Genomic DNA, 57,671 nt, shown 5'->3' with positions numbered 1-57,671 from the left:
GGCGATGCTGCCAGAAGCATCGGCAGGGAGCGCAGCGATCGAGGTGCGCGCAAGCGGAAGGGTGGTCGCCGCCGGCGGAACCATCGAGGTGCGGCCGCCGTAGCCGCTCCCGCTCGGCAGCGGCTTGCGAGCACGGCTGCCGCCTGCGAGAAGAGCTTTCATTCGTGTTAGAATTCACTGAAACTCCGCGCGCTGCAGCAGGCAGCGCGATTGCCGTACAGTAGGGGGAGCCTTGGGCGCGAGGGAGAGAGCGTGAGCGAGACGATCTTCATCGGCGTGGCTTGGCCATATGCGAATGGCCCCGTGCATGTTGGTCAGCTTGCCGGCTGCTATCTCCCCGCGGACATCTTCGCGCGGTTTCACCGGCTGAAAGGGAACGCGGTCCTCATGGTGTCGGGCAGCGACCAGCACGGCACGCCGATCACGGTCAAGGCAGAGATGGAGGGGGTCTCCCCGGCGGAAATCGTTGCCCGCTACCACGCCATGTTTCTGGAGACGTGGGACCGGCTGGGTATCCGCTTCGATCTCTTCACGACCACAGGCACCGACAACCACCGCGAGGTGGTGCACCGCATCTTCAACAAGCTGCTCGCCCAAGATGACCTCTACCGGCGCACCGAGAACGGCATCTACGACCCGGTGGCGCGCCGCTTCCTCCCCGACCGCTACGTCGAGGGCACCTGCCCCTACTGCAGCTATCCGCGCGCGCGCGGCGATCAGTGCGAGAACTGCGGCCGCCAACTCGAGCCGACCCAGCTGATCGACATGCGGAGCGTCCTCTCCCAAGGCAAGCCGGAGATCCGCCCGACCGAGCACTTCTTCTTCCGCCTCTCGAAATATCGGGAGCCGCTGCTCGAGTGGGTGCGGCGCCAAGAGCATTGGCGTCCGAACGTGCGCAATTTCACCATCCGCTATCTCGAAGAGGGGCTGATCGACCGGGCGATCACGCGCGATATCGAATGGGGGGTCCCGGTGCCGGTTCCGGGGTTTGAGCAGAAGCGGATCTACGTCTGGTTCGAAGCGGTGATCGGCTATCTGTCGGCCAGCATCGAATGGGCAGTGCGCCAAGGCGACCCCGACCTCTGGCGGCGCTGGTGGAGCCCCGGCGCGAAGAGCTACTACTTCATCGGCAAAGACAACATCCCTTTCCACACCATGATCTGGCCGGCCATGCTGATGGCGTACGGCGACCTCGTCCTGCCCTACGACGTGCCGGCGAACGAGTTCATGAACCTCGAGCGGCGCAAGATCTCCACCAGCCAGAACTGGGCAGTCTGGGTGCTCGACGTCCTCGACCGCTACGACCCTGACCAGCTCCGCTACTACGTCGCGGCTGTGCTTCCCGAAACGAACGACGGCGACTTCTCCTGGCGCGACTTCTGGCGGCGGAACAACGACGAACTGGTCGCCACCTACGGCAATCTTGTCAACCGGGTGCTTACCTTCACCGTCCGCAACTTCGAAGGGCGCGTGCCCGAGCCGGGCCCTCTCGGCGAGGCGGACCTCGCCCTGCTCACCCGCATCGAGAGCGCCTTCGCCGCCGTCGACGAGGCGATCGCTGCCGTTCGGCTGCGCGACGGGCTGCGCGAGGCGATGGCGCTTGCGCAAGAGACAAACCGCTACCTCGACGAGCAGGCACCTTGGAACGCCATCAAGAGCGACCGGCAGCACGCGGCGCGAGCGCTCTACACGGCCCTCCAAGCGATCAATGCCCTGAAGGTGCTCCTCGCGCCCTACCTTCCCTTCAGTTCGGCGCGGCTCCACGAGATGCTGGGCTTCAGCGAGCCGCTGGAGGCAAACGGCTTCCGTCCGGGGCATGTCCCGGCCGGGCAGCAGCTTGGCACGCCAATACCGCTCTTCAAAAAGCTGGATGAATCGATCGTCGAGGAAGAGCAAGCAAAGCTTGGGGCGGCGGATGTTCGTTGACGCTCACGCCCACCTCGACGATGCCCAGTACGATGATGTCGCGGCCGTGATCCGCCGCGCCGAACAGGGCGGCGTGAGAGCGATTGTCAGCTGCGGCGTCGATATCGCAAGCAGCCGAGCGGCCGTAGCGCTCGCCGAGCAGTTCCCCATCGTCTGGGCAGCTGTCGGCATCCATCCGAACGAGACAGCCCGCGCCCGCGCAGACGACCTCGATGAACTGCGGCGGCTCGCGGCGCACCCGAAAGTCGTCGCCATCGGCGAGATCGGGCTCGACTACTACCGAGACTGGGCGCCGCGCGAGGTGCAGCAGCGGTGGTTTGAGCAGCAGCTCGACCTTGCTGCCGAGCTTGGGCTCCCCGTCTGCATTCATGCGCGGGACGCCTATCCCGCAGTGCTGGCAACCCTGCGCGCCTGGCGGGAGCGCGGCGCCGCGAGCCAGCGGGGGATGCTGCACTGCTTCTCCGGCACGCTTGCCGAGGCCGCGGAAGGGGTCGCGCTCGGCATGGCGATCTCGATTGCCGGCCCCGTGACCTATCCCAAGGCGACTGCGCTCGCTGAGGTCGTGCGGGCGGTCCCGCTCGACCGGCTGCTCACGGAAACTGATGCGCCCTATCTCGCACCGCAAGCCATTCGCGGCAAACGCAACGAACCTGCCTGGGTTGCCGAGGTGGCGGCCCGGATCGCCGAGTTGAAAGACGCGCCGCTCGAGGAGGTGGCTGCATGTACCGCGACGACCGCCCGTCGGCTGTTCAACATCCCCGAATGACCGACCGCCGCGCGCTCGCCGACCTGTTCGGCCCGATTGCGGCTGAGCTGCCGGCTGTCGATCGAACGCTCCAAAGTGTGAAAAATGTGCCGTTTCCGCTGCTTGCCGACCTGATCGGCCACGTGCTGAACAAGTCGGGCAAGAAGCTTCGACCGGCGCTCACCCTGCTCGCGGGTCGGCCGTTTGCCTACGAAGCGAACCTCCACCGCCTCATCCCTATGGCGAGCGCGATGGAACTGCTGCATACTGCCACGCTCGTCCACGATGACATGGTGGATGACGCGACGACCCGCCGCGGCCAGTCGACGCTCAACAGCTTTGTCAGCCGCGGCGCGGCCGTGCTGGTGGGCGACTACCTCTTCGCGAAGTCCGCCGATCTCGTTGCTGAGACCGAAAATGTTCGCGTGATGACCCTGTTCGCGCGAACGCTGATGACTATCTGCGATGGGGAGCTCCATCAGCTGTTTTCGAGCTTCAACTGGAAGCAGAGCCGCGACGAGTATTACCACCGGATCAACGGCAAAACCGCCTCGGTCTTCTCCACCTCGACCGAGTCCGGCGCGACGCTTGCCGAAGCGTCGCCCAGGGAGATCGCTGCGCTGCGCGATTATGGGTATAACCTCGGCATGGCGTTTCAGATCGTCGACGACGTCTTGGACTATATCGGCGATGAAGCGGAGCTGGGCAAGCCGGCGGCGAGCGACCTCCGGAACGGCACGGTTACCCTGCCGGCGCTGCTGCTGATGGAGCGCCTGCCCGACCGCAACCCGATCAAGGAGCTGTTCGAAAGCGACCGAAGCGAACAGGCGATCGCGGCGACGGTGGCGCTTATCCGCGAGACTGGGGTGATCGAAGAGAGCCTCGCCGTCGCCCAAGAGTTCAGCCGGAAAGCGATTGCCGCCCTCGACCCGATCCCGGACGGCGACGCCAAAGCGGCACTCATCGCGCTCGTCGACGCCCTCGTCGCGCGGTCTTTCTAAGCGCCGCCTTCTCCGTCGAGCGCAGCGACACGGTGCAGCGCCTCGCCGCTCAGCCGACGGATCTGCCACTCGTCGAGCGGCACTGCCCCGAGCCTGTCGTAGAACGCGATCGCCGGCGCATTCCAGCGGAGCACAGCCCACTCGAGGCGAGCGCAGCCGCGCGCCACCGCAATCGCTGCAACCCGACTCAAGAGCGCTCTCCCGATGCCTCGCCGACGGTGGCGCGGCTCAACGTAGAGGTCTTCGAGGTAGATGCCCGGCTGGGTCAAGAAGGTGGAGTAGGTCGAGAAGAAGAGCGCAAAGCCGACGACCTGCCCGCCCTCTTCCGCGACGAGCGCCTCGACCCAGGGGCGATCGCCGAAGAGATGCTCGCGCAGCCGGCATTCATCCGGCGCCGCTGGCAGCCCTTCGTACTCTGCCAACCCTTGGATGAGCCGAACGATCGCGGGAACATCCGCTGGCTCTGCCGGACGGATGCGATACGTCATCGCTTGCCAGTCTACCCTCCTCCGCGCCGAGACGGTACAATTGGACGTGCGCGGGAGTAGCTCAGTGGTAGAGCGCCTGCCTTCCAAGCAGGATGTCGCGAGTTCGAACCTCGTCTCCCGCTCCAGTTCTTTACCGAGATCGCTCTCTTCTCCGGGACACTCGCCCCTCTCTTCGATTTCAGAGCGACCGGCGCGCGGCGTTCATCTCTGCTCCTGCCGCTCCAGAGAGGGGAGCAAGGCGCCCCGCCCTGTCTGGGGCGGAGAGCGCCCCCGGGAGCGATGCCGCCGGTGTTATGCGCGGTGCGGTCGGCGCCGGGGGCGAGGTCGGGCCCTTTGCGCGCAGGGCCGCCGTCGCCCGCGGCAGTGCCCGAGAGGCCGACCCGCGCAGCAGCTACGCCGGCGAGCGCTTCGATCGCCGGCCCAGTTTCTTATGGAGCCATTCCGCGCGATTGAGCGACCGAAGGAAGAGTGCATCGAAGAAGATTGGGAAGCAAATCAGCGCCGGCAGGAAACTGACAAAGGTAATTCGTCCCTCCGGGCTGCGCGCCCACCCTCCTAATAAATGGGCGCTTGTCTGTTCCTCGATTTCTAGGCGATTCAGGCGGATTGGGTCGAGCCGGTCGTATTTCTGTGGGAACTTCAGGATGAACCATGCGCCGTAGCCTACTCTTGGGTGTGGGTCTCTGCCGTCGATCTGCAGCGGTACAAACGTCGATTGCCGGTCATCCAGCGGTATGGGCGCTACGACTACGCCGTCAGAGCGAGAATACGGCAGAAGACTGGGGATCAAGTACTCACGCTCAATTAGATCGAACCCCAGCGTAAGATCGACCGGCTTGTCGCCCCCGCCAGGAAGATAGGCCGTTTTGATCGCTGACATCATGCCGTCGGGAATTTCGCGGATTCCCGAGGTCGGATGCGCCGAAACAGCCAATTCGCCACCAAGAACCTTCAAGAGAACTAGGGCGATCTCCGAAGACTCTGCTGCCTGCAGCGCGACTGCGTTGGTAAACAGCTCTTGGAGCCAATGGACGTTCTCGGTGTGGGCGTAGACTGAGGCGTGGAGCGCAATCGTGCCGGTCTCGGCATGCCAATCCAAGGCACTCAGGGTCGCCGTCCCGTTTGCCAAGTCGAGCATCTCCCTCAACTGGGGAGTCTCTTTCACGTTCCGAAGAAGGGGCATCCGACAGTGAAGCCGCGTGATCTCCCGGTCGATGCGATACTGCGGCGGCTCCGCCCACACTGTCTGGGAGAGCAGAGACCCCCACCACGTAAAGCCCCGCTCGCCCCACTGACACCACTCCGCGTCGATCCGCATTCGTCGATAGACGTAATTGAGGATTTCGCGCCCAGGGTCACGGTTCACCGCTTCCTCCTTCTCCTGACTGCTTCTTGACGCGGCGGCTGCTTCGCGGCACGAGGCAGAGCGAAGCTCGAAGGTGGAGTAGAACTATTTCGATTTTCTATTGAACTATAGGTTCGGGCTGACGCTCAAGTCGTTTCAGCTCGAGCAGGCGCCTGCTAAGCGTTAAGGCCGAACGCGCCTTCCCGTAACGCAGCCATACGCTCGCCCGCTGCTCTTGCCGCCCCAAGCTGGACCACCCTCCACGGCGGGGGGGACTGGGCCCGCCGCTCATCCGCTCCTGAGCGAGCGACAGCGCGGAAGAGCAGGGAGCGCGTGAAGGCGCTCGCGCACTGGCGGGCGAGAGATACCGGCAGCACGACGCAGTTTGGTATCATGCCGGCGAGATGAGCTCCCGGGAAGAGGTCCATCAGATACGCGAGCTGGGCAGCCTTGCCTGTCCAGAGTGCCGCTCTGCGCTTGTCCAAGAAGGTGCCACGATCCGCTGCGGCGGCTGCCTCGCGGTCTACCCGATTGTGCGCGGCATTCCGTATCTGCTGAGCGGCGATGGGGTAGAGCGGACCACCCTCCTCTACGACGCAGTCGCTCGCCATTACGACGACACGCTGCCGAAGCATGTCATGGATCACTACCGACGCAAGCGGCTCGGGTTCGTCAAAGCGCGCCAGCCGCAGGGCGACCTCCTCGACGTCGGCTGCGGCACGGGACATCTGGCGGCCGCTTTTGCCGCCGAAGGCTACCGTGTTTACGGCTGTGACGCCTCGATCGGGATGCTGGACATCTTCCGCAACCGGTGCGACGCAGTCGTTGTCGGCGGGCGGTCTGATGAGCTCCCCTTTCCTGACAATCGCTTCGACGTCGTGATCTGCGTCGCCCTGCTCCATCACGTCGTTGAGCCGGCCCGGGTCGCCACTACAATCCGCGAGATGGTGCGCGTCACGAAGCCCGGCGGCCTCACCGTTCTCTGGGATCACAACCCGCTCAACCCCTATTGGCCGATCTTGATGAAGCGCGTCCCGCAAGACGACGGCTCAGAGCGGTTGATCCCGCTCCGCGAGCTGCTCGCGCCGCTGCCGCGCAGCGCCCAGGTCGAAGTCCACCGCCTCGGGTTCATGCCCGATTTTCTCCCCGCGCCGCTCGTGCCCCTAGGAGCGCGGGTAGAAGCGCTCCTCGAGCGCACGCCGCTCCTCCGCGCCCTGGCAGCCCACAATGTCGTTGCTGTCCGCAAGAGGTAATCATGTGGCGTGGCCAGCGAGTCACGGTCGTCTTTCCGGCATATAACGAAGCGGCGGGCATTCAGCTTGCCGTGCGCGATTTTCTCGCTTCCGGCTATGTCGATGAGGTGCTGGTGGTGGACAACAATTCGCGCGACGGGACCGCCGAACTGGCACGGGAAGCGGGAGCGCGGGTCGTCCATGAGGAGCGGCAAGGCTACGGCTTCGCGCTCCAGCGCGGGCTCGCCGAAGCGGCGGCCGACCTGATCATCCTCGCCGAACCGGACGGCACTTTCGCCGGCGCAGATGTTATCAAGCTGCTCGCCTACGCTGACGATTTCGATCTCGTCCTCGGCACCCGGACCACGCGGGAGCTGATCTGGCAAGAAGCGAATATGGGCTGGTTTCTGCGCGTCGGCAACGTGGCGGTAGCCAAACTGATCCAGTGGCTGTTCGATGGCCCGAGCCTTTCCGATTGCGGCTGCACGCTCCGCCTCATCCGCGCGCCGGCGCTCGAGCGCATTCGTCCCCGCCTCACTGTCGGCGGGTCGCATTTTCTGCCCGAGATGGTAATCCTCGCACTGCTCCAGCACCTGCGCGTGATCGAGATCCCAGTCAATTACCGCGGCCGCCTCGGTGAGTCGAAGATCACCGGCTCGTTCCGCAAGGCGGTCGCCGTCGGACTGAACATGATCGCGCTGACGCTAGGCTACCGGGTGCGGAGCTGGCTCGACCCGCGGCTCGGCCAGCGCGGCCGCCGCCGCGTCGCCCCCGCCGCGCGAAGCTGATGGCCCTCACGCTTCCCTTCCCGCGCTCCTCCCGCTCCCTCGGGGAAACGGCGCGCCTTGCTGCCGGCGTCCTCGGGCGCGGCATGTGGCGAGCGGTACGCGTTGTCATTTGGCCGATTATCTGGCAGGTCCCGCTCTTCGCGATCATTTTCTGGGCTGCCTTGAACCCCGCCGTGCGCCTCATGCCGCTGCCGAGTGTCCCCGAGCAAGATATGGGGCATTTCCGCCTCTGGGTCGCTTGGCTCGGGGCGAACGGCGTCGAGGCCGCCTACGCGGGGCTGTTCCCCGCGCAGTACATCATCTACCCGCCGCTCAGCCCGTACTTTTACTACCTCGTCGCTCAGCTGATCGCGGCGATGCCGGCACCGCCGCCGCTGCTCCAGCCCCTCTGGCCAACGGATGGCCACTGGTTTGAAGCCGTCGTGCGCGCGCCGGTCGTGCTCTTTCACGGCCTGCTGACGGCGGTGATCTACTGGTCGACCGTGCGCTGGAAAGGCCACCTCGCCGCGATCGCCGCCTCGCTCTTCTACGCCGCCAACCCTGCCGTGCTCTTTGACCTTGTCTACTGGGCCCAGCCCGACTCCTACCACAGCTTCTTCGCCGTCGTCGGACTGCTCCTTTTGCTCGGCCGCTGGCCCGAGTTAGGGTGGGCCGCGTTCGCCCTCGCTGCGCTCGCGAAGCCGCAAGCGTGGATCTACCTGCCGGTGCTGCTGCTGTTCACCTGGCGGCGGCATGGCTTCGGCAAGGTGCTCAGCGGCGGCGTCTTTTTTCTCGTGACGGCTGTCGCCCTCCTCTGGCCGTATATCGCCGCGGGCCGGGGCTGGGAGATGGCATCGGTCTTCGTCAACTTTTCCCGCGTCATGCCGGTCGTCACCGCGAACGCCCACAATCTCTGGTGGCTGATCCTCGGGCAGCCGGGACTGTTCAAGGCCGACAGCGCGATCTTCCTCGGGCCTTTCAGCTACCAGACAGTCGGCTTCGTCCTGCTGCTCATCGGCTACACCGCGGCGCTGATGAAGACGCTCGGCGATGGCGACCGCGAAACGCTCTTCTCCGCCGCGGGCTTCATGAGCCTCTGGTTCTTCCTCTTCTCCACCCAGATCCATGAGAACCACGCCTTTCTCGTCTTTCCGATGCTGGCGATGTGCTGGCCGGCGAGCGCACGGCTGTTTGCGGTCTTTCTCATTCTGACGCTGACGATGTTCGGCAACCTCGCGATGCACGACCCGATCCTCGAACCGCAGATGCCGAGCCTGATCGCGCAGTACACCCCGGAGTGGCTGCCGCGGCCCCTCGCGGAGTGGGCGACAATGGAGCGGCTGATGCTGCTCGGCACGTGGCTGAACTTTCTCGCCCTCGCGATCTGGTTCTCCACCTTCATCTGGCGCTGGCGAAGCCGGCCTGTGCCGGCGTGGGAGCGCCAGCGCCGTGCCGGCTGGGGCGCCGCCGTCGGCGGGACGGCCGCGCTGGCGGCAGCAGCGCTCGCGCTCGTTCTCGTCCTTTCTCCCCCATCGCCAGCCGCGCCGGCGCGCGCGCCGGACTCCCTGCTCGATGGCCGTATTTCTCTCAAGCCGGTTGAAGAGCCGTACCTGCGCATCACCCTCGGTGGCGGAGGAACGACTGACCCGAACGCGCTCCGGCTCCAGACCATCTTTACCGCTCTCGGCGGCGCGCTCGCGGTCGCCTGCGTTTCTCTCGGCTATGCGAGCTACCAAGGGCTCGCCCGCAACCGACGATGACATTTAGGCGGGGAGGGGACGCGCCGCCGTGTAGCCGGATCTCCCCGCCCCGAGCGAGACGCTGCGCCGCCGCATCGCCGCCATTCCGAACTGCAGGTCTCTCCGAACTCAGAGCAAGATGAGCGGACGCTTTATACTCTGTCTAGTCTCGGCGCGAAGGAGGAGTCCATGGTCGACCGAGGATGGCGCGGAACGATGCCCGCCGCAACAGAACTCGAGGACGAAAGCTATCTCGACTTCGTCGAAAGCCTGCGCGGCCACACCCTGCGCGAGCATCGCGCGGCTGCAATTGCGGCGGGAACCTCGGCGGTTGCCGCGTGGGAGCAGGCGACTGGGCGGCGTGCCGACCGCGCGACCTATCGCGCCGCTCTCGAAGCGACGCTGCCGGTCAAATTGCGCAACCGACTGATGCGCTCCCATCAGGAGATGATGTGGAACGGCATCATCGCGACCTACCGGAAGCGAGAAGCAGAACTGGTCGCCGCGCTCGACCGCGCTGAGAAGCAGGGACCGGGGACGATCGAGATCGACCCCTCCTTCCGCTACCCGGAGTACTACGACCGCGTCGCTTTTCATATCCAGCCGGGCAGCTACCACCGCGACCCACTCGCCGGCTACATCTACCACTACGGGTTCAAGATCTTCACCCTCGGCGCGAGCGATAACGACGAGCTGCATCGCCGGATGGTGGCCCTGCTCCCCACCCCGCGCGACGGCGTCGTCCGGCGCATCCTTGACCTCGGCTGCACGATCGGCCAGACAACGACCGCGCTGAAGGAGCGGTTCCCTGACGCGGAAGTGATCGGCATCGACGCCGCCGCCCCGATGGTGCGCTACGCCCATAAGCGGGCGGTCGAGATGGGGATCGAAATCCATGTCAAGCAGCGGCTGGCAGAGGACACGAAGTTCCCCGACAACTGGTTCGACCTTGTCTTTGCCTACATCCTCTTCCATGAGATCCCGCGCGACATCGCCGACCGCGTGATTGCGGAGGCCTATCGCGTGCTCCGGCCCGGCGGCGTCTTTATCGTCGTGGACTTCCCCAACCGCGACCCGAACGGGAAGCCGGACTGGGCAGACTACGCCCGGGACTTCGACGCAGACTACAACGGCGAGCCGTATTCGGTCGATTTCGTCTACCGCGATTTCGGGGCCCAGCTTCGACGGGTGTTCCCCGAGGTGATCGAGGACTGGCAGCCGAGCCCCGGCCAACCGATGCGCGTCTGCTTCAAATAACCCTTCCACTCCCTCTCTCGACAGCGCGCTCGGCCCTCCCGTTGACGGCAGCGTCCTCGGGCGGCCGCAGCATGCGGCGCGCTGGCCCATCGCTGGAGCTGACGAGGGGTCCCATCGCACAGCCGGCTGGGTGCTTTCCGGCTCGCCCGCCAGTGCCGCGGACGGCAGGACGGCATCAGAGGGAGCGCGGAACTGCGGCTAGGAGCGAGCAGAGCGCGGGACAAACAGCGCGAGACTGGCGGTAAAGCCGTGGAGAAACGGCTTGCCGCCGATGGGGCCGATCTCGCCGTTGCAGAAGAAGCCGGCGAGCGGAACCGGCGCAAGGTGGTCCGCAACGGCCTGCGCATCGTGGTCAGGAACACCGAACAGGTCGCGGCCGCGGCCGTTGCAGGAGCAGAGCAGAGCCGCGACGGGCAGTTCGCCGCTCAGCCGGTCGCGCGCCGCGTCGAGCAGCTGCCGGAGGTCTTCATCCGCCGCCGCTGCATCGCGCAGCTGAAACTGGATCGTTTGGCCGATGCGCGGCTGCGCTCCGATGGCGATCGTCCCCGCCCGCGTATCGATCCCCAACAGATTGCGGATGAGGAAATCCCCCCGCTCGAATTCGGTCCGATATTCATCGATCGCAAGTCCGACGAGCAGATTGCGCCGCGCGCGGAGCTGGTCCTCTGGGCTGAGCGCCTGCACCGTCTCGATCAAGACATCGAGCGCGGGGCGGCCGCCGATTTCGGCGATGACATTTCCCTCAGCGTTCGTGATCGTCCACGGCCGGCCGATCGGCTGGCAGCCCTGAGCGACTACCGTCTGGACGGTCACCGCGCCGCCCAGTCCGACGAGGACAGCGCCTTCGCGGTAGACCCGGTCGTTGAGGAAGACCTGCGTTGCCGGCGTGCGCGGGTTGCCGCTCGCGAGCCCGCCGACGATCGGCGTGTCGGGGTACGCCGCCGCCAGCCGCTCGAGCAGGTGCTCGACATCAAGCCGGAACGGGTCGGCGAAGACCAGCCACGCATTGATGGCAGGCCGGGGCGCGCCGACAGCCCGAATCCAATCAATCGGCAGCTCAAGCTCAGCGAGGTCCGGCTGCGTGACATGGGCCGGCCACACGGTCCCGCCGGGCAGCCCCAGCAGGAGGAGAGAGATCGCGGGGGCGTCTTCCACCTCGCGGCGGCGCCCGATGATCGCTTGACCGCTGCAGCCGGCGAGGACAGCGGCGCCGGTGGCTGCCCGCACCCGGGCGAGGATCGAAGCAGCGTGCGCCTCCCACGCTGCAGAGATGAAGAGCAGCGCCAGGTCAACCGGGCGCTCGCCGAGTTCCGCCTTGGCGCGCCGGATCGCCTCGTCGGTAGCGGCCGCCCAGTCGCTGCCCTCGCCGATCGCCGACCCTGCCGCCAGCGTTGTCCCGCGCTCCAGCGTCATGCGTGCTCCTCCCCGCCGTTCTCTCCCGGAATCGTAGCCGAGCTGCCCTTCTCCTCTCCGCCGTGCGGGAGAGGGACGGCAGCCCGGCGGCCGGAGCGAGGGCGCAGGACGCCGGCCCTAATCGGCCGAGACGCCGCGCGAAGTGAACGGCAGGTAGTAGAACGGCTGCTCGGCCGCGATCAGGAAGCCGGCGTCGACCGTCCACGCGCCGCTCGTCCGCCCGACGATGGGCTGGCCGATGACGCCGTAGAGGCTCGCCGGCTGGCCGCCGGCCGTTCCGGTCGAGACGCCGCCCCCGCCGCTGACGACCGCCCAGAGCCAGGCGGCGCTGCCCTGGACGAAGTAGGCGGCTGCGCCGGCGGGGTCGGCAAGCGCGCCGAGGCGGAAGACGGCGGCGGCAAGAAGCAGCGCCGCAATGCCAAGCCGAATCTTCATCGCCGCCTCCTAGATGTACTTCAGGTCGACCGAGATGCCGACGATCTCGACATAGTGGGCATCGTTCGTGAAAGCGAGGTAGAAGAGCAGCACCGCGCCCGCGTCGGCAGGAAGCACGTTGTTGCCGGTCGGCGTCAGGGTGTAGCTCGTATATGAGGTCGATGCCCGATCGGTGATATCCGAGGCCAACGAGAGAAACCCGCCGCTGGCGGAGCCGCGATAAAGAAATGTTTGCTGAATGTAGCCCTGAGCTGCGTTTGACACTCGGTAGTGAATGCGAACCCGCTCAATGGTTGCGTTGGTGCCGTAAAGGCGAGAAGGCAGGTTGAGGGGATAGTATACAAGTCGTGTGCCTCCAGCTGGGGCACCTGAGAAGATCTGCGCGCCGCCGTTAATCTGGATATTCCAACGCGTTGTGTCGATGCTCTGGTCCTTCACGAAGCTCGCGCCGTTGATGAAGATCGTCGTCGTCGCCTCGCTGGCGATCTTGCCGCTGCCGCCGGCGTAGAAGGCGTTGCCGCCCGTCGGGCCGAAGCCGGCAACCGCTGCCGTGCCCGGAGCGGTGCTCAGCGTCTCGCCGACGACGCCGCTGCTCGTCTCCGAGCCGCCCCAGACGCCGATGCCTTGGTTGCCGCGGCCGGCGATCGCCGCGCCGGCGGTGATGAAGGGGTCTGGGGGATTGGTGCTGGTGTTGCGGACGTTCAGCACTGCCCTCGGCGGACAGAGCGATCCCAACAGACAAAAGATGTTGGTCGTGATGCTGTCGGAGATGACCGCCCCGGGCCGGAGGCTGAGCGCGTAGGGAACCGGCGTGATCCGCTGGCGGGGGGACAGCTCGGGGTCGCCGCCGACTTGGACGCCGATATAGAGGTCCTTGCCGTCCACGTGGCCGGCAAAGCCGCTCAGGCTGACGACGAAAAGACCGTTCGTCACCGTCGGGTTCGCGGTCGCGGTCGCCAGCGGCGTTGCGGCCGTGGCGCTGTCGTAGAGCCGGAACGTCATCGAGTAGTTGCCGTTCGGCACCGGCTGGCCGAGCGCGTTGGTCAGCCGGCCTTGGTAGGTGAAATCGGAGGTTGCCGTCGCCAGCAGCGTGATCCCAGACGGGGAAGCGAGCGCGCTCCACGGCTGGAGGAACGCGATCCCGGCAAGAGCAGAAGCGAGCGCGAGAACGATCCAACTCAGCAGGGGCGGCAGGCGCTTCATATTCTTTTTCCTCCCTTCTTGGGCCGCGCAACCGATGCCCGGCCTCTTCCTCAACGAATGGAGCGCGAGGAGGAACGCGCGCATCGCAACCACGTCGCCGCCGTCGTGACCATGCTGAGCGATCGGCATGCCTCGCAGCTTCCTCCTGCTCAGCCCGCAGGACGTCTCTCTGCTCAGCGACATCGTTCGTGGGAGGGAAACGACGAGAGCGTTCGGAGAGTTCCGACAACGAAACGAAGGCTGCGAGCTGCCCCCTCGCGCGGGAGCAGCCTTTCGTCCGCCGCTTTCTTCTAGATGGGAGTTCAGCGCTTCATCGCCAGGGTGACGCCGTCCGCCAGCGGGAGCATCGCGATCTCAACCCGGGGGTCGTCGCGCAGCTTGGCGTTAAGGCGGCGCACTGCCTCGACGCCGTCGCCGGCAGCAGTTGGGTCCGCCACGCGGCCCCCCATGAACATGTTATCGAGGACAATCAGCCCGCCCGGCCGGAGCAGCGTGAGGGCAGCTTCGTAGTAGGCATCGTAGCCGGTCTTGTCGGCGTCGATGAAGACAAAATCGAACGTTCCTGCTTCGCCGCCAGCGATCAGGGCAGAGAGCGTCTCCTGGGCAGGAGCAAGCCGGAGATCGATCTTGTCGGCAACGCCCGCCTCCTGCCAGTAGCGCCGGGCAATCGCGGTCCACTCCTCGCTGATGTCACAGCAGATCAGCCGTCCATCCGCTGGAAGCGCCTGCGCCACCGCGAGCGCGCTGTAGCCGGTGAACGTCCCGATCTCGAGGCACCGCTTCGCGCCGATCAGGCGGACGAGGAGGGCCATGAACTGTCCCTGCTCGGGAGGGATCTGCATGATCGCCATCGGCAGTCGGGCAGTCTCGGCGCGCAGGCGCTGCGCGACCGCTGGCTCCCGAAGAGCAACTGACCGAAGGTAGTCATAGAGCGCGTCGGTCATAACGAGGTTCTTCTGCTGCATAAGCTCCTCCACGTCCAGCCAGTGTAGCAAGAACCGCCTGACGGCGAGCGGCGGGGGCCAGCGCCTTCGCGGCAGTTGTGGAACGAGCGCGAGAACAGTATGCTTAGCGAACCGCGGGGGGCCGATGCATCGATGGCAAGATGAGGAGAGCGGCGGAAATGAGCGCCGGAGTGCCCGGGCGCGTCTCGTACTCGGGCAGGGGCTCGTTATCGCGATGATTGCGGGAGCGCTTGTCGCGCGCTCGCTGCTGCCGAATGCCGAGCCTCGGGCACAGACGATTGCCGTCACCGCAGGGCAGCCGACGGCGCTTCCAGCGACTTCAATCAGCGCGCGGCCGACCATCCAGGCACCCGAGGAGGTGGTGGCAGTCGGCCGGCGCTTTCTGACGGCGCTCGCCCGCGGCGACCTCAGCGAAGCGGCGCGGGATGTTGCGGCGGTGAGCGCGCCAACTCCCTTCACGCGCAAGCTTGAGGGCGCGGCAGCCGCCTTCCAGTCGACGCGGGCGCGGTCGTTCCGCGTCCTCTTCTGGCAGGCTGGCGAGCCGGCACGGCTGACGTTCTCCTTCGACTACGAACGCTCGGATATCGGCGAGGCGCGAAGCCGCGTCGATCTGCGCCTCATCCAGCAGGACGGGCGATGGGTCATCGTCGATTTCGACCTCAGCGCTTGGCTCAGTGACGTCGGCATCAGCCGCACCTCCGGCTAGGCCTCTGCTCGCCATCTCGAGCGCCCACACCATGACGGCGAGGGATCGTGCGAACGACGGTCATCCCGACATCGCTTGACGGGGTCGTCATTATCGAAGTCGACTATTTTCGCGACGACCGAGGGTTCTTTATCGAGACGTACCGTCGTTCGCTCTTTGCCGAGCTCGGGCTGCCCACCGACTTCGTCCAAGACAATCATTCCCGCTCCCGGCGCGGTGTCCTCCGAGGCATCCACTACCAGGATATGCGGGCGCCGATGGGGAAACTGGTTCGCTGCACGCGCGGCGCCATCTGGGATGTCATTGTCGACCTGCGCTTCGGCGCGCCCACCTTCGGTCGATGGACGGCCGTCCAGCTCGACGATGAAACGCTCCGCCAAGTGTATATCCCTGTCGGCTTCGGCCATGGGTTCGCCGTGCTCTCCGAGGTCGCCGACGTTGAGTATCGGTGCACCGGCTACTACGCCCCCGAAGCCGAGGGGACGATCGCGTGGAACGACCCTGAGCTGGCAATTCCGTGGCCGATCGCGCAGCCGATCCTCTCGGCGCGCGATCAACGGGGGATCACGCTCGCCGAATACCGCCGGCAGCCCGCGTTTTCCTACCACGACTGACCGCCGGCGGCCGGCCGAGAGCGCGCAGAGAGCGTGTCGGATGAGCGGAGCGCTCCGCTTCTAGGAAGGGCGCCCGGGGACCGCCGGCTCTTGGCGATGCGCGCGCGCCAAGTGGTACGGAATGCTTGTAACGATGATGCCCGGCTCGAAGAAGAGGGCTGCTTTCAGCCGGAGCGCAGTCTGGTTGTGCAGCAAATGCTCCCACCAGCGCGCGTGGACAAACTCGGGCAGGACGACGATGATCTGGTCGTTCGGATACGACTCCCGCAGCGCATCGATATAGGCGAGAAACGGCCGCGCCAGCGAACGGAACGGCGATTCGATGATCACGAGCTCGGCATCGCCGTAGCGGCCTTGATTCCACTCCTGGCGCAGCTGCTCGGCAGCCACCGGGTCATCGGTGATATGAACGGCGGTCACGGTTCCGTCGCCTGCGGTGGCGCGAGCGAAGGCAATCGCCTGCTCCGCAGGGACATTCAGCTTCGCGATGGGGATCACATAGCGCGGCCGGATCAGGGCGGGGTCAAGCGGGGTCTCCGGGCGCTGCGCCGCGTCGAGATTGGCGTAGTGGCGGTGGATCGACCACATCAGCCAGATGAGCAGCGGGATGAAGACCAGCACCATCCACGCGCCGAGAAGAAACTTCGAGAACGCAACCTCGACCGCAACGAAGCCCGTTGTCGCCGCGCCGATCGCGTTGATCGCCGCGCGCCAGCGCCATGAGGGCTCTTCCTCGCGCAGCCGCATCCAGCGGCGCACCATCCCCGCCTGGCTGCAGGTGAAGGCGACGAAGACGCCGACGGTATAGAGGGGGATCAGGCTCGTGACGCTGCCGCGGAAGGCAACGATCAGCAAACTCGCGGCGAGGGCGAGCAGCACAATCCCGCTCGTATAGGCCAAGCGATCTCCCCGAAACTGGAACATCCGCGGCAGATAGCGGTCGCGCGCGAGAACGCTCGCGAGGCGGGGAAAACCGTTGAAGCTCGTGTTCGCCGCGAGGAGGAGCAGGATCGCGGTCGAAAACTGGATGAGATAGAAGTAGAGGCTCTCGCCGACAAGGGTTCGCGCAATCTGGCTGACAACGGTGGTCGTCTCGGTCGGATCCGGGATAATCCCCAGCCGGCTGGCGAGGAAGCTCAAGCCGATGAAGATCGTCGAGAACAGCACCCCCATCGCCACCAGCACAAACTGCGCATTGCGCACCTCCGGCGGCTTGAAGACCGGCACGCCGTTCGACACTGCTTCCGTTCCGGTCAGCGCCACCGCGCCGGACGCGAACGCGCGCAAGATGAGAAGGAAGCCGAGCGCCTCCGCACCGTGGAACTCCATCGCTGCCCACTCGGCCGGCGGTTCATAGGTCGGCAGCGTTCCCGTCGCGGCGCGGAAGAGGCCGACGGCGATCAGGCCGAGGATGCTGACGACGTAGGCATAGGTGGGGATGGCAAACGCGCGCCCCGCTTCGCGAACGCCACGCAAGTTCATCAGCATGACAAAGGCGACCACGCCGACCATGATCGGCACTCGATAGGGGAACAGCTCCGGGAAAGCAGAGGTGATCGCCGTTACCCCCGCCGCGGTGGAGACCGCGACCGTCAGGGTGTAGTCGGTCAGCAGGGCGGCGGCAGCGGTAAGACCGGCGAGGGGGCCCAGATTGTCCTTCGCCACGATATAGGAGCCGCCCCCGTCAGGATAGGCGCGGATGACCTGCCGGTAGCTGAAAATGACGATCGCCATCACCACGACAATGGCGAGGGTAATCGGCATTGTCAGCATGATGGCGCCCACCCCTGCCAAAACGAGGACGCGCATGATCTCTTCCGTCGCGTAGGCAGAGGAGGAAATGTTGTCGGACGCCAAAATGGCGAGGCCGACGGGCCGGTTTACGCGCTCCGCGCTCTCCTCGGCGGTCGCGAGCGGTCGCCCGAAGAGAAAGCGTTTGACGCCCCGATACGCTTTGCCGACGCCGCTCTCCGGTTCCCCCACCCCCGCGCGCGGGACGAGGTGCCCAGAGCGGACACGGCGAAAGTCAGGGTGACGAGTGATGCGCAGGTATTGATTGCCGGGCGACCCGCCGCGAACGCGCTCAACGTGGTGCAGATCGGCCCCGGCTCCAACGCGCACCCGGCCGGTCGTCGGCCCGGCGGGGCGGCGGCCGTTCTCGCTCTCACCGCGAGGTAGCGGGGGCTCTTCTCCGTTCGTGGTCGCTGCAGCAGGCTGACGTTGCTGGGAGGTGCTCGTTCGTTCGGAAGGATCTGGGCTCATGCTGTGCTCGAGTCTGTATCCTTTTCGGATCCTTCACCAGAAGTGTACTCCCCCCGCTGGTGAACATGCACGGAGCAACGCCGCTGACAGCACCTTCACTCTTGCTCGCTCTCGACTCTAGGAAAGCTCGAAACGCCGTCCATCGCTCAGGCCTTGCGGTCGGCTGCCGTTGATTGACTTCCCTCCGCTTGGCAGGTAGGATTGTCCAAAAGGCGCTCGGCGGAAGGAGAGAACGATGCGGAGGTGGCTAGCGGTGTCGGTCGCAGCAATGCTCGTCACCGGCTGCGGGGTCTCTCCTTACGTGAGCGGCGGGCCGATCGGGCCGACCGTTCAAACCCGGAAGCCGTCCCATGCGCAGCCGCGAGACCCAAGCCCAGCGACCGGTTTCGAACCCGGCCAGATCCTGGTCAAACCTGCCCCGGGCCAAACGCTCGATGACCTGCGCCGCCAGTTCGGCGCCGAGAACGTTCTGCCGTATCGCCCGGAGGGGATGGACGACAGCCTTCGCTTGGAGTTCGGGCTCGACGATTGGGTGATCATCCTCGTTCCTGAGGGCACGGAACTCGGCGCGCTCAACGGCCTGATCGAAGAAGGCATCATCGTCGACTCGCGTCTCGTCCCAAGAGGGCAGGGTCAGCGCCCCATCTAAGCGGTGACGTCTCACCCCACGCCGGCACCTGAAACGAGCACGTCAGCCAGTCCCGCCACTGCCGCCCCGGCGCGGCATGCCGTCTCGCTTCGCGCCGAACTGACAGCCTTTGCTTTCATCCTCGTTGTCGCCGCTTTTCTCCGGATCACGCAGATCGACACCGTTCCTCCGGGAATTTCGCACGACGAGGCGATGTACGGGCTCGATGCGCGGGAGGTGCTCGAGCGAGGAGTCCGGCCGATCTATTTCGAGCGCAACAACGGCGGCCGCGAACCGCTCTTCATCTACCTCGGCGCTCTCGCCATGGCCGTGCTGGGACCCGAGCCGATCGCGATGCGCGCCGTTTCGATCACGGTCGGCCTCGCAACGATCGTGGCCGGTCATTTCCTGTTCCGGCGGCTGTTCGGTCCGCGGGTCGCGCTCTTCGCTGACGCGTGGCTCGCGATCAACTTTTGGCATCTTGTGCTCAGCCGCAACAGCTTCCGCGCAATCACGCTGCCTCTCGTCCTTACGCTCGCCCTGCTCTTTCTCTGGGTCGGGCTCGCCGAACGTCGGCGCTGGGCGTGGCCGGTCGGCGGCGCGCTCTTCGGCCTCGTGCAGTACACCTATTTCGCCGACCGCGCTGTCCCGCTCATCCTCATCGCCTTTGTTGCCTACCTCGCCTTCGTCCAGCGGGAGTGGCTTCACGCCTGCTGGCGCGGCTTGCTGGTCTACGGGGGCGTGGCGCTGCTCATCTTCGCGCCGCTCGGCGTTTACTATGTCAACCACCCGGCCATCTTCTTCTCGCGCTTCGAGCAGGTGGCAGGGATCGGCGGGAGCGACCCTGCTGCTCCCGAGTCGCCGTTGGTCAACGTCATCGACGCGCTCGGGATGTTCTCCGTGCGCGGGGATTATCTCTGGGGACGGAACATCGCAAACCGGCCGGTCTTCGACCTCCCAGGCGCGCTCTTTTTCTACTTCGGCCTCTTCCTTGCCCTGCTGCGGGCGCGCCGGCCTGCCTACGGCTTGCTCCTCATCTGGATAGCGGTGATGATCCTTCCCACCGCTCTCTCAACCAGCGCGCCGCACTATTTACGGGCGGTGGGGCTGATCCCCGCTATCTTCGCTCTCCCCGCCATCGGCCTCGATTGGGTCGTCGGCTCGGTTCTCCGCCGCGCGCCCCGAGCGAACGCCATAGGCAGCGCCGCCCTCGCCGCCGCGCTCAGCCTCTGGTTCGGCGTCACCGCCGTTCTGGCGCACCACGACTACTTCGTGAACTGGGCGGCGCGTCCTGAGGTGTACTACGGCCTTCACAGCGAGATGAACGCCATCGGCCGCTTTCTGAACGATGAGGTGCCGGGCGACCCGATGGTAATGATCTCCTCAGAATACGTCGACCACCCGAGCACGCTCCTGCTGCTGCGGCGATCCTTCGATATCCGGTGGTTCGATGGGCGGCAGTCGTTCGTTGTGCCTGCGCCTGCGGAGCGGGATGTCCTCTATCTCTTCCCGTGGTCGGCGCGTCCTCCTCAGCTCGACGCGTGGTTCGATCCGCGCTCGCGCGTCGCCGAACGAGCGGGACCCGCCGGCACTGTCGCTTTCGCTGCCTACCGGCTGACCGCCGAGGAGACGCGAGCGCTGGCGGAACGGCTCGCCTCCTCGTCAGCGCCAGCTGGAACTCCCGTCGGACCAACGCGCCTGCTCGCCCATCACGAAGGGACCCAGGCAGCACCGGGGGGAACGCTTCCGCTCACCTTGACGTGGCAGGTAGTCATCACGCCGGCAGGCTTGACCGATCTGGCGTGGTTCAGCCATCTGATCGACCGCGAGGGACGGCGCTGGGGGATCGGCGATGAAAATCGTTACCCGAGTTACCAGTGGCGGCCGGGCGACATTGTGGTAGGCCGCTACGACCTTACTGTCCAGCGCGACGCGCCGCCCGGCGAATATCGGCTCGCCGTCGGTCTCTACGACCGGCGAACGGGGGCGCGGCTGCCCAGCCTCTCCCCGGACGGCAACGTCATCTTCGGTCGCGTGAAGGTGGCGGCCTCCACGCCGCCCGCCCCGCCCCGTCAGCCCCTCAACGCGCGCTTCGATGACGGGATTGTGCTCGCGGGCTACGACCTCGGTCCGCCGCAGTGCGAGCAGGGATTGTGTCAGCGGACAGTCCGTCTTCTCTGGCACGCGGAAGCCCGACCGAGCGCTGCCTATACCGTCTTCGTTCATGCTGTCGATGACGCCGGCCGGCTGCTCGCCCAAGCCGACTCGCCGCCTGCCAACTATCGCCAGCCGACCGATCTGTGGGAGGCCGGCGAACTGATCGAGGATATCCGGACAGTCGTGCTTCCTGCCGGGACCGCCCGCTTGCTGGTCGGGCTCTATCGTGCCGAGAGCGGCGTGCGTCTCGCGCTCGCGAGCGGCGCCGACGCTGTGCCGATCCCCCTCCGCTGAGCTAGACAGTGTCTTTGCGCCGGAGCGCGAGATAGGAGGCAAGAAGGAAGACGAGACAAAAAGCGAGGAGAACGAGCGTGTGAGTGCGGAGGCTGATCTCAAAGGAGCGCAGCCACTCCTGTTCGAGGAGCATTTGGTAGGTCGGGCCTCCTTGCTTCTCCGCCAGCTTCACCACCCCGAAGATATTGCCGGCTGACTCCCAGCCCCACCGGCTAATCACAAAGTTTGCGATCGGCTGGGTGAAGGCCGGCATCTTCGCGAGAGGAATGACCGCCCCAGCAAAGACGACCTGCGGAATAAGCAGGATCGGCACAATGCTGTTCGACTCGTCGACACTGCTGACGAGCGACGAGACAAAGAGCCCAAACAGAATTGCTGCCGTGCTGACAAGGTAGAGCATCGCGAAGAACTGAAGAAACATCTGGGGTCCGGTGAAGGGAAACGGGAGGATCACCATCATAATCGCGAGAAAGACGACATTCTGGATCAGCGCGATCCCGAGGAGGGGGATGAACTTGGAGAAAAGATAAGGAACGACGCGCACGCCGATCATGCGCTCTCGTTTATAAATGGGCAGCTCTTTAACGATCTCCTTCGACGCGTTTGAGGTACCGAACCAGATAAACACGAGGACGATGAAAAACAGCAGCATCATCACGCGCATCGCGTTGCCGCAGCCTTCCTTCATCTTCGGGTCGCGCAGCAGCTGCGGCAATTCATCGATTTGCGCCTGGGTCAGACCGCAGTTTGGAAGCGGCTTGGTGGGATCAGGCTGGAGACCGGCGGCAAACACGCGTTCGGGCGGAATATAGACAGGACGGTCGTTGAAAATTGAGCGAGGAAAGACGATCGCCACTAGCAAGGCGATAATTGGAGCTTGGAAGAGCACAATCGCGAGCGCTTTACGATTTGCCCGCGTCACAGCGATCGTCCGCGCGGTCAGGATCCAGAGCTGACGGAGGCTTGAGATCCCTTTCTTTCGTGACTCGGGGCGCGCTGCCGCTGCGGCGTGGCCTGCCGCCTCCTGGATCTCGCGGCTGAGCGACCCGAGGTGCTCGTGGTAGTAGGGCGACGCCGCGTAGCGCGAGGCGATCAGTCCTCGCGTCTCCTCACCCTGCATGATGTCGTAAATGTCGGCGAACTCTTGGACGCCGAAAAATTCGAGCGCCTCGGCGGGCGTGCCGAAGAAGGCGAGGTAGCCGCCGCGTGCCATGAAGACGACCTTGTCACAGAGCTTGATGTTCTGGGTCGCATGGGTGATGAGCAGGATGGTGCGGCCCTGATCGGCAAGGCGGCGCAACAGCTGCATCATCCGCGTCTCTGTCGCCGGGTCGAGACCGGAGGTCGGCTCATCGAGGAAAAAGAGGCTCGGCCGCGTCAGCAGTTCCACCCCCATGCTGACCCGCTTGCGCTGCCCGCCCGAGAGCTCATCCACCCGGTTGTGCCGCTGCTCATCGAGGCCGAGGTCGGCGAGCACTTCGGCGATGCGCTGCTCCCGTTCGGCAACGGTCGTGTCGCGCGGCAAGCGGAGCTGCGCCGCATAGCGCAAGGTTTCGATGACGGGAAGCTCGCGGTGAATGATATCGTCCTGGGGGACGAAGCCGATCGAGTTGCGAAACACCTCGAAACGACGATACAGGTCCTGCCCGTTGTAGAGGACGCGGCCTTGGGTCGCCGGCCGGAAGCCGGACAGAGCGTTGAGGAGGGTCGTCTTGCCCGAGCCCGACGCCCCGACAATCGCCACTAATTCCCGCGGCTTGAAGCTGAGCGAAAGCGGCTGGAGGATGACCTTGTTGCCGCGCACTGTCCGGCTGATGTTGACCGCATCGACCCGGATGTTGCCTTCGTTCGAGACCGCCGCCACCAGCCCGCCGCTGACGGTGAACTCGTAGGGCCCGATCTGGAAATGGTCGCTCTCCCGGAGCGGAACGGTCGCGATCAGCTGGCCGTTGACAAAGGTGCCGTTGGTCGAGCCGAGGTCGGTCAGCAGCACCTCAGCGCCGCGGCGCGTCAGCCGCGCATGGAAGCGCGAGACCTGCGGATGGTTGAGCGGGATATCGTTGCTCGGGTCGCGCCCGATGGTAATGACCTCGCGGCTCCCAAACTCGATCTGGATCGTTGCCGGGCTGGGCGGGGGGGGAAGGGCAGCGCCGGCGCGATAGACAAGCCGGACCCCGTCGCTAATCTGCAGCGCGTCGTTATCGACAAGCAGCTTACGGCCGACGCGCTGGCCATTCTGAAAGATACCGTAGGTGCTCCCAAGGTCGACGATTTCGTAGCCGCCGGGGACATGGCGGATTTCTGCATGACGTCGGCTGACTTGCGGGTCATCGATCGTGACGGCGTTCGCGGGGTCGCGGCCGATCGTGAGCCCCGTCGGCGGGATCGGATACTCACGCGAGCTTCCGTGGGCGAGGACGATCAAACGGGGTGGCTGATAGCCGACCCCGAGGCTTGTCATTTCGCGGGCGACAGCAGGCGCCTCCCGGCCAGCTGAGGGAGGAGGAGGGCTCGGCGGCATCCCTCCGGCGCGGGGAGGGGACGCCGCAGGAGGAGAGGGGGGAACGGCTGCCACGACAGCCGCAGGCGAGGGAGCTGCCTGCCCGGCCACCCCCGCTCGCCGCAGTGTCAGCCGATAGGAGCCAATCGCGACCTCATCGCCTTCGCGCAGCTCCACGGGGGTTCGAGGCGCGAGCGGGCGGCCGTTCAGGATCGTGCCGTTGGCGCTGCCGAGGTCGATGAGGTGAAATCGCCCGTTCTCTGCCTCAATCGCGGCATGCCGACGTGAGACGGTGATGTCGTGGAGGTGAATGTGGCACTCAGGGTCGCGGCCGATGACGGTCGTGCGGGCGGCAAGCTGTTTTCGCTCTTCGCGCCCGTCGCTCGCGACCACGACAAGGAGAAAAGTCTCGTTTGCCATTGCTCCCTCAGCCGCTCTCTGGATACGCCGTCGTGGGGGAGGCTACAGGATATAGCGACTGAGATCGTGGTCTTTGATCAGGTCGGCCATCCGCGCCCGGACAAACTCGGCGTCGATGTGGATGGTCTCTCCGGCGCGCTCCGAGGCGCTGAAAGAGATGTCTTCCAGCACCCGCTCCATGATCGTGTGGAGGCGGCGCGCGCCGATGTTCTCCATCCGTTCGTTCATCAAGACGGCGATCCGGGCGATCTCCGCGATGGCGTCGTCGCCAAAGGTGAGGGTGACCCCTTCGGTGGCAAGCAGCGCGATGTACTGCTTGGTGAGGGCGTTTTCCGGCTCAGTGAGAATGCGGCGGAAGTCTTCTTCGGTCAGGCTTTTCAGCTCGACCCGAAGCGGAAAGCGGCCTTGCAGCTCGGGGATAAGGTCCGACGGCTTGGAGTGATAGAACGAGCCGGCGGCAATGAAGAGCACATGGTCGGTCTTGATCGGGCCGTAGCGCGTCTGGACCGTCGTGCCTTCTACGATCGGCAAGAGGTCGCGCTGCACACCCTCGCCCGAGACATCAGACCCGACCTCATGCCTTGGCCCCGCGATCTTATCGATCTCGTCGATAAAGACCACGCCGCTCGCCTCGGCACGCTGGACCGCCGTTTCGATGACATGGTCCATGTCGATCAGCTTGGTCGCCTCTTCGCGGGTGAGAATGCGCCGCGCTTCTTTGACGGAGACCCGCCGCGAGCGACGCCGCGTGCCCCCAACGCCGTGGTACGCCTCAAGGTAGTCGCTGTAGGCGTCGCTCATCTCTTCCGCGCTTGCGCCGCCATGCTGGAGCATCGACTCGAACCGGTCGACGTCGCCGCCGACCTCGATCTCGATGATGTGATCCTCCAGCTGCTTGTTCTGGAGCAGCTTCCGCAGCCGGTCGCGCTCACGCCGGAGGCGCGCTTTATCCGCGCGCGTAATCGGGCGCGGCCGCAGCGCCGCGGTCGCGTTCTCGGAAACGTCAGCCGATGCCTGAGCGTTGCTTCTGCCTCGCTTCGCCGCCACTTTGCGCGACGCGACGGGCAGCTGTTGAACGAGATAGTTCAAGATTTTCTCGGTCGCTTGGATCTCGGCGCGCTTTTCGACCTCTTTCAGCTTCTCCTCGTGGACAAGCTGGACGCTCGCCTCCACGAGGTCGTGGACGATCGAATCGACATCCCTGCCGACGTAGCCGACCTCGGTAAATTTCGTCGCCTCTACCTTGACGAACGGCGCGTCGGCAAGAGCGGCCACGCGCCGGGCAAGCTCGGTCTTGCCCACGCCGGTGGGGCCGATCAGCAGCAGGTTCTTGGGAGCGATTTCGCGAGCGATCTCCGGGGGGAGTTGCTGGCGGCGATAGCGGTTGCGGAGCGCGATCGCCAGCGCGCGCTTTGCTTCGGTCTGCCCCACGATGTACTTATCGAGCTCGGCAACGACCGATTGCGGAGTGAGGTTCTTCATGTTCCCTCCCCGAGATCCGGGGTACTCAAAGTGTAGCAAGGGTGCCGGTCAGCAGCAAGAACAACCTAGTAGACTTCAAGATAGCGATCTAGCTCCCATTGCGTGACATAGGTTCGGAACGAGTCCCACTCTAGGCGTTTCGCTTCAACGAAGCGCTCGAGAATATGATCTCCGAGCGCATCTTGGACAACCGGATCGTCAAGAAGCGCCGCGATCGCTTCACCAAGTGTGCTCGGAAGGATGCCAATATTGCGTCTTCGGAGCTCTGCTTCATCAAACTGGAAGATGTTCTCTTCTATCGGGTCCGGGAGCGGGAGCTCGCGGCGGATGCCATCAAGCCCGGCCTTCAGCATGACCGCGAAGGCGAGGTACGGATTGCAGGTCGGGTCGGGACAGCGGAGCTCGAGGCGCGTCGAGTCTTCCCGTCCCGGGCTGACCTTCGGCACCCGGATCAGCGCCGAGCGGTTGACGCGCGCCCACGAGATGTACACCGGCGCTTCATAGCCGGCAACCAGCCGTTTATAGCTGTTCACGAGCGGCGACAGCACGGCGCACATCCCCCGCGCATGCGCTAACTGGCCGGCAATGAACGAGCGCGCGATCTCCGACAAGCCGTACTCATCGGCTGGATCGGCAAACAGGTTCCGCCCCTGAAGGTCGGCCAAGCTCTGGTGACAGTGCATGCCCGACCCGCTCACGCCATAAAGCGGCTTCGGGAGAAAGGTGGCGTAGAGACCGTGCGCCTGTGCGACTGCTTTCAGGGTGTATTTCACCGTCACCACATTGTCAGCCGTCTGGAGGGCATCGGCATAGCGGAGGTCAATCTCGTGCTGCCCTGCCGCCACCTCGTGATGCGCCGACTCGACGACAACGCCCATCGCTTGGAGCGCGTCGATCATCTCCCGCCGCACGTGAGCAGCTTGGTCGGCGGAATAGTCGAAGTAACTCGCCCGGTCGTGAGGAAGAGGGCTGATGGCGCCTCCATGACGGTTGAAAAGAAAGAATTCCAACTCGGGGCCGACCTGATACCGAAAGCCCATCGCCCGCGCTTCATCCAGCACCCGCTTCAAGGCCGCGCGCGGGTCGCCGGGGAACGGCTCCCCATTCGGGTTGTAGATCCAGCAGAACACCCGCGCCGTCGCGTCTTCGCCCTTCTCCCACGGCAGCACCGCGAAGGTCGTGAGGTCCGGCAGCAGGTACATGTCCGACTCTGCCGTCCGCGCGAAGCCTTCAATTGCCGAGCCGTCAAACCACTTGCCGTGTTCGACTGCCTCGCCAAGCCGTTCGACGGGGATGGTGACGCTTTTGGCTATGCCGAGGATGTCGATGAACTGCAGGTTGACGTAGCGCACGCCCTGCTCGCGCGCCGCTACCAGCACGTCCCCCGCTCGCTGGGGCGCATCCTCACGGTTCACGGGAACTCCTTCGCCTCCGCTTGCCTGTCGGCCTCCCCCCTAGTCGTGAACGCTCGAGAGGAGATGCAGCGCGACACATTCCAGCCTACCAATCACTCGCCGCCTGGATCAAGACAGCCAAGACGCCGGGCGACAGCGCGAACGTTGTGCAGCAGAAGCAGGGTCTCTCCGAGAAGCTCTTTCGCGCTGACGAGATGAGCGAGGTAGCCGAGCGCAAAGCGGCAAGCCGGGCAATCGCAGACCGGATCGAGCGGCGCGGCCGCCTCTGGGAAGTCCGCCACGGACACGACCTCATCCGCCACTATCGCCTTCCCCGCGCGCGCCAACGCCGTCGGGAAGAGCGGAACGACCGCGTCGTAGCCGAGAGCAGCCGCAGCATCGAGATCGCGCACGGTCTGCAGGCCGACGGCCAGCCAACTCCACTCGCGCGGCCACCCGGTTCGATCGATCGCCCCGATGACGGCGACGCCGCTAAATTGCTCGCGAACTGCTGTTTCGAGCAAGCGCCGCTGAAACGCCGGCGAGCCGGGAGGAATGAGGGCAAGTGCTGCGCGGGCGCCCGCCGCGGCCCCGCGACGCAGCCACTGCTCGGCGAGCGCGCTGGGAAGACGCTGTTCTCGTCCGTTCACCACCAGCCGCTCCGGCAGAGCAGGCGCAACAACAACGGTGACGCCAAGCTGCTGCTGCGTCGCGACCGACCACTCCGGGGTCAGCTCTCCGGTCGCGCCGTCGAGCCCATTGCGGTAGCGCAGCGCATCACCGACGCCGACAATCCGCGCCGGCGGCAGTCCGCCCTCCCCCAGCACCGCGCCGACGCCCGGCTCGCCGACAGTCGGGAGCCCCCCCACGAGGCGAGAGAGACCGCCGAGCGCTGCTATTGTGTCGAGCCCAGGACGGAGCGCCAATTCGACCGCGCCGACCACTAGCCCGGCGACGCCGGCCCTCTCCAGCTCCGAGGGCAGCAGTCCCCGCGCAGCCCCCCAAGGGGCAGGCAGGAGAAGCGCCGGCGTTCTCGGCTTCACGCTCCCCCGCCCCAGCAGATGAGGATCGCCTGCCGAGTTCGTCGGCCGCTCTGACGCGCTCACCCCTCTGCCTCCTCGACGGCGCGCTCGAACAGATCGAGCCCCTGCTCGAAGTCGTAGGTTTCGAACCGCGCAACGACGCGGCCCCGCTCAATGCGCCGCACGACCGTCCGGCCAAACAGCTGGAGCTCATAGGAGAGTTCGCTCTCGCCAAGAGGCAACACCGCGCGGAATTCATCCACCCGAAGCGACACTCCCCGTTGGTCAGCCAAGTTGACCAGCCGGAGCAGCGCTCGGCCAAACAGTTCACGCCGCGGGAAGATCGCCTCTTCGAACCGATCCATAGGGATAGCTGGCGGCGAACGCCGCGAGACGTCCTTCCTCAATCGCGCGGCGCAGGTCATGCATGAGGGTCGAGAGAAACCGCAGATTATGCACAGTCGCCAACCGCATCCCGAGCGGCTCCCCGATCATGAGCAGATGCCGCAGCCAGCCTCGCGAATAGCGTTGGCAGGCGAGACAATCGCATCCTTCGTCGATCGGCCGCGGGTCGGCAGCGAGCCGGCTTCCTTTGAGCGACAGCTGACCGAAGCGGGTAAAGACGGCGCCGTGACGCGCGAGCCGCGTCGGCAGGACACTGTCGAAGAGGTCGACCCCAAGCGCGACCCCGCGGATCAGATCGTCCGGCGCGCCGACGCCCATCAGGTAGCGCGGACGGTCCGGCGGCAGCGCCGAGCAGGCAGCTGCAGTCAGGGTCCAGGTGAGCGGCTTGGCTTCTCCGAGCGAGAGCCCGCCGATGCCGAAGCCGTCGAAGGGATAGGCCGCCAAGAATGCCGCCGATTCGCGCCGCCACTCCGGGTTTGCGCCGCCTTGCACGATCGCGAACCGCGCCTGATCGGGCCGTTGCGGGATCGCCAGCGAGCGCAGCGCCCAGCGGTGGGTGCGCTCCATGGCGCTGCGCTGCGCCTCAGGCGACGCGTCCATCGGCGGCACGTCATCGAGCACCATCGCGATGTCGGAGCCGAGCGTCTGCTGGATCGCCATTGCCAGTTCGGGCGTCAGGCGGCGCGGACCACGGGGGGTGCTGAACGTGACGCCGTCATCATCAACCTCCCGCAGGGCGGAGAGGCTGAACACCTGATAGCCGCCGGAATCCGTGAGGATCGCCCCGGGCCACCCCATCATCTGCTGCACTCCCCCGAGCCGCGCCACGATCGCTTCTCCCGGCTGCAGATGGAGGTGATAGGTGTTCGCCAAGATGAGGCGGTAGCCAAGTGCAGCTACCTGCTCGGGACGGAGGGTTTTCACCGTTGCGAGCGTGCCCACCGGCATGAACGCCGGCGTCTCTACCGTCGCCCGAGCCGTGACCAGCCGCCCCCGCCGGGCAGCGCCGTCAGTCGCAAGGACGGTAAACGAGAACGTCACGTCGCAATGGTAGCCGAGTGCCCTCGCTGGCGTGCCCCTTGCTCAGGCGCGCCTCCGCTATCGTCCCCTCGCGCTGCTGGTCCGCAGGCACCGCGGCGGAGAGGCTGGTTCGCGGAGCAGCAGGACGCTGCAAGATGCCAAGCACAGGGCCGCTCGCGCGAGAGCAGCTCCCTTCCCCTCGCCAGCAGGCGACGAGCGCGCTCCGCCGTTCAGGGAGAGGTGGCGAGCAGCCCTCGCCGTTCAAGCCATGCAAACGGGAGAAACGTCTGCGAGATGAGGCCGCTCGTCGCTTGGGCGTAGCCGACCCGGCCGATCGTGCCGGCGCTATACCACACTTTCAGCACGCCGTCGTCGATGATCCCCCACGCATCCGCCAGCGCCTCAGCGTCCCATGCTCCACGCGGACCGGGCCCGAGCACGGGAACTCCCGGCGACCAAGTCAGGCCGTCGGTCGAGGTTGAGGCAAGGATGCGCCCCCCTTGGCTGTAGAGCATCGTCAGGGTCGTGCCGACGCGCGTAACGCTCCGAGGATTGGACGCATTTGGGATCAGGGGGCCGGGGCTTTTCGTCCAGATCCGCCCATCGGTGGAAGTGGCCCGACCAATGCCGATACCGCCGCGCTGCGAGCGCCCAGTGTAATACATCACCAATGTCGCCCCTTCGCGGATCACGCGCCCCGGCCGCACTTCGAGGTCATCCCAGGTCCCGGGCGTGCCGACAGCAAGCACGGGGAGGACGACCCCTTCTCGGGTCCGGTTTTCCCGCCGCCAATTGATGCCGTCGCTCGAGGTGGCGTAGTAGACATCTCCCAGCCGCCGCCCCTGCACCACGGAGTAGCCGAAATACCACATGTGGTAGAGCGGCCCCTCTTTCAGCACCGTCGGCTCGATCACAAATCGGTCATTGCTGGGCGGCCCCTGCCCAACGAAAACCGGAGCGGTGAACGGCCGGGTCCAGCGGATGCCGTCGGGCGACTCGGCATAGCCGATTGCTTGGGCCGTCGCGGGCGGATTGTCTCCGAGCCCAGTGAACCACATTTTGTACGTTGCGCCATCCTTGATGACGCTGGGCGTCGCAACGCCGAGGGTGTCGTAGCCAATGCCGACGATGGTGTACAGCTGAAACCAGTGATAGCGGGCAGTCGGCCCCGTCCCGACGTTGTCATTGCCGTTGACGGCAAACAGGCCGACGCTGCCTCGAACAAACACCTCGAGCATCGTGGCGACAGCGATCCAGTTGACACCGTCGGCTGACCACCAGCCGTCAACCCGGCCGCCGACGCGCCGCATCCGCAGATAGAGCGTCGTGTCGGGCACATTCAGCTCGCCGACCGCTTTGGTCTCATCGTTCAGGTGATAGAGCATCACGACGCGGTGAAAGCCCTGTCCGGGAAACTGCGGCGGGAGCGCAATCCGCACCAGTTTCACGTAGCTGATGTCGCTTTCGTAGAAGATCAGCCCCGCCTGCTGGGTCGGAAGCAGAGGGTCGAAGGTCAGTTTCGTTCGGATCTCCCAGTCTTCCGGCGCCCCGCGCAGGGTGATATTGCGCGCCGTTGCTCCAGCTCCATAGATATCGCCCTGCTGAGTGATGATCTGAAACGCTTCCTCGGGGGGGCCGGTGCGCCAGTGGTCAGCATCCTGACGGATGAAATACCACCCCGGGTCGAGAGTCGGCGTGGAGAAGTCATCGGTGAAAATGTCGATCGGGTAGCCGGGTTCGGCCAGCACCGGGGCCGGATGCTTGGTTAGCAGCAGCGCCGGCGTCGACGACTGCGCCGGAAGCGTGAGTGCTGGGGAGATCGCAAAGAGAACCGCCGCAGCCAAGCAAGCCGAACGGCGGCGAACGAAGCGAACCATGCGCCGTCCTCGTGAAAGGGGTTGCCTCGGGGACGCCGGGAGTTTAGCGGGGAATCGGAACGCCAGGAAAGCCGGGCACGCCGCCCGGCCCCGTTGTAACGCCGGGACGGGTGGTGGTGGTCGCGAGAACGAGCAGCTCCCCTTCCCGCACGCCGTTGGTGATCTCGACCTGCTGGTCGTTGCTCAGCCCGATCGTCACCGCCCGCGTTTCGATCTGCCCGCTTGGCGTCAACACCTCGACAAAGCGCTGACGCCCCTGCGTTCTAACCGCACGCGCCGGAGCAAGGAGAACGTTCGCTCGCTCCTCGACGACGATCTGCACACTCGCCGTCATTCCGGGCTTGATGCCCTGCGGCTGGTCGATCGCCACTGAAACGAGGTAGGAGGCAACCCCCTGGGCCACCGTCGCGGTCGGCGCAATCGCGACGACCCGCCCACGGAAGGTGCGGCCAGGGAGCGCGTCGAGCGTGACCGTCGCCACTTGGTTCAGTTCGACGCGCGCAACATCGTTTTCATCGACATTGACATCGAGGCGGAGGGTGTTCGGGTCGACCAAGGTGATGAACGCGCCCGAAACCACCTCGCCCGGCGAAGCAGTGACTGCCTGAACCACGCCGTTGAAGGGAGCAGTCAGCGTCGCTCGCTCAAGGTTCAATTGCGCGCTTGCCACTTGCGCGGCCGCGGTCTCAACCGCTGCGCGGGCAGCGGCCACATCGCTGGGGAGCGGCCCGGCGCGGAGCTGCGCAAGGCGCGCGTTCGCGGACTCGACATTCCGCTCCGCGCTTGCGACGGCTTGGCGTGCTGCCTCGAGATCATTCGGGTTCGGCGGCGCAATCTTCGCGTTGTAGTTTGCGAGCGCTGTCTGATAGTCTGCGGTCGCGTTGGCGAGCGCCACGGCCTGCGGGGTCGCCCCCGCATCGCCGCGCCACGCGATCCGGTCGTAATCACTTTGCGCCGACTGGAGGGCGTTGCGCGCCTTTTCGAGCGCTGCGGCCGCCTGCTGGATCTCGGCTGGGGTGGGGCCGGCGACCAGTTTTTCATAGTCGTTCCTTGCGCGAACGAGCTGCGCCTGAGCGCTGGCAACAGCAGCGACCGCCGACTGGATCTCGCTCTCCGTCGCGCCCGCGAGCGTTTGCGCCAACCGAGCCTGCGCCGAGGAGAGGTTCGCCTGTGCCTGCCGGAGCGAGATCTCAAGCTCCTTGGTGTCAAGACGAGCGAGCGGCTGCCCGGCTGTTACTGGGTCTCCCACCTTCACGAGAACTTCAGCGAGGGTGCCGCCGCCGCGGAAGGCAAGCCGCGCCGTGTTGACCGCTTGGACGGTGCCGGTCGAGTTGACCGTCGCCGCTAGATTGCCTCGCCGGACCGGCTGAGTCTGCACGCGGGCAGCGGCGGCAGTTTCGGGCACGAAGAGGCGTTGGTAGCCGAAATAGCCGCCCGCGGCGGCCACCACCAACGCGATGAGGAGCACGAGGACCTGGCCCACGCCAAGGCCAAAGATCCGCCGTCGGCGCACTGGCGTCTGACTGCTCGCCATCGTCTTTTCCTCCCAGGCAACGGCGACCCGCGTTTTCGGCCTACCATAATAGGCGATTGCAGCCCAAGATGTTTCAGTCCGACGCTCGCGTCGGACCGAACTTCTCTCGCGCTCTCTCCTCAGCAACAGGAGGCGGCAGGTCGAGCCCGAGGGCGGCTGCTTCGTCGGGAGCGAGAGAGAAAAAGCGGTCTGTCGTAAACAGGCCGCGCCCCGCTCGGAGGCTCTCAGTCAGCGAGGCGAGCGCAGCGCGCGCTCCTCTCACGAACGCTTCTGGATAGCCGAGCGCGATGCTGTTTGCCGCAAATTCCTCTTCGTCCTGGATCCGGAAGGAGCGGTCCGGGTAGACAATCACATCGAGATCGAGGTCAATGACAGTGAGCCGCTCCTCGTCGAAGTCGGGTGGGGCGTGGATATCGCAGTAGAGGAAAGCAGGACGCCGCGTCTTCGCCGAGACGATCGTGCAGACGTTGTGCCAGCCTTCCCGCCAGAAGTGGTAGATGGCAGCCGTCGGCGGGGTCCACGGTCCGCGCAGGGTGTGAAAGCGACTGCCAAACGGGACCGCGAGGCGGATCTCGCCGCCGCACTCGCCGAGCAGGGAGGCCACGACCTGCCGCTTGACCACTCCGTCGTAGCGGACGAAGCGAACGTCAACCAGCCGGGTCAGCATCGGGGGGCAGGGGCTCAACCAGCACATCCATGACCCCGCCGCACACCATGCCGGCCTCGACGGCGTAGTCATCGGTCAGGTCGACGCGCACGATGCGCGGAATGCCGGTCTTCGCCACCTCTTGCGCAGCGAGCCAGACGTCATTCTCGCCACATCCGCCGCCGATCGTGCCGCGGATTTTTCCATCCGGGTAGACCAGCATCTTCGAGCCGGCTTTGCGCGGCGTTGACCCCTTCGTTCCGACGATCGTTGCCAGCACGACAAGCTCGCCCCGGGCGTGGGCTTCTTCAATCGCGGCGTAAATCTCCCGGTCCATCGTGGCTCCGCGTCGTCTGGCGCAGAACCGGCCGACCGCTGAGCGTTCGAGCGGTGCCTCCGCGCCGCACTGAGATGATCTCTCCAATAATACTGACCGCGATCTCTTCGGGCGTCTCTGCCCGGATGTCGAGCCCGATCGGGGAGCGCACCTGACGCACCCGCTCTTCGGGAAACCCCTCGGCAAGCAGCGTTTCTAGGACAAGACGGGCGCGCCGCCGACTTCCGATCATGCCGATGTAGCCGGCACGCGACCCGATCACCTGACGCAGCACCATTTCGTCTTGGCGGTGGCCGCGCGTCACAAGCACGACATAGGTTTGGCGATGCATCAGCGGAACGAGCCGCTCGAGGGTGAGCCGAAAATCATCGGCGATCACCTCGTCGGCCTCAGGAAAGCGCTCCCAGTTCGCAAAGTCGGGGCGGTCGTCAAGAACGGTGACGCGAAAGCCGACCATCTTGCCGAGCGCCGCTGTCGGCTTGGCAACATGGCCCGCGCCGACCACAACGAGCCACGGCGGCGATTCAATCAATTCAATATAGAGCCGCGATGAGCGGCCGGCCGCGTCAACGATCCGGCGCTGCCCCCCCACGCCAGCGGTGATTACCTCGCGCGCGCTCGCAACCGCTGCCTCATCAAGCGCCGCATCGCCGAAGCCGCCGACAACGGTGCCCTGCTCGGGGACGACAAGGCGAGAACCGAGCCGAGCCGGAGGCACCGCCTCAGATTCGAGGAGACTGACGACCGCAATTGTCTCGCCGCGATCGATCGCCTCTAGGATCCGCCGGGTCAACGCGCTCATTGTCGGCTCGCCGCCCACGCCTCGTAGTCCGCCGGCGTGTCCAAGTCGGTGAGCACGCTCGAGTCCTCCCATTCAACGTGCGCGGCCTCAGCACGATGGCGGCGGATCACCTCCTTCGCCCCGATGGCCGGGTTTGCCGCCAGAATTTCCGGCCACAGCGTTCGCGCGATGAGGACAGGATGACCGTGCTTGCCGGCATAGACCGGCTCGACAATCGGGGCGCGCGTCGCCCAGTAGCGCTCGACCAGCCGCCGAACGACTAAGGTCGAAATATCAGGACCGTCCACGAGCGCCAGCACGAGCGCTTCGGCATCAGTCGGCTCCAAGGCGCGAATGCCAGCAATCACCGACGACAGCATCCCAGCGGGATAGTCGGGGTTCAGCACGATGCTCTCAGGGGGCAGCCCCGCTGCTTGGGCGATCGCCTCCGCCTCGTGGCCAAGAACGACCAGCACTGGATGGAGCGCGGCATCGAGCAGAACCCGCCGAACCCGCTGGACGAAGAACTCATTGCCGACGGGCAGCAGCGCCTTCGGGCGGCCCATCCGCCGCGACTCCCCCGCAGCGAGGACAAGACCTGCAACGTGGCCTGACGAAAGAGCAGTTGGTCCGTTCAGCGCGCCAGAATCCTAAAAAGAACTCTCTCTTTTCCTCTCAATTGTATCTCCTGATAAGAGCGACTTCTTGCGCATCTTTCCGCTGCAGTTCGATAATCGCGACGCATGATTACGGTGGTCGGACTTGGACCCGGCGGCCCCGAGTTCGTCACTCGGCAGGCAGCCGCGATCCTGACGAGCGCAAAGCGGGTCTACCTGCGGACCCGCCGGCACCCTGCCGTTGCGATCATCCCCCCTGCCGTCGAAGTTGAGACGTTCGACGACGACTATGACCGGGCAGAGTCGTTTGAGGCGCTGTACGAAACCATCGTCACGCGGCTGCTCACCGCGGCGGAGCGCGGCGAGGTGATTTACGCTGTTCCTGGCCATCCTCTCGTCGCCGAGAGGTCGGTCCGCCTGCTGCAGGAGCGGGCGAGCGCAGTCGGGCAGCAGGTTCGCATCATTGCGGGGATGAGCTTCGTCGAACCCGTGCTCACGGCGGTGGGGCTTGATCCCTTCGCTGCCGGGCTGCAGATCGTTGATGCTTTTCAGCCCGACCTTGATCCCTTCCGCCCCGCGATTGTCGGCCAGCTGTACGACCGGCGGCGCGCTGGGCTCGTGAAACTCGCGCTGCTGGAGCGCTATCCAGACGAGCATCAGGTCGCGCTCGTCTTCCATGCCGGTCTTGAGGAGGAGCGCGTCGAGTGGCTGCCCCTCTATGCCATCGACCGGAACGACGCGATCGACCATCTGACATGTCTCTATCTTCCTCCGATCCCGGTCCTCGCCGGCATCGGCAGCGAGCGTACCTTTGATGAGGTGGTCCATCGGCTGCGGCGCGACTGTCCGTGGGACCGCGAGCAAACGCATCAGTCCCTGCGCCGCTATCTGATCGAAGAGACGTTCGAGGCAGTGGACGCCCTCGACAGCGGGGACCTTGTCGCTTACGGTCACGAGCTGGGAGATGTCCTGCTGCAGGTCTACCTCAACGCCGCCATCGCCGAGGAGACGGCGGCGTTCACCATCCGCGATGTCTACCGCTGGATCACCGCGAAATTGATCCGCCGTCATCCGCATGTGTTCGGCGACGTCGCTGCGACAACGGCCGACCAAGTCGAAGCGAATTGGGAGAAGATCAAGGCTGCTGAGCGGGCAGACGCCGGCTCGCGCTTGGATGGCGTGCCGCGAAGCATGCCCGCGCTCTCCCTCGCGAATGCCCTTCAGCTGCGCGCCGCAAAGGCAGGGTTCACCTGGGAGACGATTGAAGGGGTGTGGGCGCAGTTCGATGAGGAGCTTGCCGAGCTGCGCGCGGCCGCAAGCGCAGACGACCGCTTCCGCGAGCTCGGCGATGTGCTCTGGATGACAGCGCAGCTTGCCCGCTGGTACGGCTACGACGCGGAAGAGGTGCTGCGCAGCGCCGCCGACCGCTTCCGCCGGCGCTTTGCCGCAATGGAAGAACTGGCCCGCCAAGAAGGGCGAATGCTTGAGGAGTACGCTCCGGATGAGCTCCGCGCCCTTTGGCGTGCCGCCAAAGCGTCCCACGCGCGGTAACCCGCGGGCGGCTCTCGCTGCTACCCTCGCCCCAGCGCGAATGCAGGAGGTGCGGAATGGCGCTGACCGGCCCCGTTCGGCGAGCCAACGTGATCGTCCGCGACATGGAGGCTTCGCTGCGGTTTTATCGCGACCTGCTCGGCTTCACCGTCTTTTTCGACGACGTCGTCTCGGCCGGTGCCGGAGGCCGCATCCTCAATGTGCCCTGCCGAGCGGCGCGGATGGTCGTGCTCCGCGCGGACGAGGGGACGGTCGGGATGATCGGGCTGATGGAGCTGCAGGACGCTGCGGGGCTTGCGCCCCCGATCGAGCCCGCGGCAGTTCGGCTTGGCGAGCCGTTTCTCGCCCTCCAATCCGACCGGTTTAGCGAACTGGTGGAGCGGCTGGAGGCAGCGGGAGTGCAGTTTGTCAACCACCCAGCGGAATTTCAGGTGCAGGGCCGGCGAGTGCGCGAGTTTGCGGTGCGCGACCCTGACGGGCTGATGATCAACATTATCGAGAGCACTCCCCCCTCACCATCTTGAGCGCGCGCTCCCGCTGAGCCATACTGCCCCTCCAGACAGTAATGAGGAGAACATGGACTACCAAGCATACCAGCACCTTGTCATCGAAGTCGCAGATGGTATCGCCCTCGTTCGCCTCAACCGCCCCGAGAAGCTGAATGCGTTCAACGCCGCGATGGGACGCGAGCTTCTCCGCCTGCCCGACCAGTTGCGCGACGACCCGGCGGTCCGGGTTGTCGTGGTGACAGGAACCGGACGCGGCTTCTGCAGCGGGGTCGATATCTCCGAGGCACGGGGGCCGACGGCCGACAATCCGTTTCATCGCCAGCCGATGGACCCGCTCGGCTACAGCGGCCGCTTGCCGCTTGCCTGGCACGAGATCGACAAGCCGACAATTGCGGCTGTGAACGGCGTGGCTGCCGGAGGGGGGCTGTGCCTCGCGATGATGATGGATATGCGGGTCATCGCGCGCACCGCGCGATTGCTGCCGATGTTCATCACGCGCGGCCTTGCGCCCGAAGTCGGCGCAAGCTGGTTCGCCGCCCGTTTGCTCGGCCTCCCGCGCGCCCTTGAATGGTATCTGACGGGCGAGGAAATTTCGGGTGAGCGCGCAGGGGAGATCGGCCTCGCGAACTACGTGGTTGAGGAGAGCGAGTTGCTGCCCAAAGCGATGGAGCTTGCCCGCAAGATCGCGGACGGCCCTCCGATTGCCGTCCGGCTGACGCGGCGATCGATCTATCACGCCGTCACCAGCAGCTTGCGCGACCACCTGCCCTACGAGGCCTCGAACCTCGCCATCAGCCAAGCGACGGAAGACGCCGCAGAAGGGCGGGCGGCCGTCCGCGAGCGACGGAAGCCGGTGTTCGTTGGGCGCTAGTGCGTCACTGTCTCCCCCTCCTTCTCCTGCTCGCCGCGCTGCTGCCAGCCTGTCTTGGGGGCAACGACCGTGCCGGGCAGGAGCGCGCTCCTGCCCTTGAGCCGTACGGACGTACCGTTCGCGTCGGCTATATCGCTAACGGTCTGCCAGCCGGGATCGGGTTTGTCCTCGAAGAGGGGCAGCTGTTCGCCAGCCAGCGGCTGCCGGTTGTCTTCCAGCGCTATGCGGGGCCCGAAGGGCTGCGCCGCGCATTGCTGACGAGCGAACTCGACGTCGCCGTTGCGCTGCCTCTCCTCTCCGCCGCGAAGCTGCTTGAGGAGGATACCCACGTCGTTGTCGTCGCTGGCCTGCAGTTGGCTGAAGAACAGGTGATGGTCCCGCTGACCTCGACAATCCAGAGCGTCGCTGACCTGCGCGGCAAGCTGGTCGGCACGCCGGGCCCGGGGTCGAGCGGCGACCTGCTGTTCTGGTCGGTGCTCTCTCACGGCTATGGGTTCGGTCCTGCCGACCTCCGCACCCACGTCGCGACAGAAACGCAGCTGGTAATCCTGATCGAGAGCGGAGCGGTGGATGCAGTGGTGCTGCGCGGGCTGACTGTTGCCGGCTTGCCTGACCCGAGCCGCTACCGCATCGTCAGCGACCTGCCAGCAGAGTGGCGCGCCGCCACGCAGCTCGACGCCCCGCCGATAGTGGCAACGGTGACTATGCGCCGGGGCTTTCTCGACGGCTATCCCGACGAGGCGGCGCGAGCGCTCGCCGGCATCATCCTTGCCGTCCGCTGGGGGCGCCAGCATCCGGCCGAGGTCGCCCAGTTGATGACCCGCCATCTCCGCATGACCCAAGCGAACGCCCACAACTATGCGCGCCGCTGGCCCCAGATGTGGGCAGCAGTTATGGACGATGCTGCGGTCGCCGCTATGCAGCTCTCGCTCGAGCGTCTGCGCAGCCAAGGATTGATTCGTCAGCCTGTTCCCGAGACCCTCTTCGACCGCGCCCTCTTTACGCGGGCCAGCCACTACGCTCGGTGACCGCGCCGCCGCGCGTTGACGCTCTCCGACCCCGCCGATAGAATGCGGCCGTCCGCTAGGCTGCAGGTCAAGGAGTGGATCGAGAGGGGGCCCGTGACGGTCGAGCCGGCTGAACTTGCCCCACCACTTGCTACGAAGGCGATCGAGACCCCGCCCCCCGCCGTCTCGAGCTCCCTGCTCGGCGCAATGCACCCGGTCGTCTCCGGGTTCGCCGTCGGAGCAATCGTTGCAGTCGCCGCCGCCCTCCTCCTAGGAGCGTTCAACGGGTTCGCGGGTCTTGTCGCGACAGCGCGCTTTGAGAGCGGAGTGCTGCTGCTGATTGTGCTCCCCCCGATTGTGGGCGGCGCGCTTGTCGGGATCGGCCGCCGCTGGTGGGGCAACGGCTATCACCAGCTGCTGAGCGGCCACCCGGCCGAGCTTCCGCGCGCCGCGGGGCAGTTTGGGCTCGCCGCAGTGACCGTGCTCTTCGGCGGAGTTGCGGGGCGCGAAGAGCCGGTGATCGCGCTGGCCGCCGCCCTCGGCCGCCGTCTCGGGCTGCTCGCCCGGCAGCGGACGGTCTCGCTGCGGGGGATGGCGGCAGCGGCGGTGGCGGGCGGGATCTCCACGGCCTTCGGGGTCCCTTTTGCCGGGCTGCTGTTCGCCCTCGAGACCGTCGCCGGACGCCCTGCCGCCGGCGACCTCGTCGCCCTCCTCGTTGCCGCCGGGCTCGGCGCCGTACTCGGTCGGCTGCTCGGGGTGGCGGTGCCGCTGCCGGCCGGCGCAAGCCCCGCCGAGCCAGGGGGCTGGATTGTCGTTGCGGCTGTTTCGGTCGCGGCGCTCATCGTCGGGCTTGCACTCTCCTCCCTGCTCGGGCTGCTGCTCACCGCGCACCGTCGCATCGGCGGACTGCTGCCGATCACGCCGATGATCGGCGGAGGGATTGTTGGCCTGCTGAGCGTTCTCAGCCCCGCTTTTGCGGGGAACGCCCCGATCGCTCCGGCGCTGCTCGCGGCGGGGGCAGAGCCGCTCTGGCTTCTCACGGCGGCTGGCCGAGCCGCCGCGCTGGCAGCGACTCTCGGGCTCGGCGGCGTCGGCGGGGTTATCGGTCCGATTGTCGGGATCGGCGAAGCGCTCGGCGCCGGGCTGGCCGGGCTTCTTCTTCCTTTCCTGCCGGGCAGCGATGCCGCTACTTTGGCGCTCGTCGGCGGGATGGTGCTCTTAGCCACCGTGGTGCGGGCGCCGTTTGCCTGCGCGATGCTCAGCCTCGAATTCGGCGCTGACCCCGGCCTCGTCGTCTTCCTCGCCGCCGTCGCCTGGGGTGCGGCGGAGATCGCCCGCCATGCCGAGCCGTGGTCGATCTACCGCCTCTTCGATCCAGAGCGCGAAAGCGCTTCTTCCTCCTCCCTCTCCCCCGTGCTGAGCACCACCCTCGTGCGCGACTTGATGGAGACGACCTACCCCACCCTCGCCCCGACGACGACAGTCGCCGACGCCGCTCGTCGTATCGGCAACGAGGAGATCCCCATCGTCGATGCGCAGGGCAGACTGGTCGGCCTGAGCGGTCCCCACGAGATCGAAGTTGCCTTGCTCACGGCGCGGGGAGAAGCAAGCATCCTCCCTTGGGCGCGCCACGAATTCCCGACGGTGACGCCGTATCAGACGATCGCCCAGGCGCTCGAAGAGCCCGGGGTCGAAAGCGTGGCAGCGGTTCCGGTTGTCGACCCGCGCGCCCCGATGCGGTTGGTCGGCGTGCTGCGGCGGGCGGCGATCTTAGCGCGACTTGGATTGCCAGGCGAGAAGAGCGAGCGCGACGTCTCGCCTGCGCCTGCATCCGCTCACCTGCCCGTGCTGACCATTGCTATCCGCGACGGCTCCCCCTGGGCGGGGAAGCGCGTGCGCGAACTCCGCCTCCCGCGCGATGCCTACCTCGCCTTCCTGCAGCGAGGCGCCGCCCGGCTTCCCGTGCGCGGCGACAGTCTGCTCCGCGTCGGTGACATTCTCGTCGGCTTCGCGCCGGAGGCGGTCGGCAACGCGCTGCAGAACGACGCCGCCCCCCCTGCGTGAGCTAGCGCTGGACGACCGTATACGACGACCCCTCCGGGCCTTTCGTCACCTCGATCCGGGTAGGAAACGCCTCTTTCAGCTCCTCAATATGGGTGACGACGATGATCTTGGCGAACTCGCGATCAATGGAGCGGATCGCCTCGAGGATCCGGTCCCGCCCGGTCGCATCTTGCGTGCCGAACCCCTCGTCGATGACTAAGGTCTCAAGCCGGGCGCCGGCGCGCCGAGCGAGCAGCTTCGCCAGCGCGATGCGCAGCGCGAAGTTGACCCGAAACGCCTCGCCGCCTGAGAACAACTCGTAGTTCCGCAGTCCGAATTCATCGGAGATCTGGATCAGCAGCGTCTCCACCGTCCTGCCTTGCTGCGTCTCGCGCTCGGTGGCCAGCGAGACGGAGAGGCGGCCGTCAGTCATCCGCGCCAGCAGCTCGTTCGCGTCTCTCTCGATCTCCGGCAGCGCCGCCCCGATGATCATTGCCTGAACGCCGCCTTTGCCGAATGCGCGCGCCAGCTCCTCATAAATTCCCTGCTCGCGGGCCGCCTCGGCGCGCTTGGCCGCGAGGTCAGCGCGCTGGAGGCGCAACTGCTCGCAGGCCTGCAGCAGCTGCTCGTAATAGGCCTTGCGAGCCTCCGCCTGATGGAGGGCCTGGAGGCGCTCATTGCGGTTCTGTTGGGCAGTCTGCAGCTGCTGTGTAAGGTGGGGAAGCTGCGCAGCCTGCTGGCGGTAGTGCTCCAGTTCGTCCTGCCGCTGGACGATCCGGCGTGCCGCTTCGGCGATCTCGCGCTGCCGCTCGGCGGCCTCGTTTTGCCAGAAGCCGAACTCCTCGTCGGCACGCCTGAGCTGCTCATGGCGCTGGACGAACGGCTGGAGGGCGGCGGCTTGCTCCCGGGCGGCCTGCAGTGCCGCGGCGTCGAAGGCCACGGCACGGATCTCCTCTTCTACCTGGTGAAGCGCGGCCCGCGCTTCCTCGGCATAGCCCCCTTCGGCAAGCACCCTCTCGAGAGCGGCAAGGCGGGGGTTCAGCCGCTCAATCTCCGCTGCGGCGTTGGCTGCGGCAGTCCGCCGCGCCTGCAGCTGGGCCAGCCGGGGTCCATCGACGCTGAGGATGGCCTGGATTTCGGCCTCGTCGCTGGCGATGGCGCGCTCTTCCTCCTCCCGCTGCGCCCGCAGCTGCGCGATCTGGCCCGTCAGCGACCGGTAGCGGTCGCCGAGCTGCCTTCCCTCAGCTTCGAGACGGCCGATCTGCTCGTCGCGCGCCTCGGGCGTCACCGGCTGACCGCAGGTCACGCAGCGCGCCATAGCGCGGAGCGCTTCGATCTGGGCCTTGAGGTCGTTCATCTGCTGGCGCAACTGGCTCTTTTCGGCAGCATACTGGCCCGCCCGCTCGGCAAGCTCCTGCACCTGCTGCCTTCGCTGGGGGAGCACAGCCTGACGTTCGTTCGCCTCTTGGACTCGTCCTTCAAGGCGGGCAATTTCTTTATCGAGCGCGTCAAGGTCTTCCAGCTGGGCAGTCAGCTGCTCTCTTCTGCCAGCGAGCTGTGCCCGCTGCTGCTCGAGGCGCGCCCTTTCCTGCTGGATTGTGCTCTCAAGCTGATGGCGCCGCTGTTGCAGCGCTGTGAGGTGCGCTGCTCTCGCGCCTTGGTCTGCGATGACCTGCTGGGCCGCGAGATAACGCGCATAGCCCTCCTCAATCTCCCCTCGCTGCTCAAACAGCTCCTCGGCACCTCGGATCCGCGCTTGCAGTTCCCTCAATTGGCGTTCTCGAGCTGCCTGGTGATGGGTCTCTTCTTGGATCTCGCGTTCGAGTTCGGCGATGCGCTGCGGCGCCGCAGCGAGCACCTGACGCAGCTGCTGCAGGCGCAGAACTTCCTCATTCAAGCGCTCGACCTCGGCGTGCAGCTGCGCGGCCTCGGCTTGCGCTTGGTCGCGGCCCTGGAAGTAGTCGGGCTCCCGGGCAAGTTCGTTGTCGATATCGGCAATTCGGTGATCGAGGCGGTCTACCTCATCTCTCCGCGCGTGCGCTGCGTCCTTGGCACGCTGCTCAAGCTCATCGTAGTGCGTGAGGCCGAGGATCTCGCCGAGCAGTTCCTTCCGCTTGCTAGGGGGGCTGATGGTGAAGGAATCGGCTTTCCCCTGCAGCAGAAAGGAACTGTTGACAAACGTCTCGTAGTCGAGCCGGAGGAGATTGACGATTGCCTGCTCGGTCTCACGAATTGAATTGCCGCTGATCGTCTCGAAGCGATCGCCTTTGTGCAGCTGCAGTTCCAGCGCCGAGGCCGATTGGCCGCCCGCTCGGGAGCGTTTCCGAATGACACGGTAGCGCGAGTCCGCGAGCTGAAACTCGAACTCGACCTCCATGTTGGTTTGGCCATGGTGGATCAGCTCGTCGACGGTTTTGGCGCGAGCGCGTCCCCAGAGCGCCCACGTGATTGCATCGAGAAGCGCCGATTTGCCATGGCCGTTCTCGCCGCAGAGGCAGGCGATCTGAAAGGACTCAAAGTCGAGGGGATCGCTGGGTTCGCGGTAGCTGAGGAAGTTCTTGAGGCGCAGCCGAACCGGAATCATGTTTGTTAGTGTAGCGATACGCGACGGCGGCGAGCCAGCGTTCCGGGCAGGCCTCGGCTGGGGCGCCAGCCACTACAGCAAATTGGGGAGCTCGGAGGCAGGCGCCGTGATTGACGCTCGCCTCTCGTTGCGCAGGCAGCGCCGTCCTACTCGCATGCGCGAAGTGAGCGCAACCGGGAGGTGCGGCAGGAAGGGCAACTCGTTGCTGCACGATGGTCGCAACTCTCGCGCTTGGAGCGGCGACCCTCTCCCATTGTGCCCCGCCGCCGGCAAGCAGCGCCGCTCCAAACGACGCTCCCGCCACCATGTGGGTGACCAACCATAGTGTCTTTGCGTCGTCCGAAGCGGCACGACGATCTCCCTCGGCGGAACTTCACCTCCGTCGGCCCGCCGACGGGGTCGTTCGTCGCGCTCGACCCGACAACCGGCGAGATCAACGCCAACTGACCGGCTGTGAACGGACGCGTCCACGCCACTGCCTCGGATGGCAGCGGCGGCTGGTACATCGCCGCCCTCGAACCGACCATCAACAAAGCTATCGGTTGGAATTCCAATGCCAACGGAATTGTCTTCGCGCTCGCCGTCAGCCCGAGCGCCCTCGACGGCAGCGGCGTCTCCCGCATCGAGAGCGGCGGGTCCACTCCGGCTACGCCGGCTGGGCGCTCACCTGGCTCAGCATCGCCGCGAACCCGCTCGCCGTCATCGGCAGCAGCCTGCAAGCCTCGGCGGCTTCACCGGCACAGGCGCCAGCCAGACCGTCACGCTCACTCTCCCGCTGGTGAGGGGCATGCTGCGGTGGAGCAGCACCGCTCTCCCTATCGGGAGCACGTTCACCCAAGCAGAGATCGACGCCGGTCTCGCCGTCTACGGTCAGACAGAACGGCAGCAGCGGCCCGACTGATGCCTTCACCGTCACCGCCAGCGACGGCACGGGCGGCAACGCCGGACCGGCCACCGTCACGATCCCCGTCAGCCCGCCGCGCCGTCTGGGGGCGGACCCAGCGCAACCCAGCAGCTGCCCGTCACCCGTCTGCGTCAGCCTCTCGACTGATGCGGCCGCCGCCTGAGCGGGAAAGAGCGGCTCGGCCAGCGCGCCCGACGGCGGCAGCCCCTCGGCGCGCATCGAGGCAGAGCGGCGCGGCTCGATCCTTGACCGCGCTTTCGGCGCTGCCCTATCGTTCCCGTCCGGAGGAGCTATGCCAGAAACCGTCGTTCTTGCCTACAGCGGCGGGCTCGACACGTCGGTCGCCATTCGCTGGATCCCCGAAAAGTACGGCCTCGACGTGATCGCGCTGACCGTCGACCTTGGCAACGAAAAAGACATTGAGGCGATCCGCCAACGCGCTCTCGCGCTCGGAGCGAAAGAGGCGATCGTCATCGACGCGCGCGAGGACTTTGTCCGCGCCTGCGTCTGGCCCGCCCTCCAAGCGAATGCGCTCTACGAAGGCAAATATCCCCTCGCGACCGCCTTGGCGCGTCCTCTCATCGCCAAGCTGCTCGTCGATGTCGCGCGCGAGCGCGGCGCGACCGCCGTCGCCCACGGCTGCACCGGCAAAGGCAACGACCAAGTCCGCTTCGACATCAGCATCAGCACCCTTGCGCCCGACCTGCGCATCATCGCCCCCGTTCGCGAATGGACTTGGAACCGCGAGGACGAGATCGCTTACGCCGAGCAGCAAGGGCTCGACCTTGGCGCCTTCGTCAAAACCAGTCCCTACTCGGTGGACGTAAACCTGTGGGGCCGGAGCATCGAATCGGGCGTTCTTGAAGATCCTTGGGTCGAACCCCCCGAGGATGCTTTCCTTTGGACCAAGCCGATCGACGAGACGCCCCTCACCCCGACCTATCTCGAGATCGAGTTCGAGCAAGGGATCCCCGTCGCGCTGGATGGCGAACGGCTTGACGGGGTCGAACTGATTACGCGGCTGAACAAGATCGCCGGCGAGCACGGCATCGGCCGGATCGACCACATCGAGAACCGCTTTGTCGGCATCAAGTCGCGCGAGGTGTACGAGGCACCGGCGGCGACGGTGCTCCTTGAAGCGCATCGCGACCTCGAGCAGCTCACGCTGAGCAAGGAGCAGCTGCGGTTCAAGCAGCTCGTCTCCCGCGAGTTCGCGGACCTCGTCTACAACGGCTTTTGGTTCACGATGCACCACGCCGACCTGATGGCGTATATCCAAAGCACCCAGCGCTTTGTTACCGGCACGGTGCGGGTCCGGCTGAACCGCGGCTCCTGCACGGTGGTCGGCCGCAAATCGCCGCACTCGCTCTATTCGGAAGCGCTCGCGACCTATGGCCGGGGCGACCAGTTCAATCACCAGGCCTCTCTCGGCTTCATCGAAATCGCTGGAATGGCAGCGCGCGTCCAAGCGGCAAAGCAGCTTCTCCCGAGCGCCGACTCGCTGCGCGCAATCATGCCGCCACGGACTGAGCCGGGCACGCATTGATGCGCGAGAAGCTCTGGGGCGGCCGGTTCAGCAAGGAGACAGACGCGACCGTCGAAGCGTTCACCGCCTCCATTGAGGTGGATCGGCGGCTTGCCCGCTACGACATCGCCGGCAGCATCGCTCATGCGCGGATGCTCGCCGCTCAAGGGATCATCCCCGCTGCCGAGGCAGACCAGATCGTGGCGGGGCTCGAACAGATCGCGGGCGAGATTGAGCGCGGTGAGTTCATCTGGCGCGCCGACCGCGAGGATGTCCATCTGAATATCGAAGCGCGGCTTGCTGAACTGATCGGGGCGCCCGCGGGCCGGCTTCACACCGCCCGCTCGCGCAACGACCAAGTCGCGCTCGATCTCCGCCTCTGGCTGCGCGACACGATCGCCGAGACCATCCGCGCGATTGTCCGCTTCGCTGCTGCGCTCGTCGACCAAGCCGAGCGTCACCTCGGCGTGATGATGCCCGGCTACACCCACCTCCAGCGGGCCCAGCCCATCTTGTTCAGCCATCACCTCCTCGCCTATGTCGAGATGCTGCGCCGCGATGTCGGGCGCTTTCAGGACTGCTGGACGCGGGCCGACGAGCTGCCACTGGGCAGCGGCGCCCTTGCCGGCGTCCCCTACCCGCTCGACCGCGCCCGCGTCGCGCGTGAACTGGGGTTCAGTCGCATCACGCGCAACAGTCTCGATGCGGTCAGCGACCGCGACTTCGCGGTTGAGTTCGCTGCCGCCGCTGCGCTGCTGATGGCCCATCTCTCGCGCTTCGCCGAAGAGGTCGTCCTCTGGACGAGCGCCGAATTCGGCTTCATCACCCTTGACGATGCCTTCGCAACCGGCAGCAGCATCATGCCGCAGAAGAAGAACCCCGATGTCGCCGAGCTCGTCCGCGGCAAGACCGGCCGGGTCTACGGCGACCTCATTGCGCTGCTGACGATCCTCAAAGGCTTGCCGCTCTCCTACAACCGCGACCTCCAAGAGGATAAGCCGCCGCTCTTCGACGCGGCCGACACATTGCTCGCCTGCCTTGAGGTCTTCCGCGGCTTGGTCACGACGTGGACCGTCAATGCCGACCGGATGGCCGCTGCCATCTCGGACGATGTCCTCGCGACCGATTTTGCCGACTATCTTGTCCGCAAGGGGATGCCGTTTCGGCAGGCACATGAAGTGGCCGGCCGGCTGGTGCGGCTTGCCGAGGAGCGCGGCGTCTCTCTTCGCGCCCTGACCCCCGACGACCTGCGCCAGCAGTCGCCGCTCTTCGGCGACGATATCGCCGGAATCGACGCCGCCGCCTCGGTAGCCGGCCGCGCCGTGCCGGGCGGCACCGCGCCGGTGCAAGTCGCTGCTGCTCTTGCTGAGGCCCGCCGCTGGATCGAGTCCACCGGCGCGCTGGCCGAGTGAGACGCAGTTCATCCGCGGACAGCGCAGCAGCTCTCGGGAAGAAGCGCTCCTTGGGGCGGAGCGCTCATCGATTTGGCTGCACCAGCCGGCCGTAGAGGTCCGGCCGGCGGTCGGCGTGGTAGTCCACCTCGAGCGGTAGATGCGCGATGACGACGCGCTTGGAACGGGAGCGCGCCGGGTGGATGACGGCGCGCACCCGCTCCTCGCCGTAGGTCTGCGCCCGGGCGAGGATGCGGCCGCTCGGGCCAGCGATCCGGCTGCCGCCCGTGAACTCGATCCCGCGCTCAATGCCGCAGCGATCCGCAGAGATGATCGTCACGCGCTCGCGGCTGGCGTTCGGGTCGCTCTTCGGTGGCTCGGGGCGGCTGCCGGGCGGCCCCCAGGTCCCGGTCGGAGAGTTCGTCGGATGTGCCAGCACCTCCATCCCGTCGAGCGCGAGGCAGCGGATTGCCTCCGGGAAGCTCAGGTCGTAGCAGATGAGCATCCCGATCTTGCCGATCGCCGTCTGGTGGACGGTGAAAGGGAGGTCGCCGGGGTCGACATAGCGGTCAACCCCAACGCGCGGCAGGTGCGCCTTGCGGTAGAGGCCGACCAGTCCTTCCGGCCCGATCAGCGCTGCGCTGTTGTAGAGCCGGTCGCCCGCTGCTTCGAGAAAGCCAACCACGGTGTAGAGCGCAAGCTCACGGCAGAGCGCAGCGACCTGTTCGATCTCCGGCCCCGGCACCGAAATAGCGGCGCGGGCCGCCTCCTCGCGCGACTCAATCACGTAGCCGGACAGCGTGCACTCCGGAAAGACGACGAGGGCCGCATCCTCGGCCGCTTCTTCACGCAGGATCGCCAGCACGCGGTCGAGATTGGCTGGCACATCCAGCAGCGCCGGCGCAAGCTGAACGGCAACGGCGCGGACATTGTCGGCAGCGGCTTGGGCGGCGAGGTCGGCCATTGACGTCCCCTTTTGTGCGTACTCTACCACCTCCTGGCTGGCAGTGCGCTGCCCGCGAACGCAAAGACGCGTCCCGCCCTGCTATTCTCCTGCTCTCGCTCCAGCCGCCCTGCCCGCGAACACAGGAGCGTCGCGGTCCGGCGAGGGCCCTGCGCATGCTCCTCGAGATCGACTGAGGCAGGGAGGCCGAGGGCAATATTTCCCCGCGATGTCGCCGGTCTTCGCTCACCGTAATTATTGCCAGCATCTCCCCGCCGAAGTGACGCCTACCTTCGCGTCCTCCGACACCTTCGTCGCCGTTATTGGGAGCGCGCCGCCTCGAGACCAGCGCCAGTTCTGCCAGCGCGTGTCCTCCACCGCCTCCGTCACCGTCATTGCGAGGCCCGCGCGCAGCAAGAAGCCGGACGCGCTGCTGGCACGGCCAGCCGGCCACCCCATACCCGTCATTGCGAGGCCGAGCGCAGCGAGGGCCGTGGCGATCCCCGGTCAGAGGCGCACCAAGCTCACCAGAGGGGACGCGGCATCCGAACTGCTCGGGATTGCCGCGCCGGCCCTGCGGGCCGGCTCGCAATGACGCCTTCGATGACAGCTCGACTACGCCCCGCTGGCGGTTATTGAGCAAGCGCTGCAGACCGCTCGCAATGACGCCTTCGATGATAGTGAGGTCCGCTGCTCTGCCGTATGCCCAGATGTACTGCGGGCCGGCTCGCAATGACGCCTTCGATGACAGTCGTGGCCAGACGCCTGCAAGCCTCGATGCCGCGGCGGACGGTGAGAAGCGCTGACGCCCTCTCGAGCCGGCATGGGTCCCCAGCGGCGATCGCCGGCTTCTGTCTCGGCCCCATCAGGCAGCGCCTCACCACCGCGCAGATAGATCGGCAGCGGCGCTCCCCGGCTTCTGCGTCGGCTGTCTCCTCTTCCACCAGCGGAAGCGGGCGCGCTTCTGCCCCGCCCGCTAAAGGGGGGTCGTCAGGGGCATCTCCGGCAGCGACTCGTGGACGCTCGCCCGGGAGCGCGGGCAGCCGCGCGCGAGACAGAGCGCTGCAAAACCGAACTCGGCCTGATCGGGCTGAAGTTCCATCCCGCCTACCAAGACTGCTTCCCCAACGATCAGAAATTGAGGTACCCGATCCTCGAGGCCTGCCAAGCCCTCGATATGTGCGTGCTCATCCACACCGGGACGACGCGGATGACCCGCTGCACGATCCGCTCCTGTCAGCCGGTGGCGATCGACGACATCGCGACAGATTTTCCGAACCTTCGGATCATCATGGGGCATTCCGGCTGGCCGTGGACTGCAGAGGCGCTCGCCGTCGCCTGGCGGCATGAGCATGTCTACATCGACCTGTCAGGCTGGCTGCCGCGCTACATCTATTGGACGGACCCGATCGTCTTTCAGTACATGAACACTGTTCTGCAGGACAAGTTCGTCTTCGGCTCCGACTACCCGGCAATCGACCCGAAAGTGTGGATCGACGACTTCAACGCGACAGTTGCGAACGGCTTCGAGTGGGGCGGCAAGCGGCGGGAATTCCGGCCCGAGGTGTATGAGAAGTTCATGCGCACAAACGCAATCAAGGCGCTCAAGCTCAACCTCGACTGACCGTCTTCCTCTCACCGCGACCGCCCGCACTCGCGCCGGTCGAGAGAGCGGCTGGCGATCACCGCGAGATCGTGCTACGGTTCGATCATCCGCTCCGTTGGGCCCGTAGTGCGCTGCGAACATCTCAGTCTGACGAACTTCCGCAACTATGCCCGGCTCGAGCTCGACCTGCAACCGGGCGCCACGATCCTGCAAGGCGACAACGCCCAAGGGAAAACCAACTTTCTCGACGCGCTTCACATCATTGCGACCACTCGCTCCGCGCGCAGAGCGCCAGAGCGCGAATGGATCAACTGGCTCGCCCTCGAAAGCCCCCTCCCCTTCCTGCGGATCGTTGCCAAAGTGCGGCGCGCAGCGTCGACCGTTCAGCTGGAGATGACTGCTGCCCTTGACGAGAACGGGAACGGCATCACCAAGCGCATGAAGATCAACGGCGCGCCCCGACGCGCAGTGGACATGATCGGCCAGATGACGGTCGTCTTCTTCAGCCCGGGCGATATCGAACTGGTTGCGGGGTCTCCCGCCCAGCGCCGGCGCTACCTCGATATCATGAACTCCCAAGTCGACGCTGCCTATCTGCGATCGCTCCAGCTGTACAACCGGGTGCTCCTCCAGCGAAATTCGTTGCTTCGCCTTATCCGCGACCGTCAGGCCAAACCGGACCAACTCCCCTACTGGGATCAGCGGCTCGCCGAGCTTGGCGCCTATGTCGTCGACCGCCGGCGGGAATCTGTGGAAGCGCTGAACGTTCTCGCCGGGGAGATCCACCCCGCTCTCACGAACCAGCACGAGGTGCTGCACATTAGCTATCGGCCGAATTTCGGCGGCAAACCGTCCGAACCGCTGCCGCCGCTCGCCGACCTGCCGCACTGCCTGCTCAAAGCGATCCACGCTGCCCGTGCCAGCGAGATCGCCCGGGGCGTCTCGCTCGTCGGCCCCCATCGCGACGACCTCCAGTTCACGACTAATGGTGCCGACACGGCAGCCTACGGCTCGCGCGGCCAGCAGCGAACGGCCGCGCTCGCCCTCAAGCTCGCCGAGTCGGAATACATTCGCGAGCGCACCGGCGAGCTGCCCCTTCTTCTGCTCGATGACGTCATGTCAGAACTCGACGCGCGCCGTCGGCACCACCTGCTTCGGTCGATCCAGCCGGCCCAGCAAGTGATTATTACCGCCACCGACCTCGAGGACTTTAGCCCCGACTTTCTCAGCCGCTCGACAATCCTCCGCGTCAAAGCGGGGCGGATCGAGGTTGCGCGCTGAGAGGCGACCTGCCGAGGGCCTGGGCAGCGCTTCTTCGAGCTGCCGCTATTGGACCGTCAACTGGCCGACCATCCCCGCTTCGGTATGGCCGGGCTGGCTGCAGTAGACACGATAGGTCCCGGCTTGGGTGAACGTAAAGGTCTGACGCACCGTCCGGCCTGGGTCGGCCACCAAGTGGATCCGCTGCGGCGTCCCCCCCACCGGGATGCTGTCGATCGTCCAGTCGTGGATCTGGCTATCCGGGTTTTGGAGGGTGATCGTCGTTGCAACATTGAGCGGAGCGGTCACATTCGCCGGCACAAACTCGAATGCGCCCCGCTTGGCGACGATAACTATGCCGCCGCCCCCGCCGCCGCCCCCGCCGCGCCCCGTGCAGGCTGCCAGCAGGACGAGCCCGAGCAGCAGCCCGAGGACTCGAATGCTTCGAAGAGCGCCTTTCTGCATACTCTTTCCCCCTTTGTGCACGATCGATCATGGCGCGGATGTGGCGGGGCAGCGAAATTGTCGCCCGGACGCGCCTCGCCGTGCCATTCCCCTCTCGGACGGGCAGTCTCGCCCGACGACGATGCCCGTTCCCAAGGCGCAGTTCGGCGCTTGGTGCATGGCAGCGGCGCCGTCCGCGCATCGCGCCTCCCGGGAACCTCGTCGTGGAACGGCTCCGGAAGGGGTCGGCCGGCGCGGAGGATGCTCGACGCTGCTGTCCGCTAGCGGCACCCTCGGCGCGATGCCAGCGTCGACGAGGTCACGACGGCCGGCGAAGGCGGGTGCCGCCCGTTACCGCGATCGGCTGTGCCGCCGACTAGGCATTCTCCCGAATGAAATCAACGATAACGCTCGTCGGCGTACCAGGACCGAAGACTGCGCGCACCCCGAGGGCTTTCATCTCTGGGATATCCTCGTCCGGGATGATGCCGCCGGCGATCACCAGCACATCGTCCATGCCATGCTGGTGGAGCAGTTCGAAGATACGGGGAAACAATTCGCGGTGCGCGCCGGAAAGAATGCTGAGCGCGATCGCGTTGACATCTTCTTGGACCGCCGCTTCGACGATCTGCTCCGGGGTCTGGCGAATACCGGTGTAGATCACCTCCATGCCGGCATCGCGGAGCGCTCGTGCCACGATCTTCGCTCCGCGGTCGTGCCCATCAAGGCCTGGCTTGGCGACAAGGACACGCAGACGCTTCGTTGTCGCTGGGGACATCATGCTCTGCCCTCACTCGGCTACGTCTCGCTCTCCACTTGCTGGACAAGCTCAACAAGCACCCCGCCCGACGATTTCGGATGCAGAAACGCGATCAGCCCATCCGCGCCGAGCTTCGGCTCGTCATTAACAAAAGTACAGCCGTGGCCCTTCAGTCCCGCAATCTCCGCCTGGATATCAGGCGTCTGGAAGCAAATGTGATGCAATCCCTCGCCGCGCTTTTCGATGAAGCGCGCAACCGTATGGTCCGCAGAGAGCGGCTCGACAAGTTCGATCAGGGTTTCCCCGCACGGAATAAAAGCAATGCGCACCCCCTCGGAAGCAACCTCCTTCACCTCGCGCACCCGAAGGCCGAGCTGGTCTGTGTAAAAGGGCATGCGCTCTTCAATCTTGCGCACGGCGATCGCGATGTGATGGATCTTCTGAATCATGCAGCCTCGCTTCGTTGCCCTTGCTCACCCGGCCACCGCGGGCAACCTGTCAAATGACCACACTCTCCTTGTGGACGCCGAAGACGGAACGGAGAGTATCAGCGATCTCCCCGACTGTCGCGTAGCTTTCGACAGCGGCGAGAATGCGCGGCATCACATTCTCCGTGCCGGCAGCAGCGCGGCGCAGCTCCTCGAGCGCGCGGTCCACCGCCGCTTGGTCGCGGGTAGCGCGCAGCCGCTTCAGACGGGCAATCTGCTCGTCGCGCGCCCGATGGTCGACCCGGAGGATCGGCACCGGGATCTCTTCCGGCACTTGGAAGCGGTTTACTCCCACCACAATCCGTTCCCCTCGCTCGATCTCCTGCTGCAGGCGGAACGCCGCTTCCTGGATCTCCCGCTGCTCGTAGCCGAGTTCGATCGCGCGCACCGCGCCGCCGAGCGAGTCGATCTTCTCGATATATTCTCGCGCCTTCGCTTCGAGCTGATCGGTCAGTGTCTCGACATAGTACGAGCCGCCGAGCGGGTCCACCGTATCGCCGACCCCCGTCTCATAAGCGATGATCTGCTGCGTCCGCAGCGCCAGCTGCGCCGACGCCTCGGTCGGCAGCGCCAGCGCCTCGTCTTTTGCATTGGTGTGGAGCGACTGCGTCCCTCCAAGCACTGCCGCGAGCGCTTGAATGGTAGTGCGGACTACGTTGTTGTCCGGCTGCTGTGCCGTCAGCGAGACCCCGGCCGTCTGGGTGTGGAACCGGAGCATCCAGGAGCGAGGATCCTTCGCCTTGAAGCGATGCCGCATGATCGAGGCCCACAGCCGCCGCGCCGCCCGGAACTTCGCGACTTCTTCGAAGAAGTTCGACTGAGCGACGAAAAAGAACGAGAGCCGGGGAGCGAAGCTGTCGATATCGAGCCCCGCCTCGAGCGCAGCCTGCACATAAGCGATGGCATGAGCAAGCGTGAAGCCGATCTCCTGCGCCGCGGTGCAGCCCGCTTCGCGCATGTGATAGCCCGAAATCGAAATCGTGTTCCAGAGCGGGAGCTCCTCGGCGCAGTAGCGGAACATGTCGGTAATCAGTCGCATCGACGGTCCGGGCGGGTAGATGTAGGTCCCCCGGGCGACATATTCCTTCAAAATGTCGTTCTGGGTCGTGCCGGAGAGCTTCTTGAGAGGAACGCCTTGCCGTTTCGCAACCGCAATATAGAGCGCGAGCAGCGTAGAGGCGGTGGCATTAATCGTCATCGAGGTCGAGACCTGATCGAGCGGGATGCCGCGAAACAGGATCTCCATATCCTCGAGCGAACTGATGGCGACCCCGACCTTGCCCACCTCGGAAATCGCCATCGGATGATCGGAGTCGTAGCCGATCTGCGTCGGGAGGTCGAACGCCACCGAAAGCCCGGTTTGCCCATTCGCCAGCAGGTAGCGGTACCGCGCGTTGCTCTCCTCTGCGGTGCCGAACCCGGCATACTGCCGCATCGTCCAGAAGCGAGCGCGATACATCGTCGGCTGCACCCCTCTGGTGAAGGGATACTCGCCCGGATAGCCGATTTCCTGCTCGTAGTCATGGCCGTGCCGGTCTTCGGGCGTATAGAGCGCCTTGATCGGAATGCCCGACGTCGTCAAGAACTCGCGTTGCCGTTCGGGGAACTTGCGGCGCGCCGGTTCGTAGACCTCGCGTTCCCACCGTTCAACACCCGCCATCAGACCTCCTCGGAGCAGCTGGCGCGCCGGGATTGCGCCCGAGCAGCGCCACGGTGTACAGCTTCGTCGAAGCTTCCTCCGCCCCCAGTGAGGACAAAGGCATCGGGAAGGCGACCGCCGCACTGCCTCGACGAGCGCTCTCGCGCCGGAGGCGAGCAGAATCGCTCTCCGCCTCCGCGCTCGTGCCGGCGATTAACGGCACGCTTGCCGCGGCCCGGCCCTTCCGTTCCGACTGCCGCTGCCGCCTCACTCAAGCACCACCAACACCTGCCCTTGATCTACCTTGTCGCCTGCCGCAACCCGCACCTCGCGCACCCGTCCCGGCCCGGGGGCAGTGAGGTCATTTTCCATCTTCATCGCCTCAAGAATGACGAGGCTCGCCCCCCGCTGGACAACATCGCCGGGCGCGACATTGACCGCTTTCACGAGGCCGGGCATCGGCGCTTTGACCACCCCGCCAGTGTGTCCATGCCGGATACCGCCCAGCTGAGAGAGAGTTCGGGCGCGTTCATCGGTGACGGCGATCGGATAGAGGCGGCCGCGGTAGACGACCGCGTACCCTTCGTCGGTCGGCGTCACGAACCCTTCGATGATGCGATCGCCGAGCCGCAAAACATAGCGCCCGCGTTCATGCCGAGTGAGGGCGCCCTGCGACTCCCCCTCCGGCCCGCGCACCCGTAAATTGCTCTCATCCCCTGAGATCTCAAGCTCAAGGCGCTTTCCATCGAAATCGGCGGTGTACTTCATCAATCCAATCCCGACGAGGCTAAAGCGCCACAAGTCTATACCACGCCGGCTCGACGCTGCGCTCCGACGCATGAAGCGGACACCGCGTGAGCCGCCGCTTCGCTCGCCGACCGGTTGTTCGGTTACGAGATCCCGATGCGCTCCGCCTGGTCAAGCGTGATCCTCGCGATCTCTTCGCGCGTCGGGAAGAAGACCCCCGGCTGTTCGCGGGCATAGGCGAGGAACTGAGCGAGACTTCGGATTCGGAACGGCGCGCCGATCACATGCGGATGCAGCCCGACATTCATCAGCTTGCCTGAGCCGGTGCGGCGCGCTTCGTCGAGGAGGAAGTCAAACGTCTCGCGCAGGAGGCTGCTCCACTCTGCCGTTGTGAAGTTCCGCCGGAAAAACGCTGTGTAGTCGTTCACCTCGAAGGAGTAGGGGATCGCCACCAGCCGCCGCCCGCTCACTTCGATCAGATACGGCTCGTCATCGTTCAGATAGTCGCCATGGTAGAGAAACCCCAGTTCAGCGAGGAAACGAACGGTGTGGGCAGTGAAGCGCGCCGACGGAGAGAGCCAGCCGAGCGGCCGTGTCCCGACCGCAGCGAGATAGCGAGCGACCACTTCCTCAAGGTAGCGCCGCTCTGCATCGGGGTCGCGCGCGAACGCCGTCAGCGGCGTGCCTTGGTCGTAGCCGTGAGCGTTGAGCTCCCAGCCGGCCTCGAGCGCCGCTTCGAACATGGCGGGATACCGTTCCGGCACTTGGAGCCCAAGCGCGGCTGAACCGCGAACACCGTACTGCTCAAGGACCTCCAAGACTCGCCAAAAGCCGACGCGCATTCCATACTCGCGCCAAGTGTAGTTCGGCCAATCGGGGATATCGGCGGGCAGCGGGTCAGGCAGGATGCTCGGGCCGCCGGCATATCCCGCCGCGCCGGCTGGTTTGACGAGGTCCCACGACTCAAGGGTGACGGTGAGTACGACCGCGAGGTGATTTCCGCCGGGCCAGCGAAATGGCGGCCGGCTGCTGACTGGCCGATAGCGATAGTGCGGCTCCATCAGCGCCGCTCACAGACAGCGACAAAATAGCGGCTCGCCGCGGTCGCTGGGCCGGCGACTGCAGCGGCGCGATCCGCGAGGTCGACCGCTGCTCCTGCGCCGTGAGGGCAGACATACGCCGCCGTGTGGATGAGGAGCGCCTTGGCTGCCGAGGATTGCCCGTACAGCCCGCGGATCTTGAATCGGTCGGCAAGAAGGTCGTGAAACTCGGCGAGAGGGAACGCAGGCGCGCCGGAAGGAAGCATGGCGGGCGCCCGTCCTAGCGCTTCCCAGTTGGCATTTTCGACCGCGATGACAAACTGCCCGCCCGGTCGCATCACTGCCCGGACCCCATCGAGGAATGCCGGCCAGCGCGTGACGCGATCGAGCCGATGGAAGGCCGTTATCACGTCGAACGAGGCGGGGGTCAGGCCTGCGACGTCCGGCCCCCCGACAGCAAAGCGCAGGTTCGGGCGGCGGTAGCGGCGGACCGCCCGCTGGATAAGCGCGGGCACCGGGTCGAGTGCGACCACCTTCTGCGCCACGTCCGCAAGCCGCGCCGCCCCGCTCCCATCGGCCGCGCCAATCACTAACACCGCGCGACCGGCTGCGAACCGCTCGACAAAGCGATAGCGCGCCAGCAGCTCGCGCAAAGAACCGCTCAGGACCGGGGCGCGCGGGTCGGTCCGTCGGGACGGACGGCGTTCATTCATCGTTCGCTGCCTCCGCGGCTCAGGGAAGCGAGCAGGATTGCGACGACCATCAACCCTCCGAGCGGATGCGTGATGAGAAAGAGCGGGGGGACGGTAGTCAGCCGCTCGATCCAGCGGCGCGCCGCCAGGACCGCGGCTGTCTGCGCCAAGCCGATCGCCCCGCACATCGTCCACAGAATCGAGGCCGGGTTCAAGAGCAATCCGATCCCGCCGATCAGCAGCCAGCCGAACGGCAGCACATTCACTGTCAGCACAATAGCTGCTGCCGCCGCGACCACTCCCAGGCGGCCGCCTCCCACGCGCCCGAAGAGGCGCGCCCAGCGGTCGGAAAGCGCAGGCCAGCGACGGCCGCCTGCGGCCGTGAAAAGCAGTCGACCGCTGCCGACGACGATCGGCCGCCCCGATGCTTTGACAAGGCACGCGAGTTCAAACCA

Annotated in this window: 51 protein-coding genes and 1 tRNA gene (2 of these 52 cut by a window edge); 22 read left to right on the top strand and 30 right to left on the bottom strand. The window is 65.9% G+C overall.

What is annotated here, in order from left to right; all coding sequences use genetic code 11:
* The 4 genes from NZ773_00495 to NZ773_00480 form a co-directional block, all read left to right on the top strand.
* On the top strand, positions 1-103 hold the end of the coding sequence (locus NZ773_00495; GenBank protein MCS6800411.1) for a glycosyltransferase family 39 protein. 2,294 nt of this gene lie to the left of the window's left edge; the window shows 103 of its 2,397 coding nt (coding positions 2,295-2,397); its start codon lies beyond the left edge, outside the window; the stop codon is at positions 101-103.
* A gap of 149 nt (positions 104-252) precedes the next feature.
* A complete protein-coding gene (gene metG, locus NZ773_00490; GenBank protein ID MCS6800410.1) occupies positions 253-1,926 on the top strand; it encodes a methionine--tRNA ligase in 1,674 nt (557 codons plus the stop codon).
* The gene (locus NZ773_00485; protein MCS6800409.1) at positions 1,916-2,692 is read left to right on the top strand and encodes a TatD family hydrolase; all 777 of its coding nucleotides are present in this window, start codon (positions 1,916-1,918) and stop codon (positions 2,690-2,692) included. The genes metG and NZ773_00485 overlap by 11 nt, the downstream gene beginning before the upstream one ends.
* Positions 2,689-3,672, top strand: a complete 984-nt coding sequence (locus tag NZ773_00480; protein ID MCS6800408.1) for a polyprenyl synthetase family protein — start codon at positions 2,689-2,691, stop codon at positions 3,670-3,672. Before NZ773_00485 ends, NZ773_00480 begins: the two co-directional genes overlap by 4 nt.
* On the opposite strand, the gene NZ773_00475 is transcribed toward NZ773_00480, so the two are convergent.
* Positions 3,669-4,247, bottom strand: a complete 579-nt coding sequence (locus NZ773_00475; protein ID MCS6800407.1) for a GNAT family N-acetyltransferase — start codon at positions 4,245-4,247, stop codon at positions 3,669-3,671. The two genes, NZ773_00480 and NZ773_00475, sit on opposite strands and share 4 nt — an antisense overlap.
* On the opposite strand from NZ773_00475, the gene NZ773_00470 reads away from it, so the two are divergent.
* Positions 4,211-4,285, top strand: a tRNA-Gly gene (locus NZ773_00470). The genes NZ773_00475 and NZ773_00470 overlap by 37 nt on opposite strands.
* A 266-nt stretch (positions 4,286-4,551) precedes the next feature.
* Here the strand turns inward: NZ773_00470 and NZ773_00465 are convergent.
* Entirely contained in the window at positions 4,552-5,526 is a 975-nt protein-coding gene (locus NZ773_00465) for a hypothetical protein (GenBank protein MCS6800406.1), read from the bottom strand.
* A gap of 383 nt (positions 5,527-5,909) precedes the next feature.
* Between NZ773_00465 and NZ773_00460 the strand changes: the two genes are divergently transcribed.
* The 4 genes from NZ773_00460 (at position 5,910) to NZ773_00445 (ending at position 10,500) form a co-directional block, all read left to right on the top strand.
* Positions 5,910-6,758, top strand: a complete 849-nt coding sequence (locus NZ773_00460) for a methyltransferase domain-containing protein (GenBank protein ID MCS6800405.1) — start codon at positions 5,910-5,912, stop codon at positions 6,756-6,758.
* A 2-nt stretch (positions 6,759-6,760) separates the two neighbouring features.
* Positions 6,761-7,525 (top strand): glycosyltransferase family 2 protein, encoded by a 765-nt coding sequence (locus tag NZ773_00455; protein ID MCS6800404.1) that lies wholly within the window; start codon positions 6,761-6,763, stop codon positions 7,523-7,525.
* Positions 7,525-9,264 (top strand): hypothetical protein, encoded by a 1,740-nt coding sequence (locus NZ773_00450; GenBank protein ID MCS6800403.1) that lies wholly within the window; start codon positions 7,525-7,527, stop codon positions 9,262-9,264. The genes NZ773_00455 and NZ773_00450 overlap by 1 nt, the downstream gene beginning before the upstream one ends.
* 168 nt (positions 9,265-9,432) lie before the next feature.
* Positions 9,433-10,500, top strand: coding sequence for a class I SAM-dependent methyltransferase (locus NZ773_00445; GenBank protein MCS6800402.1), 1,068 nt, complete (start codon positions 9,433-9,435; stop codon positions 10,498-10,500).
* Positions 10,501-10,698: 198 nt separating this feature from the next.
* Here the strand turns inward: NZ773_00445 and NZ773_00440 are convergent, their stop codons facing one another.
* From NZ773_00440 to NZ773_00425, 4 genes are all read right to left on the bottom strand, one after another.
* The gene (locus NZ773_00440) at positions 10,699-11,913 is read right to left on the bottom strand and encodes an FIST C-terminal domain-containing protein (GenBank protein ID MCS6800401.1); all 1,215 of its coding nucleotides are present in this window, start codon (positions 11,911-11,913) and stop codon (positions 10,699-10,701) included.
* A gap of 117 nt (positions 11,914-12,030) precedes the next feature.
* Positions 12,031-12,348: a hypothetical protein gene (locus NZ773_00435; GenBank protein ID MCS6800400.1), complete on the bottom strand. Its 318-nt coding sequence runs from the start codon at positions 12,346-12,348 to the stop codon at positions 12,031-12,033.
* A gap of 9 nt (positions 12,349-12,357) precedes the next feature.
* Complete coding sequence (locus tag NZ773_00430) at positions 12,358-13,551, bottom strand: hypothetical protein (GenBank protein MCS6800399.1); 1,194 nt, start codon at positions 13,549-13,551, stop codon at positions 12,358-12,360.
* Between the two features lie 302 nt (positions 13,552-13,853).
* Positions 13,854-14,516, bottom strand: coding sequence for a class I SAM-dependent methyltransferase (locus NZ773_00425; GenBank protein MCS6800398.1), 663 nt, complete (start codon positions 14,514-14,516; stop codon positions 13,854-13,856).
* Between the two features lie 124 nt (positions 14,517-14,640).
* On the opposite strand from NZ773_00425, the gene NZ773_00420 reads away from it, so the two are divergent.
* Positions 14,641-15,222 (top strand): hypothetical protein, encoded by a 582-nt coding sequence (locus NZ773_00420; protein ID MCS6800397.1) that lies wholly within the window; start codon positions 14,641-14,643, stop codon positions 15,220-15,222.
* Positions 15,223-15,269: 47 nt separating this feature from the next.
* The gene (gene rfbC / locus NZ773_00415; protein ID MCS6800396.1) at positions 15,270-15,836 is read left to right on the top strand and encodes a dTDP-4-dehydrorhamnose 3,5-epimerase; all 567 of its coding nucleotides are present in this window, start codon (positions 15,270-15,272) and stop codon (positions 15,834-15,836) included.
* A 60-nt stretch (positions 15,837-15,896) separates the two neighbouring features.
* Here rfbC and NZ773_00410 read toward each other — a convergent pair whose 3' ends face one another.
* On the bottom strand, positions 15,897-17,957 hold the full coding sequence (locus tag NZ773_00410) for an APC family permease (protein ID MCS6800395.1): 2,061 nt from the start codon (positions 17,955-17,957) through the stop codon (positions 15,897-15,899).
* A 376-nt stretch (positions 17,958-18,333) separates the two neighbouring features.
* On the opposite strand from NZ773_00410, the gene NZ773_00405 reads away from it, so the two are divergent.
* Together NZ773_00405 and NZ773_00400 are read left to right on the top strand one after the other, a co-directional pair.
* The gene (locus NZ773_00405) at positions 18,334-18,747 is read left to right on the top strand and encodes a hypothetical protein (GenBank protein ID MCS6800394.1); all 414 of its coding nucleotides are present in this window, start codon (positions 18,334-18,336) and stop codon (positions 18,745-18,747) included.
* A 3-nt stretch (positions 18,748-18,750) separates the two neighbouring features.
* Positions 18,751-21,177 carry a glycosyltransferase family 39 protein gene (locus NZ773_00400; GenBank protein MCS6800393.1) on the top strand — a complete coding sequence of 809 codons (2,427 nt, stop codon included), beginning with the start codon at positions 18,751-18,753 and terminating at the stop codon, positions 21,175-21,177.
* A 1-nt stretch (position 21,178) separates the two neighbouring features.
* Here the strand turns inward: NZ773_00400 and NZ773_00395 are convergent, their stop codons facing one another.
* The 12 genes from NZ773_00395 to NZ773_00340 form a co-directional block, all read right to left on the bottom strand.
* Positions 21,179-24,097, bottom strand: coding sequence for an FHA domain-containing protein (locus tag NZ773_00395; GenBank protein ID MCS6800392.1), 2,919 nt, complete (start codon positions 24,095-24,097; stop codon positions 21,179-21,181).
* A 42-nt stretch (positions 24,098-24,139) separates the two neighbouring features.
* Positions 24,140-25,579, bottom strand: coding sequence for an ATP-dependent protease ATPase subunit HslU (hslU, locus tag NZ773_00390; protein ID MCS6800391.1), 1,440 nt, complete (start codon positions 25,577-25,579; stop codon positions 24,140-24,142).
* A gap of 65 nt (positions 25,580-25,644) precedes the next feature.
* The gene (locus tag NZ773_00385; GenBank protein ID MCS6800390.1) at positions 25,645-26,994 is read right to left on the bottom strand and encodes a glutamine synthetase family protein; all 1,350 of its coding nucleotides are present in this window, start codon (positions 26,992-26,994) and stop codon (positions 25,645-25,647) included.
* Positions 26,995-27,086: 92 nt separating this feature from the next.
* Complete coding sequence (locus NZ773_00380) at positions 27,087-28,079, bottom strand: hypothetical protein (protein MCS6800389.1); 993 nt, start codon at positions 28,077-28,079, stop codon at positions 27,087-27,089.
* A complete protein-coding gene (locus NZ773_00375; protein MCS6800388.1) occupies positions 28,076-28,360 on the bottom strand; it encodes a hypothetical protein in 285 nt (94 codons plus the stop codon). The genes NZ773_00380 and NZ773_00375 overlap by 4 nt, the downstream gene beginning before the upstream one ends.
* Positions 28,323-29,441, bottom strand: coding sequence for a tRNA guanosine(34) transglycosylase Tgt (tgt, locus tag NZ773_00370; protein MCS6800387.1), 1,119 nt, complete (start codon positions 29,439-29,441; stop codon positions 28,323-28,325). Before tgt ends, NZ773_00375 begins: the two co-directional genes overlap by 38 nt.
* A gap of 209 nt (positions 29,442-29,650) precedes the next feature.
* Positions 29,651-31,297 carry a hypothetical protein gene (locus tag NZ773_00365; protein ID MCS6800386.1) on the bottom strand — a complete coding sequence of 549 codons (1,647 nt, stop codon included), beginning with the start codon at positions 31,295-31,297 and terminating at the stop codon, positions 29,651-29,653.
* A 43-nt stretch (positions 31,298-31,340) separates the two neighbouring features.
* Entirely contained in the window at positions 31,341-32,831 is a 1,491-nt protein-coding gene (locus NZ773_00360; protein MCS6800385.1) for an efflux RND transporter periplasmic adaptor subunit, read from the bottom strand.
* A 73-nt stretch (positions 32,832-32,904) separates the two neighbouring features.
* Entirely contained in the window at positions 32,905-33,498 is a 594-nt protein-coding gene (locus NZ773_00355; GenBank protein ID MCS6800384.1) for a DUF402 domain-containing protein, read from the bottom strand.
* On the bottom strand, positions 33,479-33,814 hold the full coding sequence (locus NZ773_00350; protein ID MCS6800383.1) for an XdhC family protein: 336 nt from the start codon (positions 33,812-33,814) through the stop codon (positions 33,479-33,481). The genes NZ773_00355 and NZ773_00350 overlap by 20 nt, the downstream gene beginning before the upstream one ends.
* Complete coding sequence (locus NZ773_00345) at positions 33,786-34,607, bottom strand: XdhC/CoxI family protein (protein ID MCS6800382.1); 822 nt, start codon at positions 34,605-34,607, stop codon at positions 33,786-33,788. Before NZ773_00345 ends, NZ773_00350 begins: the two co-directional genes overlap by 29 nt.
* 5 nt (positions 34,608-34,612) lie before the next feature.
* Positions 34,613-35,233, bottom strand: a complete 621-nt coding sequence (locus NZ773_00340; protein MCS6800381.1) for a nucleotidyltransferase family protein — start codon at positions 35,231-35,233, stop codon at positions 34,613-34,615.
* Positions 35,234-35,338: 105 nt separating this feature from the next.
* On the opposite strand from NZ773_00340, the gene mazG reads away from it, so the two are divergent.
* From mazG to NZ773_00315, 5 genes are all read left to right on the top strand, one after another.
* Entirely contained in the window at positions 35,339-36,763 is a 1,425-nt protein-coding gene (mazG, locus tag NZ773_00335; GenBank protein MCS6800380.1) for a nucleoside triphosphate pyrophosphohydrolase, read from the top strand.
* A gap of 56 nt (positions 36,764-36,819) precedes the next feature.
* Positions 36,820-37,287 carry a VOC family protein gene (locus tag NZ773_00330; GenBank protein ID MCS6800379.1) on the top strand — a complete coding sequence of 156 codons (468 nt, stop codon included), beginning with the start codon at positions 36,820-36,822 and terminating at the stop codon, positions 37,285-37,287.
* A 52-nt stretch (positions 37,288-37,339) separates the two neighbouring features.
* Positions 37,340-38,143 carry an enoyl-CoA hydratase/isomerase family protein gene (locus NZ773_00325; GenBank protein ID MCS6800378.1) on the top strand — a complete coding sequence of 268 codons (804 nt, stop codon included), beginning with the start codon at positions 37,340-37,342 and terminating at the stop codon, positions 38,141-38,143.
* Positions 38,143-39,171 (top strand): ABC transporter substrate-binding protein, encoded by a 1,029-nt coding sequence (locus NZ773_00320; protein MCS6800377.1) that lies wholly within the window; start codon positions 38,143-38,145, stop codon positions 39,169-39,171. Before NZ773_00325 ends, NZ773_00320 begins: the two co-directional genes overlap by 1 nt.
* Positions 39,172-39,264: 93 nt before the next feature.
* Entirely contained in the window at positions 39,265-41,214 is a 1,950-nt protein-coding gene (locus NZ773_00315; protein ID MCS6800376.1) for a chloride channel protein, read from the top strand.
* Between the two features lies 1 nt (position 41,215).
* Here the strand turns inward: NZ773_00315 and NZ773_00310 are convergent, their stop codons facing one another.
* The gene (locus NZ773_00310) at positions 41,216-43,777 is read right to left on the bottom strand and encodes an SMC family ATPase (GenBank protein ID MCS6800375.1); all 2,562 of its coding nucleotides are present in this window, start codon (positions 43,775-43,777) and stop codon (positions 41,216-41,218) included.
* 646 nt (positions 43,778-44,423) lie between these two features.
* Complete coding sequence (locus NZ773_00305) at positions 44,424-44,900, bottom strand: hypothetical protein (GenBank protein MCS6800374.1); 477 nt, start codon at positions 44,898-44,900, stop codon at positions 44,424-44,426.
* Between the two features lie 73 nt (positions 44,901-44,973).
* Here NZ773_00305 and NZ773_00300 point away from each other — a divergent pair, with 73 nt between their 5' ends.
* Together NZ773_00300 and argH are read left to right on the top strand one after the other, a co-directional pair.
* Positions 44,974-46,227 (top strand): argininosuccinate synthase, encoded by a 1,254-nt coding sequence (locus tag NZ773_00300; protein MCS6800373.1) that lies wholly within the window; start codon positions 44,974-44,976, stop codon positions 46,225-46,227.
* The gene (gene argH, locus NZ773_00295) at positions 46,227-47,618 is read left to right on the top strand and encodes an argininosuccinate lyase (GenBank protein MCS6800372.1); all 1,392 of its coding nucleotides are present in this window, start codon (positions 46,227-46,229) and stop codon (positions 47,616-47,618) included. The genes NZ773_00300 and argH overlap by 1 nt, the downstream gene beginning before the upstream one ends.
* Positions 47,619-47,682: 64 nt before the next feature.
* Here argH and NZ773_00290 read toward each other — a convergent pair whose 3' ends face one another.
* A complete protein-coding gene (locus NZ773_00290; protein MCS6800371.1) occupies positions 47,683-48,561 on the bottom strand; it encodes a carbon-nitrogen hydrolase family protein in 879 nt (292 codons plus the stop codon).
* 994 nt (positions 48,562-49,555) lie between these two features.
* Here NZ773_00290 and NZ773_00285 point away from each other — a divergent pair.
* Complete coding sequence (locus NZ773_00285) at positions 49,556-50,164, top strand: amidohydrolase family protein (protein ID MCS6800370.1); 609 nt, start codon at positions 49,556-49,558, stop codon at positions 50,162-50,164.
* Between the two features lie 108 nt (positions 50,165-50,272).
* Positions 50,273-51,427, top strand: a complete 1,155-nt coding sequence (recF, locus tag NZ773_00280) for a DNA replication/repair protein RecF (GenBank protein MCS6800369.1) — start codon at positions 50,273-50,275, stop codon at positions 51,425-51,427.
* 45 nt (positions 51,428-51,472) lie between these two features.
* Here recF and NZ773_00275 read toward each other — a convergent pair whose 3' ends face one another.
* The 8 genes from NZ773_00275 to NZ773_00240 all read right to left on the bottom strand — a co-directional run.
* Positions 51,473-51,871 carry a cupredoxin domain-containing protein gene (locus NZ773_00275; protein ID MCS6800368.1) on the bottom strand — a complete coding sequence of 133 codons (399 nt, stop codon included), beginning with the start codon at positions 51,869-51,871 and terminating at the stop codon, positions 51,473-51,475.
* 355 nt (positions 51,872-52,226) lie between these two features.
* Positions 52,227-52,628, bottom strand: a complete 402-nt coding sequence (locus tag NZ773_00270; GenBank protein MCS6800367.1) for a cobalamin B12-binding domain-containing protein — start codon at positions 52,626-52,628, stop codon at positions 52,227-52,229.
* Between the two features lie 20 nt (positions 52,629-52,648).
* Positions 52,649-53,059, bottom strand: coding sequence for a methylmalonyl-CoA epimerase (gene mce, locus NZ773_00265; protein ID MCS6800366.1), 411 nt, complete (start codon positions 53,057-53,059; stop codon positions 52,649-52,651).
* A gap of 49 nt (positions 53,060-53,108) precedes the next feature.
* Positions 53,109-54,758 (bottom strand): methylmalonyl-CoA mutase family protein, encoded by a 1,650-nt coding sequence (locus tag NZ773_00260; GenBank protein ID MCS6800365.1) that lies wholly within the window; start codon positions 54,756-54,758, stop codon positions 53,109-53,111.
* A gap of 246 nt (positions 54,759-55,004) precedes the next feature.
* On the bottom strand, positions 55,005-55,538 hold the full coding sequence (locus NZ773_00255; GenBank protein ID MCS6800364.1) for a hypothetical protein: 534 nt from the start codon (positions 55,536-55,538) through the stop codon (positions 55,005-55,007).
* 89 nt (positions 55,539-55,627) lie between these two features.
* Entirely contained in the window at positions 55,628-56,545 is a 918-nt protein-coding gene (locus tag NZ773_00250) for a polysaccharide deacetylase family protein (protein ID MCS6800363.1), read from the bottom strand.
* Positions 56,545-57,237 carry a class I SAM-dependent methyltransferase gene (locus NZ773_00245; GenBank protein MCS6800362.1) on the bottom strand — a complete coding sequence of 231 codons (693 nt, stop codon included), beginning with the start codon at positions 57,235-57,237 and terminating at the stop codon, positions 56,545-56,547. The genes NZ773_00250 and NZ773_00245 overlap by 1 nt, the downstream gene beginning before the upstream one ends.
* Positions 57,234-57,671, bottom strand: partial view of a hypothetical protein gene (locus NZ773_00240; GenBank protein MCS6800361.1) — the 3' portion only. 594 nt of this gene lie beyond the right edge of the window; the window shows 438 of its 1,032 coding nt (coding positions 595-1,032); the start codon falls outside the window, past its right edge — the gene reads right to left on this strand; the stop codon is at positions 57,234-57,236. The genes NZ773_00245 and NZ773_00240 overlap by 4 nt, the downstream gene beginning before the upstream one ends.

Source organism: Dehalococcoidia bacterium (assembly GCA_025054935.1).
In the GTDB taxonomy this organism is placed as follows: domain Bacteria; phylum Chloroflexota; class Dehalococcoidia; order SpSt-223; family SpSt-223; genus JANWZD01.
This window is presented reverse-complemented; position numbering and strand designations above follow the sequence as displayed.

Excerpts from the sequence above, each read along its gene's own strand:
- NZ773_00485 (MCS6800409.1), top strand. The coding sequence starts at position 1,916 with ATGTTCGTTGACGCTCACGCCCACCTCGACGATGCCCAGTACGATGAT.
- NZ773_00480 (MCS6800408.1), top strand. The coding sequence starts at position 2,689 with ATGACCGACCGCCGCGCGCTCGCCGACCTGTTCGGCCCGATTGCGGCT.
- NZ773_00460 (MCS6800405.1), top strand. The coding sequence starts at position 5,910 with ATGAGCTCCCGGGAAGAGGTCCATCAGATACGCGAGCTGGGCAGCCTT.
- NZ773_00455 (MCS6800404.1), top strand. The coding sequence starts at position 6,761 with ATGTGGCGTGGCCAGCGAGTCACGGTCGTCTTTCCGGCATATAACGAA.
- NZ773_00450 (MCS6800403.1), top strand. The coding sequence starts at position 7,525 with ATGGCCCTCACGCTTCCCTTCCCGCGCTCCTCCCGCTCCCTCGGGGAA.
- NZ773_00445 (MCS6800402.1), top strand. The coding sequence starts at position 9,433 with ATGGTCGACCGAGGATGGCGCGGAACGATGCCCGCCGCAACAGAACTC.
- NZ773_00440 (MCS6800401.1), bottom strand. The coding sequence starts at position 11,913 with ATGACGCTGGAGCGCGGGACAACGCTGGCGGCAGGGTCGGCGATCGGC.
- NZ773_00435 (MCS6800400.1), bottom strand. The coding sequence starts at position 12,348 with ATGAAGATTCGGCTTGGCATTGCGGCGCTGCTTCTTGCCGCCGCCGTC.
- NZ773_00430 (MCS6800399.1), bottom strand. The coding sequence starts at position 13,551 with ATGAAGCGCCTGCCGCCCCTGCTGAGTTGGATCGTTCTCGCGCTCGCT.
- NZ773_00425 (MCS6800398.1), bottom strand. The coding sequence starts at position 14,516 with ATGCAGCAGAAGAACCTCGTTATGACCGACGCGCTCTATGACTACCTT.
- NZ773_00420 (MCS6800397.1), top strand. The coding sequence starts at position 14,641 with ATGCATCGATGGCAAGATGAGGAGAGCGGCGGAAATGAGCGCCGGAGT.
- NZ773_00405 (MCS6800394.1), top strand. The coding sequence starts at position 18,334 with ATGCGGAGGTGGCTAGCGGTGTCGGTCGCAGCAATGCTCGTCACCGGC.
- NZ773_00395 (MCS6800392.1), bottom strand. The coding sequence starts at position 24,097 with ATGGCAAACGAGACTTTTCTCCTTGTCGTGGTCGCGAGCGACGGGCGC.
- hslU (MCS6800391.1), bottom strand. The coding sequence starts at position 25,579 with ATGAAGAACCTCACTCCGCAATCGGTCGTTGCCGAGCTCGATAAGTAC.
- NZ773_00375 (MCS6800388.1), bottom strand. The coding sequence starts at position 28,360 with ATGGATCGGTTCGAAGAGGCGATCTTCCCGCGGCGTGAACTGTTTGGC.
- NZ773_00365 (MCS6800386.1), bottom strand. The coding sequence starts at position 31,297 with ATGGTTCGCTTCGTTCGCCGCCGTTCGGCTTGCTTGGCTGCGGCGGTT.
- NZ773_00360 (MCS6800385.1), bottom strand. The coding sequence starts at position 32,831 with ATGGCGAGCAGTCAGACGCCAGTGCGCCGACGGCGGATCTTTGGCCTT.
- NZ773_00355 (MCS6800384.1), bottom strand. The coding sequence starts at position 33,498 with ATGCTGACCCGGCTGGTTGACGTTCGCTTCGTCCGCTACGACGGAGTG.
- NZ773_00350 (MCS6800383.1), bottom strand. The coding sequence starts at position 33,814 with ATGGACCGGGAGATTTACGCCGCGATTGAAGAAGCCCACGCCCGGGGC.
- mazG (MCS6800380.1), top strand. The coding sequence starts at position 35,339 with ATGATTACGGTGGTCGGACTTGGACCCGGCGGCCCCGAGTTCGTCACT.
- NZ773_00330 (MCS6800379.1), top strand. The coding sequence starts at position 36,820 with ATGGCGCTGACCGGCCCCGTTCGGCGAGCCAACGTGATCGTCCGCGAC.
- NZ773_00325 (MCS6800378.1), top strand. The coding sequence starts at position 37,340 with ATGGACTACCAAGCATACCAGCACCTTGTCATCGAAGTCGCAGATGGT.
- NZ773_00310 (MCS6800375.1), bottom strand. The coding sequence starts at position 43,777 with ATGATTCCGGTTCGGCTGCGCCTCAAGAACTTCCTCAGCTACCGCGAA.
- NZ773_00305 (MCS6800374.1), bottom strand. The coding sequence starts at position 44,900 with ATGCGCGCCGAGGGGCTGCCGCCGTCGGGCGCGCTGGCCGAGCCGCTC.
- NZ773_00300 (MCS6800373.1), top strand. The coding sequence starts at position 44,974 with ATGCCAGAAACCGTCGTTCTTGCCTACAGCGGCGGGCTCGACACGTCG.
- argH (MCS6800372.1), top strand. The coding sequence starts at position 46,227 with ATGCGCGAGAAGCTCTGGGGCGGCCGGTTCAGCAAGGAGACAGACGCG.
- NZ773_00290 (MCS6800371.1), bottom strand. The coding sequence starts at position 48,561 with ATGGCCGACCTCGCCGCCCAAGCCGCTGCCGACAATGTCCGCGCCGTT.
- NZ773_00275 (MCS6800368.1), bottom strand. The coding sequence starts at position 51,871 with ATGCAGAAAGGCGCTCTTCGAAGCATTCGAGTCCTCGGGCTGCTGCTC.
- NZ773_00270 (MCS6800367.1), bottom strand. The coding sequence starts at position 52,628 with ATGTCCCCAGCGACAACGAAGCGTCTGCGTGTCCTTGTCGCCAAGCCA.
- mce (MCS6800366.1), bottom strand. The coding sequence starts at position 53,059 with ATGATTCAGAAGATCCATCACATCGCGATCGCCGTGCGCAAGATTGAA.
- NZ773_00260 (MCS6800365.1), bottom strand. The coding sequence starts at position 54,758 with ATGGCGGGTGTTGAACGGTGGGAACGCGAGGTCTACGAACCGGCGCGC.
- NZ773_00250 (MCS6800363.1), bottom strand. The coding sequence starts at position 56,545 with ATGGAGCCGCACTATCGCTATCGGCCAGTCAGCAGCCGGCCGCCATTT.
- NZ773_00245 (MCS6800362.1), bottom strand. The coding sequence starts at position 57,237 with ATGAATGAACGCCGTCCGTCCCGACGGACCGACCCGCGCGCCCCGGTC.